General features: G+C 71.7%; 40 protein-coding genes. 20 read left to right on the top strand and 20 right to left on the bottom strand.

Annotated elements, in window-relative coordinates; all coding sequences use genetic code 11:
• Nucleotides 1-94: 94 nt before the first annotated feature.
• A complete protein-coding gene (locus EBM89_RS03990) occupies nucleotides 95-2434 on the bottom strand; it encodes a beta-xylosidase/alpha-l-arabinosidase (protein WP_122148169.1) in 2340 nt (779 codons plus the stop codon).
• Nucleotides 2435-2633: 199 nt separating this feature from the next.
• On the opposite strand from EBM89_RS03990, the gene EBM89_RS03985 reads away from it, so the two are divergent.
• The 3 genes from EBM89_RS03985 to EBM89_RS03975 are packed head-to-tail and all read left to right on the top strand — an operon-like array spanning nucleotide 2634 to nucleotide 7097.
• Nucleotides 2634-3683, top strand: a complete 1050-nt coding sequence (locus EBM89_RS03985; RefSeq protein WP_122148168.1) for a LacI family DNA-binding transcriptional regulator — start codon at nucleotides 2634-2636, stop codon at nucleotides 3681-3683.
• Nucleotides 3680-5056 carry a serine hydrolase domain-containing protein gene (locus EBM89_RS03980; protein ID WP_122148167.1) on the top strand — a complete coding sequence of 459 codons (1377 nt, stop codon included), beginning with the start codon at nucleotides 3680-3682 and terminating at the stop codon, nucleotides 5054-5056. Before EBM89_RS03985 ends, EBM89_RS03980 begins: the two co-directional genes overlap by 4 nt.
• Before the next feature lie 22 nt (nucleotides 5057-5078).
• On the top strand, nucleotides 5079-7097 hold the full coding sequence (locus EBM89_RS03975; RefSeq protein WP_122148166.1) for an alpha-glucuronidase: 2019 nt from the start codon (nucleotides 5079-5081) through the stop codon (nucleotides 7095-7097).
• 111 nt (nucleotides 7098-7208) lie between these two features.
• On the opposite strand, the gene EBM89_RS03970 is transcribed toward EBM89_RS03975, so the two are convergent.
• Nucleotides 7209-8009, bottom strand: a complete 801-nt coding sequence (locus EBM89_RS03970; protein WP_158609477.1) for a hypothetical protein — start codon at nucleotides 8007-8009, stop codon at nucleotides 7209-7211.
• A 25-nt stretch (nucleotides 8010-8034) separates the two neighbouring features.
• A complete protein-coding gene (locus EBM89_RS03965) occupies nucleotides 8035-11229 on the bottom strand; it encodes a VWA domain-containing protein (RefSeq protein ID WP_199731966.1) in 3195 nt (1064 codons plus the stop codon).
• Between the two features lie 565 nt (nucleotides 11230-11794).
• Between EBM89_RS03965 and EBM89_RS03960 the strand changes: the two genes are divergently transcribed.
• From EBM89_RS03960 to EBM89_RS03940, 5 genes are all read left to right on the top strand, one after another.
• Nucleotides 11795-12409, top strand: coding sequence for a hypothetical protein (locus tag EBM89_RS03960; protein ID WP_122148163.1), 615 nt, complete (start codon nucleotides 11795-11797; stop codon nucleotides 12407-12409).
• A gap of 268 nt (nucleotides 12410-12677) precedes the next feature.
• The gene (locus tag EBM89_RS03955) at nucleotides 12678-15515 is read left to right on the top strand and encodes an SGNH/GDSL hydrolase family protein (protein ID WP_122148162.1); all 2838 of its coding nucleotides are present in this window, start codon (nucleotides 12678-12680) and stop codon (nucleotides 15513-15515) included.
• 97 nt (nucleotides 15516-15612) lie between these two features.
• On the top strand, nucleotides 15613-16251 hold the full coding sequence (locus tag EBM89_RS03950) for a hypothetical protein (RefSeq protein WP_147463442.1): 639 nt from the start codon (nucleotides 15613-15615) through the stop codon (nucleotides 16249-16251).
• Between the two features lie 9 nt (nucleotides 16252-16260).
• On the top strand, nucleotides 16261-16854 hold the full coding sequence (locus EBM89_RS03945) for a hypothetical protein (RefSeq protein ID WP_122148160.1): 594 nt from the start codon (nucleotides 16261-16263) through the stop codon (nucleotides 16852-16854).
• An 8-nt stretch (nucleotides 16855-16862) separates the two neighbouring features.
• Nucleotides 16863-17216 (top strand): hypothetical protein, encoded by a 354-nt coding sequence (locus EBM89_RS03940; protein ID WP_122148159.1) that lies wholly within the window; start codon nucleotides 16863-16865, stop codon nucleotides 17214-17216.
• A gap of 62 nt (nucleotides 17217-17278) precedes the next feature.
• Here the strand turns inward: EBM89_RS03940 and EBM89_RS03935 are convergent, their stop codons facing one another.
• Together EBM89_RS03935 and EBM89_RS03930 are read right to left on the bottom strand one after the other, a co-directional pair.
• A complete protein-coding gene (locus EBM89_RS03935) occupies nucleotides 17279-18697 on the bottom strand; it encodes a glycoside hydrolase family 1 protein (RefSeq protein WP_122148158.1) in 1419 nt (472 codons plus the stop codon).
• Between the two features lie 57 nt (nucleotides 18698-18754).
• The gene (locus EBM89_RS03930; RefSeq protein WP_122148157.1) at nucleotides 18755-19027 is read right to left on the bottom strand and encodes an HPr family phosphocarrier protein; all 273 of its coding nucleotides are present in this window, start codon (nucleotides 19025-19027) and stop codon (nucleotides 18755-18757) included.
• A gap of 438 nt (nucleotides 19028-19465) precedes the next feature.
• Here EBM89_RS03930 and EBM89_RS03925 point away from each other — a divergent pair, with 438 nt between their 5' ends.
• The 3 genes from EBM89_RS03925 (at nucleotide 19466) to EBM89_RS03915 (ending at nucleotide 22628) form a co-directional block, all read left to right on the top strand.
• Nucleotides 19466-21409 (top strand): beta-glucoside-specific PTS transporter subunit IIABC, encoded by a 1944-nt coding sequence (locus EBM89_RS03925; protein ID WP_122148156.1) that lies wholly within the window; start codon nucleotides 19466-19468, stop codon nucleotides 21407-21409.
• Nucleotides 21410-21522: 113 nt separating this feature from the next.
• The gene (locus tag EBM89_RS03920) at nucleotides 21523-22368 is read left to right on the top strand and encodes a PRD domain-containing protein (RefSeq protein ID WP_147463441.1); all 846 of its coding nucleotides are present in this window, start codon (nucleotides 21523-21525) and stop codon (nucleotides 22366-22368) included.
• An 11-nt stretch (nucleotides 22369-22379) separates the two neighbouring features.
• Nucleotides 22380-22628 (top strand): PTS transporter subunit EIIB, encoded by a 249-nt coding sequence (locus tag EBM89_RS03915; protein WP_158609473.1) that lies wholly within the window; start codon nucleotides 22380-22382, stop codon nucleotides 22626-22628.
• 122 nt (nucleotides 22629-22750) lie between these two features.
• Here EBM89_RS03915 and EBM89_RS03910 read toward each other — a convergent pair whose 3' ends face one another.
• The 4 genes from EBM89_RS03910 to EBM89_RS03895 are packed head-to-tail and all read right to left on the bottom strand — an operon-like array spanning nucleotide 22751 to nucleotide 26623.
• Nucleotides 22751-23350: a hypothetical protein gene (locus EBM89_RS03910; protein ID WP_147463440.1), complete on the bottom strand. Its 600-nt coding sequence runs from the start codon at nucleotides 23348-23350 to the stop codon at nucleotides 22751-22753.
• A 23-nt stretch (nucleotides 23351-23373) separates the two neighbouring features.
• Nucleotides 23374-23967, bottom strand: a complete 594-nt coding sequence (locus EBM89_RS03905) for a hypothetical protein (protein WP_122148153.1) — start codon at nucleotides 23965-23967, stop codon at nucleotides 23374-23376.
• Complete coding sequence (locus tag EBM89_RS03900) at nucleotides 23964-26321, bottom strand: hypothetical protein (RefSeq protein WP_122148152.1); 2358 nt, start codon at nucleotides 26319-26321, stop codon at nucleotides 23964-23966. The genes EBM89_RS03905 and EBM89_RS03900 overlap by 4 nt, the downstream gene beginning before the upstream one ends.
• Entirely contained in the window at nucleotides 26321-26623 is a 303-nt protein-coding gene (locus EBM89_RS03895) for a type VII secretion target (protein WP_122148151.1), read from the bottom strand. Before EBM89_RS03895 ends, EBM89_RS03900 begins: the two co-directional genes overlap by 1 nt.
• A gap of 187 nt (nucleotides 26624-26810) precedes the next feature.
• Here EBM89_RS03895 and EBM89_RS03890 point away from each other — a divergent pair, with 187 nt between their 5' ends.
• On the top strand, nucleotides 26811-27524 hold the full coding sequence (locus EBM89_RS03890; protein WP_122148150.1) for a hypothetical protein: 714 nt from the start codon (nucleotides 26811-26813) through the stop codon (nucleotides 27522-27524).
• A 54-nt stretch (nucleotides 27525-27578) separates the two neighbouring features.
• Here the strand turns inward: EBM89_RS03890 and EBM89_RS03885 are convergent, their stop codons facing one another.
• From EBM89_RS03885 to EBM89_RS03875, 3 genes are all read right to left on the bottom strand, one after another.
• The gene (locus EBM89_RS03885; RefSeq protein WP_122148149.1) at nucleotides 27579-27863 is read right to left on the bottom strand and encodes a hypothetical protein; all 285 of its coding nucleotides are present in this window, start codon (nucleotides 27861-27863) and stop codon (nucleotides 27579-27581) included.
• 136 nt (nucleotides 27864-27999) lie between these two features.
• On the bottom strand, nucleotides 28000-28539 hold the full coding sequence (locus EBM89_RS03880) for a hypothetical protein (protein ID WP_122148148.1): 540 nt from the start codon (nucleotides 28537-28539) through the stop codon (nucleotides 28000-28002).
• 132 nt (nucleotides 28540-28671) lie between these two features.
• On the bottom strand, nucleotides 28672-29178 hold the full coding sequence (locus tag EBM89_RS03875) for a hypothetical protein (RefSeq protein WP_147463439.1): 507 nt from the start codon (nucleotides 29176-29178) through the stop codon (nucleotides 28672-28674).
• 411 nt (nucleotides 29179-29589) lie between these two features.
• Between EBM89_RS03875 and EBM89_RS03870 the strand changes: the two genes are divergently transcribed.
• Together EBM89_RS03870 and EBM89_RS03865 are read left to right on the top strand one after the other, a co-directional pair.
• Nucleotides 29590-31287: an HsdM family class I SAM-dependent methyltransferase gene (locus tag EBM89_RS03870; RefSeq protein WP_369408620.1), complete on the top strand. Its 1698-nt coding sequence runs from the start codon at nucleotides 29590-29592 to the stop codon at nucleotides 31285-31287.
• Between the two features lie 25 nt (nucleotides 31288-31312).
• A complete protein-coding gene (locus EBM89_RS03865) occupies nucleotides 31313-32338 on the top strand; it encodes a hypothetical protein (protein ID WP_233571521.1) in 1026 nt (341 codons plus the stop codon).
• Between the two features lie 79 nt (nucleotides 32339-32417).
• Here EBM89_RS03865 and EBM89_RS03860 read toward each other — a convergent pair whose 3' ends face one another.
• Both EBM89_RS03860 and EBM89_RS03855 read right to left on the bottom strand, forming a co-directional pair.
• Complete coding sequence (locus EBM89_RS03860) at nucleotides 32418-33638, bottom strand: aldose epimerase family protein (RefSeq protein WP_122148171.1); 1221 nt, start codon at nucleotides 33636-33638, stop codon at nucleotides 32418-32420.
• 190 nt (nucleotides 33639-33828) lie between these two features.
• Nucleotides 33829-34989 carry an HNH endonuclease gene (locus tag EBM89_RS03855; protein ID WP_122148145.1) on the bottom strand — a complete coding sequence of 387 codons (1161 nt, stop codon included), beginning with the start codon at nucleotides 34987-34989 and terminating at the stop codon, nucleotides 33829-33831.
• Nucleotides 34990-35406: 417 nt separating this feature from the next.
• Here EBM89_RS03855 and EBM89_RS03845 point away from each other — a divergent pair, with 417 nt between their 5' ends.
• The 6 genes from EBM89_RS03845 to EBM89_RS03820 all read left to right on the top strand — a co-directional run bounded on the left by EBM89_RS03845 (nucleotide 35407) and on the right by EBM89_RS03820 (nucleotide 44673).
• A complete protein-coding gene (locus EBM89_RS03845) occupies nucleotides 35407-38109 on the top strand; it encodes a translocation/assembly module TamB domain-containing protein (protein WP_147463438.1) in 2703 nt (900 codons plus the stop codon).
• A gap of 193 nt (nucleotides 38110-38302) precedes the next feature.
• Entirely contained in the window at nucleotides 38303-39478 is a 1176-nt protein-coding gene (locus EBM89_RS03840) for an ROK family transcriptional regulator (protein ID WP_122148142.1), read from the top strand.
• A 16-nt stretch (nucleotides 39479-39494) separates the two neighbouring features.
• On the top strand, nucleotides 39495-40301 hold the full coding sequence (locus EBM89_RS03835; RefSeq protein ID WP_122148170.1) for an ATP-binding cassette domain-containing protein: 807 nt from the start codon (nucleotides 39495-39497) through the stop codon (nucleotides 40299-40301).
• 258 nt (nucleotides 40302-40559) lie between these two features.
• Nucleotides 40560-42107 (top strand): multiple monosaccharide ABC transporter ATP-binding protein, encoded by a 1548-nt coding sequence (gene mmsA / locus EBM89_RS03830; protein ID WP_122148141.1) that lies wholly within the window; start codon nucleotides 40560-40562, stop codon nucleotides 42105-42107.
• A 32-nt stretch (nucleotides 42108-42139) separates the two neighbouring features.
• On the top strand, nucleotides 42140-43435 hold the full coding sequence (gene mmsB / locus EBM89_RS03825; RefSeq protein WP_122148140.1) for a multiple monosaccharide ABC transporter permease: 1296 nt from the start codon (nucleotides 42140-42142) through the stop codon (nucleotides 43433-43435).
• A gap of 128 nt (nucleotides 43436-43563) precedes the next feature.
• Entirely contained in the window at nucleotides 43564-44673 is a 1110-nt protein-coding gene (locus tag EBM89_RS03820; protein WP_122148139.1) for a substrate-binding domain-containing protein, read from the top strand.
• An 83-nt stretch (nucleotides 44674-44756) separates the two neighbouring features.
• Here EBM89_RS03820 and EBM89_RS21020 read toward each other — a convergent pair whose 3' ends face one another.
• From EBM89_RS21020 to EBM89_RS03795, 6 genes are all read right to left on the bottom strand, one after another.
• A complete protein-coding gene (locus EBM89_RS21020) occupies nucleotides 44757-44897 on the bottom strand; it encodes a hypothetical protein (protein ID WP_158609471.1) in 141 nt (46 codons plus the stop codon).
• Nucleotides 44898-44998: 101 nt separating this feature from the next.
• Nucleotides 44999-45820, bottom strand: a complete 822-nt coding sequence (locus EBM89_RS03815) for a hypothetical protein (RefSeq protein WP_122148138.1) — start codon at nucleotides 45818-45820, stop codon at nucleotides 44999-45001.
• A 51-nt stretch (nucleotides 45821-45871) separates the two neighbouring features.
• On the bottom strand, nucleotides 45872-46195 hold the full coding sequence (locus tag EBM89_RS03810; protein WP_147463437.1) for a hypothetical protein: 324 nt from the start codon (nucleotides 46193-46195) through the stop codon (nucleotides 45872-45874).
• Nucleotides 46196-46366: 171 nt separating this feature from the next.
• Nucleotides 46367-47845 carry a hypothetical protein gene (locus tag EBM89_RS03805; protein WP_122148136.1) on the bottom strand — a complete coding sequence of 493 codons (1479 nt, stop codon included), beginning with the start codon at nucleotides 47843-47845 and terminating at the stop codon, nucleotides 46367-46369.
• Complete coding sequence (locus tag EBM89_RS03800; protein WP_122148135.1) at nucleotides 47838-49124, bottom strand: S8 family serine peptidase; 1287 nt, start codon at nucleotides 49122-49124, stop codon at nucleotides 47838-47840. Before EBM89_RS03800 ends, EBM89_RS03805 begins: the two co-directional genes overlap by 8 nt.
• Nucleotides 49121-49492 carry a hypothetical protein gene (locus tag EBM89_RS03795; RefSeq protein WP_122148134.1) on the bottom strand — a complete coding sequence of 124 codons (372 nt, stop codon included), beginning with the start codon at nucleotides 49490-49492 and terminating at the stop codon, nucleotides 49121-49123. Before EBM89_RS03795 ends, EBM89_RS03800 begins: the two co-directional genes overlap by 4 nt.
• Between the last annotated feature and the right edge of the window lie 246 nt (nucleotides 49493-49738).

Below are 49738 nucleotides of genomic sequence, written 5' to 3'. Positions count from 1 at the left end.
CGCGTGCCGTCGGGCTCGGCCGCCGGGGTGACCTCGGCCGCCGGACCGGCGGGCCCCGCGGGCACCGGCGCGGGCGTGGTGACGCCGGGGACGGTCATGCCCGCACCGCCTCGGCCACCTGGACCACCCGGGCCGTCGTGCCGGCGACGAGCACCCGGTCCGCACCGACCCGGCGGCGCGGACCGGTGAGCACCAGCGGCACCGCCGCGTGCACGTCCGCGCTGGACCGGGCGACCCGCACCTCGACGTCGCCGGGCTCGACCACCAGGCCGCCGTCCCGGCCCGCGAACGCGGTGAGGTCGGCGTGCAGCGTGACCGCCACCTCGACCTCGGCGCCCGGCGGGACCTCCACCCGGCGGTAGCCGACCAGGCGGTGCTCGGGGCGGGTGACCTCGGCGACCGGGTCGTGCAGGTACACCTGGACGACGTCGGCGAGCACCCGGTCGGTGGGGTTGCGCAGCGCGACCCGCACCTCGACCGCGCCGTCCACCGGCCACACGTCGGCGTCGGCGGCGACCGCGCCCCACTCCAGGTCGGCGTAGCCGGTGCCGTGCCCGAACGGGTAGAGCGCCGTCGGGTCCAGGTTCGACACCTCGGTGCGGCGGCCGAGCGGCGGCGCGAGGTACGTGCCGGGCCCCGAGCCCGGGTCGCGCGGGATGCTCACGGGCAGGTGCCCGGAGGGGTCGACCGCCCCGGTGAGCACCCCGGCGACGGCGGGCCCGCCCTGCTGCCCGGGGAAGAACGTCTGCACCAGCGCCCCCGCGCGCCCGGTGAACGCGCCGAGCGCGTAGGGGCGGCCGGACAGCACCAGCACCACGACGGGCGTCCCGGTGGCGAGCACCGCCTCGACCAGCGCGTGCTGCTCGCCGGGCAGCCGCAGGTCGGCGGCGTCGTTGCCCTCCCCGGAGGTGCCGCGCCCGAACAGCCCGGCCTGGTCGCCGACGACGACCACGGCGACCTCGGCGGCGGCCGCGAGCGCCACCGCCTCGGCGAACCCGTCCTGGCCGGGCGCCTGCACGTCGCAGCCCGGGGCGTGGGTGACGGTGCCGCCGTGGGCCGCGCGGAGCGCCGCCAGCACGGTCGGGATCTCGATGCCGAGGGGGTGGTCCGGGTGGTGCACCCCGACGTGTGCGGGGAACGAGTAGCAGCCGAGCATCGCGTACGGGTCGTCCGCGAGCGGCCCGACCACGGCGACCGACGCCCCGGGCCGCAGCGGCAGCGTGCCGCCGGCGTTCTCCAGCAGCACGACGGCCTCCTGGGCGAGCCGCAGCGCGGTCGCCCGCTGCTCCGGTCCGTCGAGCGCGGGCTCCCCCACGACGTCGGGCGTCCAGTCCGGGTCGAGCAGGCCGAGCGCGATCTTCTGGGTGAGCACCCGGCGCAGCGCCCGGTCCACGACCGCCTCGGGGACCCGCCCGCTGCGCACGGCGTCGACCAGCGGGGCGCCGTAGGTGTGCACCGAGGGCAGCTCGACGTCCACGCCCGCGGTCAGCGCGCGGCCGGCGGCGTCGCCGTCGGTGGCGGCGACCCGGTGCAGCGTCTTGAGGAACGCGACGGCGAAGTAGTCGGCGACGACGACGCCCTCGAACCCCCAGGTGTCCCGGAGCAGGTCGGTGAGCAGCCGCTCGTCGGCGGCGGCGGGGACGCCGTCCACCTCGGCGTAGGAGTTCATCACCGACCGCGCCCCGCCCTGGCGCAGCGCGTGCTCGAACGGCGGGTAGAACACGTCCGCCATCTCGCGCGGGCCCGCCGACACCGGCGCGTGGTTGCGGCCCGCGCGGGAGCCGGAGTACCCGGCGAAGTGCTTGAGCGTCGCGACCACGCCGGCGCCCTCCAGCCCGCGCACGTACGCGGCGCCGACGGTGCCGACCAGGTAGGGGTCCTCGCCGATGGTCTCCTCGACGCGGCCCCACCGGTGGTCGCGGACCACGTCCAGCACCGGCGCGAGGCCCTGGTGCACGCCGACCGAGCGCATCGCGGCGCCGATCTCCCCGGACATCCGCTGCACCAGGTCGGGGTCGAACGTCGCGCCCCAGGACAGCGGCACCGGGTACGCAGTCGCGCCCCAGGCGGCGAACCCGGCAAGGCACTCCTCGTGCACCTGCGCCGGGATGCCGAACCGGTTGGCCGCGACGACCGCGCGCTGCGCCCGGGCCAGCGACCGGGCGCCGAGCACCGGGTCCACGGGCGCGGTGCCGAACGGCCGGGTGAGCTGGCCGAGCCCGTCGACCACCACCTCGTCGAAGGTCGGGGCGCCCTGCGTCATGTCGCCCTGGTGCGGGGCGACGTCGCCGCCGCTCGCGTCCGCGCCGACCCAGAGGCCGACCAGCTGGCCGGTCTTCTCCTCCAGGGTCATCGCCGCCACCAGGGCCTCGACCCGCTCGGCCACCGGCCGGTGCACGTCGCGCCAGGCGGGCAGGGGTGCTGCGTCGCTCATCTGCGGTCCACTTCGTCGTGGGGGGCCGGCCGCGTCTCGCGTCTCGAAAGTTGCGACGATGCGACCGATACTGTTCGTTGCCGGAACCGTAGGGGTGACGCGGGACACACGTCAAGAGCACGGCCCCTGCCGTCGACGTGGGCGCGTGCGCTACAGTCGGATTTCGCTGCTGGACAGCGACAGTTTCGAAGGGGAGTCCATGCCGAGAGGCCGCACGACGATCGCGGACATCGCCAGCGAGGTGGGCGTCTCCGTCCCGACCGTGTCCAAGGTGCTCAACGGCCGCACCGACGTCGCGGCGGCCACCCGCACCCGCGTCGAGGAGGCGCTGGAGCGGCACGGGTACCGCAAGCCCGTCGCCACCCGCACCGCCGCCGCCACCCGGCCCGGCGTGCGGCTGCTCGACCTGGTGTTCCACGCCGCCGACAACCTCTGGGCGCAGGAGATCATCAAGGGCGTCGAGCAGGTCTGCGGCCCCGAGCGCGTCGGCGTCGTGCTGTCCGAGCTCGGCGGGTCGCACCGCCCGCCGCAGGAGTGGATCGACGACGTCATGGCGCGCCGCCCCCTCGGCGTGCTGCTCGTGCTGTCCGGCCTGGACGCCAAGCAGCGCCACCAGCTCGCGTCCCGGAACATCCCGTTCGCCGTCGTCGACACCCAGGGCGAGCCGCCGAGCGGCGTCCCGACCGTCGGGTCGAACAACTGGAACGGCGGCCTGTCCGGCACCCGCCACCTGCTCGCGCTCGGCCACCGCCGCATCGCGGCGATCTCCGGGCCCGACGACATGCTGTGCTCCCGCGCCCGGGTCGACGGGTTCCGGTCCGCGCACGACGAGGTCGGCGTGCCGTGGGACCCCGACCTCATCCGGTGGGGCGCCTTCGACGCCGAGTCCGGCTACCGGCACGGGCGCGAGGTCCTCGACCGGCCCGACCGTCCCACCGCGGTGTTCGCCGGGTCCGACTACCAGGCCCTCGGTGTGCTCCGCGCCGCGCGGGAGCTCGGCCTGCGGGTCCCCGAGGACATCTCCGTCGTCGGCTACGACGACCTGCCGATCAGCCAGTGGCTCGACCCCGCGCTGACCACCGTGCACCAGCCGCTGCGCGAGATGGCCTCGCTCGCCACCCGGATGCTACTCACCCTCGCCGCCGGTGGGCAGCCGCCGTCGATGCAGGTGGAGCTCGTGACGGAGCTCGTCATCCGCTCCTCCACCGCACCGCCGCCCGCCACGACGACCACCGGAGCGGGACGATGAGCGACCTCCGCGACGCCCTCGACGGCCTGGCGGGGCAGGACCCGCACGCCCTCGTCGCCGCCCGCGACGGCGCCGTCGTGCTGCGCGCCACCTGGGCGCCGTACGACACCGAGCACCCCGCGCTCGTCTACTCCGTGTCGAAGTCCCTCACCGCGCTCGCCGTGCTGCTGCTCGAGTCCGAGGGGCGACTGCGCCTCGACGACCCCGTGGACCGGCACCTCGACGTGCCGAACCCGCACGGCATCACGCTGCGGCACCTGCTCACCATGTCCACCGGGCACAGCCGCGAGCAGACCGGGGGCATGCCCGTCGACCCCGTCGTGCTGCTGACCACCCCGCCCGCGCACCCCGTCGGCAGCCGGTTCGCGTACTCCTCCCCCGCCACCGGCACCCTCGCCCGGGTCATCGCCGCCGTCGCCGGCACCCAGCCGTCCGCCTACCTGCGGCCCCGGCTGCTCGACCCGCTCGGCATCGGGGAGCGCTGGTGGCGTCCGCTCGGCGGGGTCGAGCAGGGGTTCTCCGGGCTGCACCTCACCGTGGACGACCAGGCCCGCCTCGGGATGCTGCTCGCCGCCGGTGGCGTCACGCCGGACGGGCAGCGCCTGCTGCCCGCGTCGCTGGTCGAGGCGCTGGCCACGACCTTCGTGCCCACCGCCGACACCGGCGTCGAGGACCACGCGAGCGCCGAGCCCGATCCCGCCGCCGACGACTGGGCCCGCGGCTACGGCTACGGGGTGTGGCGCAGCCGGCACGGGTACCGGATGGACGGCGCGTACGGGCAGTTCACGCTCGTGGTGCCCGAGAGCGGCGTCGTCGTCGCCTACCAGGGCGCCGCGATGGACACCCAACGCACCCTCGACGCGCTGTGGCGGCTCGTCGCCGCGCTCGCGACGGGCGCCCCGGGCGGCTCGGCACGGGAGGTGGGGCCCGACTCGTGGGCGGCCCGGGACGCGTACGTCCCCCAGGACCTGCCCGGCCTCCATGCCGGGGGGTGGGCGCTCGCCGACCACGCGGGTGGCTGGCGGCTCACGCTGCCGTCCGGCGCCGGGCAGCCCGGCGGCACGCTCGACCTGGTCCCCGACCGGTGGACCACCGGCGCCCTCACCCTGCGCCCCGGCGACGTCGCGCTGGGCGCACCGGCCGACCCCGTCCCGGACGGGGTCGTCCCCGTCGCGGGGCGCGCCGAGCGGCTGCCCGACGGGTCCGTGCGCGCGCACCTCGTCGCCACCGCCTCCCCGCACCGGCTGCTGCTCACCCGCGCCGCCGACGGCACCCTGAGCGCGCGGTGGCACACCGCGCCCCTGTGGTCGCCGACGCCCGCCACCCTGCTCGTCCCGCCGCTGGTCGCCGCACCGGCGCGCGGGCCGTCCTGATCCGTCGAGCCCTCCCGGAGCCATGACCACCGACACCGCCGTCGCCACCGTCCACCCCGCCTGGCTCCCCGACGCCGCCCTGGCACCCCTGCGGGCGCTGCCGTCCGCCGTCCTGCTGTCCGGGCCGTGCGCCGCCGCGGCCCGCGCCGACCTCGGGCCGGACGTCCCCGTGGCCGACGCCGACCTCGTCGTCGCCGCAGCCGGCGGTGCGGGCGGGGTGGCCGACCTCGGCGTGGACGGCGGCCTCGACATCCCGGCCGGAGGCCACGTCCTCGTCCGCACCCCGGACCGCACCGTCGTGCTGGGCGCCGACGACGCGTCCGCCCTGCGCGGGCTGTACGCACTGGCGCGCGAGACCGCCGTCGCCGCCCTCACCGGGTCCACGCCCGCGCCGGGCGTGACCACGCACGCGCCGGAGCAGCCGCTGCGGATGCTGGACCACTGGGACAACGTCGCCGTGCACCCCGTCATGGGGCAGGTCGAGCGCGGGTACTCCGGCGGGTCGATCTTCTACGCCGACGGCGAGGTCCGCACCGACCTGACCCGGGTCGCCGCGTACGCGCGGCTCCTCGCCGCCACCGGCGTCGAAGCCGTCGCGATCAACAACGTCAACGTGCACGCCCGCGAGGCCCGGCTGCTCACCGACGGGCTGCCCGACGTCGCCCGCATCGCCGACGTGCTGCGCGGGTACGGGATCCGGACGTTCCTGTCGGTGTCGTTCGCGTCTCCCCGGCTGCTCGGCGGGCTGCCCACCGCCGATCCCGCGGACCCCGACGTCGCGGCGTGGTGGGCCGCGGCCGTGGACCGCGTGTACGCGGCCGTGCCGGACTTCGGCGGGTTCGTCGTCAAGGCCGACTCCGAGGGCCAGCCCGGCCCGTTCGCGTACGGCCGCAGCCACGCCGACGGCGCGAACCTGCTCGCCGGCGCCCTGCGGCCCCACGGCGGCACCGTGCTGTGGCGGGCGTTCGTCTACGACCACCGGCAGGACTGGCGCGACCGCCGCACCGACCGGGCCCGCGCCGCCCACGACCACTTCGCCCCGCTCGACGGGGAGTTCGCCGAGAACGTCGTCCTCCAGGTCAAGCACGGGCCGATGGACTTCCAGGTCCGCGAGCCCGTCTCCCCCGTGCTCGCCGCGATGCCCCGGACCCGCGTCGCCGTCGAGGTGCAGATCACCCAGGAGTACACCGGGCAGCAGCGGCACCTCTGCTACCTCGCGCCGTCCTGGTCGTCGGTGCTGCGGTTCCCGCTCGACGGCACCCGGCCCGTGGCGTCGCTCGTCGCGCGCGGCGGCGTGGTGGGGGTGTCCAGCGTCGGGGACGACCCGTTCTGGACCGGGCACCCGCTCGCGCAGGCCAACCTCTACGCGTTCGGGCGGCTCGCCTGGGACTCCACCCTCTCCCCCGCCGACGTGCTGGACGAGTGGATCGCGCTCACGTTCGCCGGGGCGCCGTCCGCCGCGCTGGCGCGGGTCCGGGCGGCGCTGCACACGATGATGGACGGGTCGTGGGCCCGGTACGAGGGGTACACGGCGCCGCTCGGCGTCGGGTTCATGGTCACCCCCGGCACCCACGGCGGACCCAGCGTCGACGGGTACGAGTACTCGCCCTGGGGGACGTACCACTTCGCCGACCGTGACGGGATCGGCGTCGACCGCACCGTCGCCACCGGGACCGGGTACGCGGGGCAGTACCCGGAGCCGTGGGCGTCGGTGTACGAGGACGTCGCGACCTGCCCGGACGAGCTGCTGCTGTTCTTCCACCACGTCCCGTACGGGCACGTGCTGGCCTCGGGGACGACGGTGGTGCAGCACATCTACGACTCCCGGGCCGACGCCGTCGCGGCGCTCGACGGGGTCGAGGCGGCGTGGGAGTCGCTCGCGGACCTCGTGGGGACGGTCGTGCCCGCGGACCTCGACACGCGGGTGCGGGAGCGGCTGGCGGAGCAGCGGCGGTCGGCCGTGGAGTGGCGGGACCAGGTGCGGACGTATTTCTGGCGGAAGTCGGGGGTGGTGGACGCGTCAGGGCGGGAGGTGTTCTGACGAGGTCAGCGGCCTCGACTGCGCTCGACGCGTGCCGCTCACCTGGTGCCGCTGACGACGACGGTCACGACCGTCGCGCCGGGCGCCGGAGCGTCGACGGCGTCGGGGACGTCAGCGCAGCGGAGCCGGGAGCGGTTCGTCGCCCCGCGCCTGGGCAAGGGTGAGCGCGGCCTCCGTCTGAGCCTGCGGATCCGAGCGCTCGAGCACCAGACCCGAACCGTCGGGCGCGTAGAAGTCCGCGTCGAACGGCCGCAGACCCAGCCGCGCACACGCCGCGACGAGATGCTCGTGGGTGAACCGGTCAGCCGCCAGGCGCGCGCTCGCGTCCCACACGGTGCCCACCGGGAACGCCACGTCGAGCCCCTCGTCGACGTATCCGGAGCCGGCCTGGAACGCCCAGCCGTCGTCGCCGAACCGTGTTGTCACGAGATGGCTGATCCAGTCGACGGTCCGACCGCCGACCTCGCGGGCGGGCCAGGGCTCGACGAGCTGGAACGTGCGGTCTCCCCCGAAACCGCGACGGGTCCGCCGGTCCCAGGAGTGGGGAAGCTCGGTGACGGCGAGCGCTCGCAGTCCCCACATCGCCAGGACCGGCGCTGCGAACTGATCCGCGCCGCGGAACCGGTTGACGAACATCGCCGACCACTCCGGGTGCTCGGTGCGAACGACGAGACGACGGTCCTCCTCGAGCCGCAACGGCAGCAGCTCGGGGAGCATCGCTTCCAGGCCGGCACCCCGTACCTCACGCACCCGCTTCGGCTGGCCGAACCGCTCGACGGTCGCTGCCCTGGTGCGCGCCTCGACGAGCTCGACGCACCTCAGGGGGTCCGCGTGCACGAAGATCACGGAAGCGGTGATCGGCAGCCACCGGCCGGCGAGGAGGAGTGGCTGCTCCGCCGGGTGCTGCTGCAACGTGGTCACGCCCTCGATCCTGTCATCACTGGCACCGGCCGACGAGCAGCAGGATCACCTGCGCCGAGAAGTCCACGCCGGGGTCGTTGTTGAGGATCCGCTGCCCGTGCGCCGCACCACGCTGCGAACTCGACGCATCCGCGCACAGCGGCCGATCCCACTCGACGTAGTAGCGCTTGCCGTCGAGGGTGTACTGGAGATCGGGGCGGTTGATCCCGACGACTCTCCCCGCCGCGTCGACCTGCGTCTGGTTCACGCGGACGTCAGAGACCGAACGCCCGCTCGCTGCCAGGTCGTCGAGCTCGCGGAGCTTGGACGCCAGATCGGCGTTCTGCGCGGCGTCCCTCCCGATCGCGCGTGCACGACCACCGGCCCACCCAGATCCGGGGACGTAGTTCGGGCTGGTCGCGGTCCGTCCTCCCGCAGCGACGTCCCGCGCCAGCCTGTCGACGCTGCTCGCGACGAACCGCCGGACGCTGTCGAGCTGGTCGTCCGGCAGGACACGGGCCACCACGGCGATCGCTGCCTGGCCGGCACGTGCGCTCTTCGCCGCGAACTTCGTCGTCTCCTGGACGGTGCGGACCGCGTCACCCGCGAGCGGCACGAACGCGACGGCCGCCCAGGCCGCATCGCCCCAGCGCCCCTTCCACGAGTCGTAGACCAGATCACGCACGTCGCCGAGCACGACGTAACCCGATCCCAGCTGTCCGAGGAGGTACCACTCGTTCGAGGCGACCTCGACCGTCACCTGCGCCCAGCGAGCGGCGGTGGAGTCCCATGCGTCCCCGAACCAGAACCCCGAGAGGGTGGCGTGCACGTTGCCCGCGAGGTCGAAGTCGTAGGCGAACGGGTCGGATCCGTCCGTGTACTCCTGGTCGTCGAACCGGCCGTCTCCGTCCGCGTCGAAGGAGATCGGGTCGAATCCGGCTTCGATCTCGGTGAGGTCGTCCAGACCGTCGACGTCGGAATCCCGCAGCCGGGGGTGCGACTCGACGTCCCGTTCCTGCGCGTCCCCGAGCCCGTCGCCGTCCGTGTCGGGCTTCCTCGGGTCGGACGAGCCTCGGTAGTACTGACCGGTGCCGAACGAGGCACCGGTCGCGAAGACTCCGGCCTCGTCGCCGTCGGACAGGCCATCCCCGTCGGTGTCGGCCTTCGACGGATCGGTCCGGTAGACGCGACCAGCACCATCCCGCCACCCGGCGGTCTCGGCCGAGTCGGCGAGCCCGTCGCCGTCGGTGTCGGGCTCGCCGAGCTCACCGCCGATGCGGTCGAACGCGTCCGGGAGATCGCTCGCGTTCTCGACCAGGTAGAACTTGCCACCCGTCGCGGTCGCGATCCGGTCCAGCAGCGCCTCGTTGGTCGCGGCACCGAGACCCACGGTGTAGACGACCGTCCCGGAGTCCACGGCGCGCGTGGTGTACGTCGTGGAGTAGGTGCCGTCCCCGTCGGTGAGCAGCACGATCGTGCGCTGGTGCGTGTCCGCGGCGCGCGTGTCGAGCTCGTTCAGGGACACGTTCATCGCAGCGGAGATGCTCGTCCCGCCGGAGCTGTCGATCCGGTCGATCGCGTTCTTCGCAGCGACCCGATCCGTCGTGAGCTGCTGCAGCACCCTCGCACTGCTGTCGAAATCGACGACGCCGGCCTGGTCACCCTCGATCAGAGCGTCGACGAACGACTTCGCCGCGGTCCGCCGGAGCCCTGAACGGTCGCTGGACGTCATCGAGCCCGACGAGTCCAACGCGAGGACGACGTCGATGTTCGCCCCCTCCCCGCCTGCGCGCGGGGTCGTGATCTCGGTCGCCCAGATCGCCTCGAACTCCTGGACGTCGACGACGATGAACGGAGAGAAGTCGCTGGTCGTGACGGTCGCGGTTCCCGCGGCGGCGTCCACCTGCTGCTCGGCGGGCCGGTCGAACGTTCCCGTCTCGTCGTCGAAGTGCAGCACCGCGGCGTCGTGCCCGTCGGTGATCGAGGACGCGTCGAAGGTGAAGGAGAGCGTGCCGCTGACGACGGCGTCCGGGACATCCGCCACGACCGTCGCCGACGCGACTCCCGGGACCTCGGCGAACAGGTCGGGCTCGATCCGGAGTGTGGAGTCGAGCACTGCGGCACCAGGGCCGGTCACCTCGAGGGTCGCGTGCTCGGCCGAGACCTGCCGGACGAAGGAGGAACCCGAGTCGACGACCCCGTCACCGTCGCTGTCCGCCCGGAGAGGGTCGCTTCCCAGCGCTACCTCGTCACCGTCGCTCAGGCCGTCGTCATCGGTGTCGACCTTCAGCGGATCGGTCCCGCGTGACTTCTCGTCCCCGTCCTCGAGCCCGTCGCGGTCGCTGTCAGCCTGGTACGCGAGGGTCCCGTCAACGATCTCGACGATGTTCGCGATCGAGTCGCCGTCCGAGTCGCCCTGGTCATCCCGCACGCCGGGCACGGTGTACGCCGTCGTCGGGTCGGTGATCGTCGCGATCTCCTCGGCGTCGGTCAGGCCGTCGCCGTCGCTGTCCGCGCGTGCGGGATCGGTTCCGGCAGCGAGCTCGTCCTCGTCCTCGAGACCGTCGCCGTCGCGGTCACCGCCGGTCTCGGTGTCCGGGGCGGGGTCGCTCGCCTGCTGCTCGCAGGCGACGAACGTCGTCGGGCCGGTACCGCCGTCGCAGGTGTCCTGGTCGTGACCGCCGTCGAGCGTGTCAGCGCCCGAACCGCCGTAGAGGGCGTCGTTGCCCAGGTCTCCCCTGAGCGAGTCGTTCCCCGCACCCCCGTAGAGCGTGTCCTGGTCGTTCCCACCGATCAGCACGTCGTCCCCGAGACCACCGTGCAGGACGTCGATGCCCAGCGCCCCGTCGAGCGTGTCGGCCCCCGCGCCACCGACCAGGGTGTCCGCGTCGTTCCCGCCGTCGAGGTGGTCGTCGCCGTCCCCGCCGAGAAGCAGGTCGAAGCCGGTGTCGCCCTGCAACGTGTCGTTGCCGGAGCCACCGACCAGGCGGTCGTGCTCGTTGCCGCCCTTGAGGAGGTCGTCGCCCGCTCCACCGTCGAGGGCGTCCGACCCGGTGCCGCCGACCAGGACGTCGTCGCCCCCGAGGCCGATCAGGACGTCGTCCCCGCCGAGACCGCAGATGACGTCGTCGCCCTCGGTGCCGACGAGCCGGTCGGCACGGTCGGTGCCGGTGATCGTGCACCCGTCGTCCGCCAGGGCGGACGGAGCGACCGCGCCCGTCGAGATCACCACCGCTGTGACCAGCGAAGCGACTGCTCGTGCCGCGTTCCGACGTGACCAGACTGCGCTCATCCTGATGTCCCCTCCGACGCCGCACGGCATCCCGGTCGGACGGTAGGGGTTCGATTCGACCCGGCGTGGACGAACGGGGGCCGCATCACCCGCACGGGTCCGCGCCTCACCCGCCCGGCCGCACGCCGAGGGGCTGGCGGAGAAGCGCCGATTCGTCCCCCGGCTCGTGTGCGTCCGCCCCGCTCGCGGTCCCGGGCGCGATCTGGGGCGGTCACCGTGCGGCCCGCGTGCACATCCAGGTGCTCCACCGCGTGCTCCGTCAGGTCTGCCGTGGAGTGGCGGGACCAGGTGCGGACGTCCTTCTGGCGGAAGTCGGGGGTGGCGGACGCGTCAGGGCGGGAGGTGTTCTGACGTCCGACGCGGTGCACCGCGGTGCCCGTCGCGGTCTCCCCTGATGACCACTCAGCGGCCGCACGGTCCTGGTCGTTGCGTGGTCGGCGTGCCCGACCATGGTCGTCGCCCGGCGTGCCTGCGGCACGAGGCCCGACTCGACGAGGAGAACGCCATGTCCGAGGCAGCTGTCGTGGGTGGGCGGGCCCCTCGGGGACAGGCTCTCGCCCGACGCGTCTCCGTCGCCCTCGGTCCCGTCACCGTCGCGCTCGTCGCCCTGGCGGTCGCCTGTCGGTTCCTGGGGTTCCCGCAGCCCGGATCAGCCGTCGCCGTCGCTGCCGTCTTCGGCACGGCGATCGGCACCGGGATCGCCGTCCGCACGATGGCCGGGCCGGAGGGGCTCACCCGGCGGCGGACGATCGTGGTCGTGCTGGTGGCCGAGTTCCTCTGCCTGCTCGCCCTCTCGCGGTGGGACCTGCACCCGGACCCGGCCCTGGGCGTGCCGGTGATGGTGCTCGCCGCCGTGCTCGCCTTCGTCGCACCCGCGGTGCGTCTCTGGGCCCTCGGCGCCGTCGCGGGCTGGGTCGTCGCGCTGGGCGCCCTGTGGGCGCCCGGACCGCAGTGGGTGCTAGGCCTCGTCGCGCTGCCCGCGCTCGCCTGGGCGCACGTCGCGCTGGGCCGGCTGCGGTGGAAGCGGGCTCTGACGTCGCTGGGAGTCGGACTCGTCCTCGGCCAGGTCAGCGGGGTCGCGATCCTGATGATCGCCTTCGCCGTGCGGGGCATGCCTTGAGAGTCGTCTGACCGGAGAACCGACGAGCGCCAGGACCAAAGGCCCATGGACGCCGTCTTCTCTCGCTGGCTAGGTTCGCGCTGTGAGACCGGTTCCTCGGTCCACGCGTTCGACGAAGACGTCCGGCACGGGCCTCGGCCCGGTCATCTCGTCCCGGGAACGTGACGGCTCGTCGCCGTCGCGAGCCCGCGGGGGCCAACGGGATGGGTCGCACCCCGCCGTGCGACAGGGCGTCGCCGCCCGCTGACACCCCTCGCAGGAGGCCCCCGTGCGTCATCGTCCTGTCCTCGCCGCGCTCGCCGTGCCCGCTCTGGCGCTCGGCATGGGCCTGGCCGGCCCGGCTCCTGCGGGAGCCTCGCCCGACGTCGGCTCCGGACCAGCGCTCCAGCTGGGCATCGACTTCCCCTCGCGCGGCGAGCGGGTCTCGAGCGCGGACGTCCCGTTCCGCGGGTCGGTGCGCCCGGCAGGTTCGACGGACCAGAGCGACGCGCTGGTCCAGTACGTCGTCGACGTCTCCAGCTCCACCGCCTCGCCGCTGCAGGACTGCAACGGCGACGGCGTGCGCGACGTGCTCGACGACTTCAACGGGGACGGTCGCTTCGGCGACGTCCTCGACTGCCAGATCTCCGCGGTCGTCGCGCTGAACGCGAGCCTGCGCGCGACCCCCGGAGCGGATCGCGTCCGGGTCGGCCTGACCGCGTTCGGCTCCACGGCCGCGACCGCCCAGATGACGCCCGGTGACTCGGGCGAGCAGTTCGTACCGCCGGGCGCCACCGGGGACGACCGCGACGTGATCCCGCGGCTGAACTTCGTCGCGAGCTCCCTGCGCACCGGATTCCTCGGGGAGTACGCAGAACACGACGTCGGCGCCGGGACGAACTTCGATGCCGCGCTCACCGCGGCGCTCGATGCGCTCGGTCCCGGGCCCGCTCCGAGGTGGCTCTTCTTCCTCTCCGACGGGCAGGCCTCGGTGAGTCAGTCGACCTTGGACCGCGTGGCCCGATCCGGCGTCGGCGTCCGCACCTTCGCCGTCGGGGGAGGTACGGGGGCCGCCCCCTGCTCGGCGACCGCCCCGCTCGGTCGGATCGCCGCCGCCGGCTCGGACACGTGCGAGCAGGTGCGCGACCCGGCCGCCCTGACGGCGTCGCTCGTCGCCTCGCAGCCCGCGTGGCTGCACTCCGTGACCGTCACGACGGCTGGACGCACCGTCGCCGCTGAGCTCGACCCCGTCGGCGGGTGGACGGCCACCGTTCCCGGTCTCGCCAACGGGAGCCACCGGGCCACGGTCGCCGCGACGCTTGTCGACGGCACGGTCCTGACCTCCGTCGTCCAGTTCAGCGTCGCGGACGGCCTCAGCTACGTCGCCCTCGGTGACTCCTACGCGTCCGGCGAGGGCGTCGCGCCCTACCTCCAGGGGCCGATGGACGACCTGTGTCACCGCTCCGACCGCGCCTGGCCTACGCTCGTCACGCTCCCCGACTCCGCCCAGCCGATCGCCGCTCGTGATGACGCGGAGTTCCGTTTCCTCGCCTGCTCCGGGGCACGGATCGTCAACCTCGACACGACGCCGCAGCCCAAGTCGCACCGGACAGAGGGCGAGGGCGTGAACCCGCTGCAGCTCGACGGACTGCGACCCGACACCAGCCTCGTCACGCTCAGCATCGGCGGCAACGACCTCGGGTTCGCGCCGATCGTCATGCACTGCTTCATGACGCTCTCCTGCCCCGAGCACGGCTTCATCACCACCGCGTCCGGCACGGACGTGAGCCTGCAGGACTGGACGACCATCCGGTTGGCGCTCATCGGCAACGAGCTGACCGGGACCTACGAGGCGATCCGGTCGCGGGTCAGCCCGGACACGACGATCGTCACGACGACCTACCCCCGGCTCGTCTCCGGTGACCCGCAGCCGGTGAACCTCACCCCCTTCGACTTCGGGTACTTCGCCTGCACCCCGGTCGCGCTGTCGCACGGCGAGCGGCAGTGGCTCCGTCGGCAGGTCGACACCTTCGCGGACATCGTCCACGACCGCGCCCGACGACCCGGCGCGGCGGTGAGGGTCGCGGACGTGCGCGACGACTTCGAGGGTCGCAACGCCTGCGACTCCGACAACTACATCCTCGGTCCCGTGTTCTGGCGGGACACCGACCTCGAGCTCGCCCCCGTCAGCGCGGCGAGCTTCCACCCCACGGCCCGAGGGGCGAGGCTCTACGCCACCGCGGTCGACGAGGTGCTGCACGCGGCCTTCGACCACCGCACGTCCGGCGCGTCCGCCACCGGAGCACGCACCGGCGACCTGGCGCGACCGGCCACCGCCGCCGCCTCGCGCGCGTCCGCTGCGCCTCGGACGATCGCGAACGCCGGTTCTGCGACCGGTTCCGTGTCCGCTGTGACCCCCGAGGGCGAGCTCGATCCCGTCACCGACCCCGAGGGCGTGCTCGACCAGTACCCCGAGGACGTCGTCTCCGCGGTCGGGAGCACCTCGTTCGCGGACGTCAGCCTCGCCAACGGTGCCGCCGTGGACGGGTATCCCGCCTGCGACCACGTCGTGGCGCACGAGGTCGTCCCGCTCCGCACCATGGACTTCGGTCCGGGCAGCACGGTCACCTCGACGACGAAGGCGATCGGCTTCGACGGGACCGAGTACGGCACGACGACGGCCGAGCACCTCGTACCCGAGGACGGGCGGTTGCTCACCGAGGTCGTCGCACCCGCGATCGGCGGCGAGGGCGTGCTCACCGTCAGCCTCTCCGGCGTGGGCGGCGGCGGCGGGCCGGTCATCGGCACCGCCCTCGCCTCGACGTCCGCCGACCCGGACTGCGTCGCGCTGGTCCACGCCGCAGGACGCATCGCACCGGAGGCGGACCGGCAGGGCTCCACGCCGTCGCCCACCGACCGCCCTGACCCGGACGAGGCCGGGGCGGCGGACCTGGACGCCGCGGCCACCACGCCGAGCGACGCCGATCACGCGACCTCGGACGATCTGGCCGGGACGGGCGTCGGCCGCGCTGCGCTCGTCGTCGGCATCGCGCTCGCTCTCGGCGGGGCAGGTCTGGCCTGGAGCCGCCTGTCCAACCGCGGCCGACGGATCACCGCGGGTGCGTGAGCACCTTCCCGATCGCCCCGGGGCCAGCACACCCCGGTCCCGCTCGCCGTGGCGACCGCTGCGGCGGGTCGGGGTGGCATGCGCCGCGGGTGTGCTGGTGGCGCTGGCGTGGGGGCTGGTCGAACGCGCGGAGCGCGACCGGACGGCCGCCCAGATCGCGACCGTCCACGACGCCCTCCTCGGCGACGACCACCGGGACTACGAGGAACTGCCCGAAGGTGGATACCGCATCCTCTCGGTGCGTCCCCGACAGGGTGTCTGGGCCACCTTCACCACCTCCCGGAGCGTCGACGAGCTGCTCCGCGACCTGCGGACCGCGGCCCTGTCCGCCTCGCTCGACGAACCGTCCTGCGTGCGGTCCTCGGAACGGGACTACTTCGACAGGATCTGGACCAGGGCGTCGGTGCCGTGGAATGCCGACGCCTGTGACCTGAGCCGCGACGGGGACCCGTTCGGACGGGTCGAGATCGCCTTGTCGGGGACATCCGGCACCTCGTCCGTCACGGTCGGCATCGGGCCCGAGACCCCGTCCTACCGGCTGCGCGACCTGCTCGAGATGGACCCCGAGGAGCCGCTGCCACGGCCCGTGTTCGACCCCTCGCTCCTCGACCTGCTGCGCGCGTCCGCACGGCCGGAGGTGCTGCTGGTGTTCGCGGTCGCGGTCGCCGTCAGCACCGGGGCGACGAGCGCGGCGTACGCGATCGGGCGCCGCCGACCGCGCCGCCGGACACCGTGAGGAGGCAGCATGCCGTCGTACGACCAGGAGCGCCTGCCTCGGTTCGGACTCGCCTGGGCCGTCGGGACGATGCTGGGGCCGATCCCGACGGCCGTGGTCGTGGTGGCGTTCACCCTGCGCTTCCTCGGCTTCCCTGCACCGGGCGCGGCCATCGCGGTCTCGGGGTTCATCGGCGCGGCGCTCGGCACCCTGCTCGCAGCAGACCGCGTCCTCGGTCACCGGGCGATCGCCCTGTACCCGACGGTGCCGCTGCTGCTCGGCGCGCAGTCCCTGTGCGGGGCCGCGCTGTGGTGGTCCGGCGTCCCGGCTCCCGGCACCGCGGGCTTCGCGGCGTTCGCGATGATCGCCGGCCTCGCGCTGCTCGCACCGCTCCTGGGGCTCTGGGGGCACGGGGTCGTCGCCGGTGCGCTCGCGGGGTGCGGCTGGCTGTGGCTCGTCCCGCCGCTCTGGCCGATCGCCGCGGTCTGCCTCCTCGCACTGATCCTGTCCGAGGCAGGCTCAGGCGCGCGGTCGTGGCGAGGAGCCCTCGCCGATCCGGCCGTCGGCCTCGTCCTGGGACACCTGATGTCCGTCCCGCTGCTCCGGCTGCTCTTCGACACCTAGGAGGCACCGTGCGTCCCCACCGCCTGCTCGCTCCGGCGAGGTGCGCGTCCCGGCTCGGCCCGTCCTCGACCGCCGTCGCCGCCGCCCTCCACGTGCTCGGCCGTGACGTCCTGGCGGGCCCGGCCGAGGACGACGGCGCCTCCGGAGGACTCCCGACCCTCGGGGACCTCCTGCGGACCCTCGACACGGGCACCCCGTTGGGCACCGGTGCCGTCCTGGCCTTCGTCGGCGCGCTGGCGATCAGCGGAACCGGCACGCTGCTGGCGCTCCGGCTCTGGTCCGGGCGGTCGCGCGGGCGGCGCGACCGCGGTTCGTCCGGGGGCGCTGACGACTCGGCCGGAGATCTCGCGCCGGACCGGTGAGCGGTTCCACGGGCCCGGCAGCGGTGCCCGGTCGTGGTGCACACGACCGGGCCCTCGGGACCTCAGCGCACCAGGCTGCCGCCGTTGGTGCGGATGACCTCCGCGTACCAGTCGTAGGACTTCTTCTTGTACCGCTCCAGCGTGCCGGTCCCGTCGTCGTTCCGGTCGACGTAGACGAACCCGTACCGCTTGCTGAGCTGCGCCGTGCTGGCGGACACCAGGTCGATGCAGCCCCACGTCGTGTACCCGAGGGTCTCGACGCCGTCGGCGATGGCCTCGCCGACCTGGACGAGGTGGTCGTTGAGGTAGGCGATCCGGTAGTCGTCGACGACGGTGCGGACGCCGTCGACCTCGACGAGCTCGTCCTTCGCGCCGAGGCCGTTCTCCACGATGAACAGCGGGCGCTGCCACCGCTCCCAGAACTGGTTCATGACGATGCGCAGCCCGACGGGGTCGATCTGCCAGCCCCACTCGCTCGCGGGCAGCGTGGGGTTCGGGACGCCGCCCATGATGTTGCCCGCTCCCGCCTTCACGGTCGGGTCGGCGGACTCGCAGAGCGACATGTAGTAGGAGAACGACACGAAGTCGACGGTGTGCCGCAGGGTCTCGCGGTCCTCGGCGGTGATCTCGAGCTCGACGCCCTGCTCGCGCAGGTGCCGCAGGAAGTAGCCGGGGTAGGCGCCGCGGCAGTGCACGTCGCCGAACGCCAGGTTGAGGTGGTCGGCGCGCATCACCGCGAGCGCGTCGGCCGGGTCCGGCGTCAGCGGGTAGGTCGGCATCGCGATGAGCATGCAGCCGATCTGGGCGTCGGGGGCGACCTCGCGGGCGATCTTCGTGGCGAGGGCGCTGGCGACGAGCTCGTGGTGCACGGCCTGGTACAGGTCCGTGGGGGAGAGCTGGTCCTTCGGGGTGACGATGCCGCCGCTCATGAACGGGGCGTGCAGCACCGAGTTGATCTCGTTGAACGTCAGCCAGTACCGCACCCGGGAGCCGTAGCGCTCGAACAGGGTGCGCGCGTAGCGGGCGTAGTGGTCGATCATCGCCCGGGACACCCAGCCGTCGTGCGTGCGGGCCAGGCCGAGCGGGGTCTCGTAGTGGGAGATCGTCACCAGCGGCTCGATACCGTGCTTCTCGCACTCGTCGAGCACCCGGTCGTAGAACGCCAGGCCCTCCTCGTTCGGCTCGGCCTCGTTGCCCCGCGGGAAGATCCGCGACCACGCGATCGAGAACCGGAACGTCCTGAAACCCATGCCGGCCAGCAGCGCGATGTCCTCGGCGTACCGGTGGTAGAAGTCGATGCCGACGAGCTTGAGGTTGTCCTCGGTGGGCTCCTCGGTCGGCGGGCCGGCGATGCCGCGGGGCATGACGTCCTGGATGGACAGGCCCTTGCCGCCCTCGGCGTAGGCGCCCTCGACCTGGTTGGCGGCGGTCGCGCCGCCCCACAGGAACCCGGGCGGGAAGGGGGTGCTGGTGCTGGTCACGGTGACGCCTCTCTGCGTTGCGGGCGGGTGGTGCGGGTGGTGCGGGGTGGTGCTCGGTCAGGCGGTGGCGTCCAGGTCGGTCGCGAGGACCTCGGCCAGGCGGTCGAGGGCGGCGTCGGCGCCGTCGCCCTCCGCGGCGATCTCGACGGGCTCGCCGTGCTGCAGCGCGAGGCCCATGACGAGCAGCAGGCTCGCCGCGTCGACGGGCGCGCCGCCGGGGCGGGCGATCCGCACGGGGACGCCGGTCGCGGCGACCTCGCGGGCGAACACGCTCGCGGGCCGGGCGTGCAGGCCGACGGACGAGGCGATGGTGACGGTGCGGTGCGGCACGAGGGGCTCCTGTGCGTGGTCGTGCGTCTGGTCCGGGCAACAAAAAAGACCTGCGGGAACCGGGGCGCAAAAGCACCGGCACACCACAGGTCTTGCCTGATCGAATCAGTCACAATCCTTGGGACGACGCTCATTCCTACCCCGGTCCGACGCACCCCGTCAAGACCGACCGCCCGGTCGGGGTCCGGGCGCGGGGGCGGCGCGGGTGATCCGTCCGGCCCGTGATCGTGCGGGTCTTGACACCGGACACGGACGCACCCTAGGTTCACGGCCAGTCGCCGATCGTTCGGCGACCGCGCACCACCGGGATTGTTACTGGGCTTCAGGCAAAACCCGAGCTGTGGCTGTGCGGGACCTGTGCCCGTGCGCCGTCGGCTCGGGTTTTTTTGTTGCCCGGGACGCCGACCGGACGCGCGGACACCGGTTCAAGGAGGAATCGTGGCAACCGCGAGCAAGTACCAGACGATCGCCGACGACGTCCTGCGTGGCGTCGGCGGGGCCGACAACGTCGCCTCGGTGACGCACTGCGCCACCCGGCTGCGGTTCCGCCTGCGGGACCGGGACGCCGCCGACAAGGCCGCCGTCGAGGCGACGCCCGGCGTGATCACCGTGGTCGAGGCCGGCGGCCAGTTCCAGGTGGTCATCGGCAACACCGTGAACAACGTCTTCGAGGCGATCAGCACCCGCGGAGTGACCACCGAGTCGGCCGCCTCCGGCGGCTTCCTCGCCCGCGCCATCGACCTGATCACGAGTATCTTCACGCCCTTCCTGTGGGTGCTCGCGGGGACCGGACTGCTCAAGGCGCTGCTCGCCGTGGTCGTGAAGGTCAGCCCCGACTGGGCGGCCTCCGGCAGCTACGCGATCCTGTTCTCGGCCGCCGACGCGATCTTCCAGTTCCTGCCGATCCTGCTCGCGATCACCGCCGCCAAGCGGTTCAAGGCGAACGTCTACGTGTCCGTCGCCATCGCCTGCGCACTGCTGTACTCGGCGACCATCGCCGTGATCCCCGGCGCCGACGGCGCCACCCTCACCCTCGACGGCTTCGCGGCCGGGGGCGGGGAGCTCACGTTCTTCGGGATTCCCGTGGTGATGATGAGCTACCTGTCGGCCGTCATCCCGACGATCCTCGCCGTGTACGCGCAGTCCCACCTGGAGCGGCTGCTCACCAAGGTGCTGCCGGACTCGCTGCGCAACTTCCTGTCCCCGATGATCGTCGTCGCCGTGATCGTGCCCCTGACGTTCCTCGCGATCGGCCCGGTCTCCGACCTCGTCGGGCGCGGCCTGTCCTCCGGCGTCAACTGGCTGTGGGAGCTCAGCCCGGCCGCCGGTGGCGCGATCATGGGCGCGCTGTGGCAGGTGTTCGTGATCTTCGGCGTCCACTGGGGCCTGACGCCCGTCATGCTGCAGGACATCGTCAGCCAGGGGTACTCCACGCTGACCGGCCCGCTGTTCGCCGCCGTGCTCGCGCAGGCCGGTGCCACCGCCGCCGTGTTCCTCAAGACCCGCAACCGCGACCTCAAGGGCGTCGCCGGGCCAGCGACCATCTCCGCGTTCCTCGCCGGCATCACCGAGCCCGCGATCTACGGCGTGACGCTGCGGCTGAAGAAGCCGTTCATCTACGCCTGCATCGGCGGCGCCGTCGGTGGCGCCATCGCCGCGGCCGGGGGCTCCGCGGCCGAGGGCTTCGTCCTGCCGGGTGCGATCACGCTCACCTCGACGATGAACATCGGGAACTTCACGCTCCAGCTCATCGGCACCGGCGTGGCCGTCGTCATCGCGTTCGTCCTGACCCTCGTGCTCGGGTTCAAGGACCTCCCGAACCCGCCCGCGGCGTCCGGGGCGCCCGCCGGTGACGCCGCCGAGGCCAGCGACGCGGGTGGGGCGAGCGGCGCGAGCGGCACCGGTGGCGCGGGTGGCACCGCGACCCTGACCCGGCTGCTCGACGTCCGCACCCCCGTCGCCGGGCAGGCCGTGCCGCTGACCGCCGTGCCGGACGCGGTGTTCTCGTCCGGGGCGCTCGGTGCCGGCGCCGCCGTCGTCCCCACCGACGGTCGGGTCGTGGCCCCGGTCGACGCCGAGGTCGTCAGCGTCCTGCCGCACGCCTACGGGCTGCGGACCGCGACCGGCGTCGAGCTGCTCGTGCACATCGGCATCGACACCGTCCAGATGGCCGGCACCGGCTTCGCGCCCGCCGTCACCGCCGGGACCCAGGTGCGTGCGGGTGATCTTCTCGCCGACGTCGACCTCGACGCCGTCCGCGCCGCCGGGCACGACACCAGCACCGTCGTCGTCGTGACCGGCGGGGCAGCCGCCGCCGACGTCGTCCCCGCCGCCGAGGGCCACGTCGCCGCCGGCGACACCCTGCTGCGGGTCACCGCCTGACCGCTCGCCCGACTCAGCCGAACTTGATAGGACATGTCGGACTCCGCCGCCCCGGTCACGCACCGGGGCGGCGGCGCACCCGGGCCCTCGCCCGGGTCGGACGAGGAGCACGCGTGCGGGTCACCAAGGTCTTCAACAACAACGTCCTGCTGGCCACCGACGACGCCGGCACGGACGTCGTCCTCATGGGCAAGGGCCTCGGCTTCCAGACCCACACCGGAGACCCCGTCCGCACCCAGGACGTCGAACGGACCTTCGTCGCCGGCGGCGGCACCACCCCCGAACGGATCGTCGCGTTCGTCGAGGAGATCCCCGCCGAGGACATCGACCTCACCGAGCAGATCGTCGCGCAGGCCCGCGACGTGCTCGGCGAGCACATCACCGGGCACCTCGTCGTGCCCCTCGCCGACCACATCTCCTTCGCGCTGCGCCGCGCCCGCGAGGACGTCCAGATCACCTACCCCCTCCAGTGGGAGGTCCTGCACCTCTACCCCCGCGAGGTCGCGTTCGCGCGGCAAGCCCTCGACCTCGTGCGGACCGCGACCGGGGTGGAGCTGCCCGCGCTGGAGGCCGTGCCGCTCGCGCTGCACTTCGTCAACGCGCAGTTCGGCGCCGGCGAGCTGTCCCGCACCGTCGAGATGACCGAGGTGTTCGGAGCCGTCCTCGGGATCGTCGAGACCCACCTCGGGGTGCCGCTCGACCAGGAGTCCCTCGACGTCGCCCGGTTCATCACCCACCTGCGGTACCTGTTCGTCCGGCAGCAGCGCGGGGAGTCGGCGCCCGACATGCAGGGGGTGCTGCTCGACGCCGTGCGGGGGCAGCACCCGCTCGCCGTCGCCGCCGCCGTCGACGTGCAAGGACTGCTCCGGGAGCGGTACGACTGGACCGTGACCGGGGACGAGGTGCTGTACCTCGCGCTGCACGTGGCACGGCTCGCGGGGGCGGTGGGGGCGACGTGAACGACCCTGGCGTGAGTGACGAGGAGATCGCCCGCGCACTCGTAGCGCTCGTGGGCGGGGTGGGGAACATCGAGGCCGTGACGTCGTGCGCGGTGCGGGTGCGGTTCGTGCTGCGCGACTTCGGGGCCGTCGACGAGGACGGGGTGCGGGGCGTGCCCGGGGTGGTGATGGTGGCGCGGCAGGCGGGGCAGTTCCAGGTGGTGCTGGGGGGTCGGGCGATTCCGGTGCTGCGGGCGGTGCGGGGAGTGTTGGGCGCGTGACGCGCCCATCTGGCTGAGCACGCGATCATCCCTGCCGGGCTTCCGCCCGACGCCGACGGACCGGGCTACGAGCGAAGAGCGCCCTCCGCGACGGGGCGTCAAGGTGCTGCGATGCAGCACCGTCACCCCCCGGCGGGGAACTGCTCAGCGCCCTGCTTCGCGCGCTCCACCAGGTGCTCCATGTCCACCGGGGGCTCCTCCTCGGTGGTCTCGAAGCCGACGGCGAGCAGGCGCTTCTCGTCGAGAGCGACCACCACGTACTCGCCCCACTCCAGGGGCTCCTCGTACCGCGTGCGCCAACCGACCTCACCGGGTGCGAGGCCGTCCAGCGGCTCGATCGCGAAGCGTCCGCTCGACACCGAGTTCCCCGCCGCGCACTGCTCGCCGAGCATCGAGAGGTGCTCGATCTGCTCCGGCGCGCTCCGAGGGCTCCAGCTCGGCTGCACCACGATCGCCGCGCCAGCCCGCCCGTGCGGTCCGAGCTCCAGCGCCGTGTCCGTGTCCGGGGAGCTGACGCTCATCCACGGGCCCACCGACAGGTCGCAGCCGGTCCACCCCGGCGGGGGGACGTGGCTGTTCTGCTCGACGCGCGTGACGCCGACGAACTCGTCCGGATCCAGCAGCACGGGCCCCGGACGCAGCAGCACGAGGGCGAGGACCCCGCCGACCACGCCGACCAGCGCGGCACCGCCGATCCACCAACGCCGACGTCGCCCTGTCACCACGCGCTCGCCAGACCGCGCGGTCACTCCTCGGCCGGGAACTGCTCGGCGCCCTGCTTCGCGAGCTCGACCAGGCGGTCCATGTCGACCGGAGGCTCCTCCTGGTTGGTCTCGAACCCGACCGCGAGCAGGCGGCGCTCGTCGAGCGGGATCACGACGTACTCACCCCAGCGGGGGATGTCCAGGTACCCGGTCCGCCAGCCGACAGCCCCGGGATCGAGGTCCGGCAGCGCTTCGATCGTGAAGCCGTTGTCGATCTTCGAGGACTGCGCGCAGGTCGCCGCGGTGGACTCCAGGTGCGCGATGAAGGCGTCGGCGTCGGCATAGAGGTTGCGGCCTTCGGGTCGCTGGGCGATCGCCGCGACCGCCCAGCTCCCGTCGCCGAAGTCCAGCAACGTGTCAGGGTCTCCTTCACGCAGCCACGCCCCGACGGAGAGGTCGCAGTTCGTCCACCCCGGTGGCACAGCCGGCTCACCCTGCTGCGACGCGACCACGCCCGGGAAGTCGTCGGGGTCGAGCAGCACAGGGCCGGGCTGCACGAGGAGGAACGCGAGTGCCCCACCCGCGACCGCCAGGCCCGCGCCGACCCCGGCGATGAGTTTCGTCCTGCGCTTCATGACTTCTCGAACCATCGCTGGAACTCGGACTCGTAGATGAGCTCGAGGTACTTCGGGTCGACCGAGCCCTTCATCGCCAGGTCGACCTGGCCTCGGTAGTACGGCAGGTCTTCGGGCGCGATCGTCGCGAGCGAGACGAGCTCACCGCCCGGCGCCCAGACGTCGAGGCGGTCGGCGGGGACGTCGAGCACGCCAGCCTGGACCATCGAGAGGTAGCTGTTGATGACCATGTCCCGTTGGCTGGACTCGGCCGCATCTCGCTGTTGCTGGGCCTCGGCAGCCGCGTTCGACGCGAAGGTCTCGGTGATGTGGTCGGTGGGCAGCTGCTGGACGTGCCCCCAGGCCGTGTTCCACAGCTTGGTCCCGGCCTGTCCCGCGATCTCGCCGACCTCGGACGAGAACGGTACCGGCACCAGCCCGGCGGCCTCCGAGACCAGCTTGGTGAACGCGGCCACCTGCTGGTCCTTGGACACCGCGCCTGCGATGGCGGCCTCGCCTACGCGTCGCTGCGTGTAGCCCTCCAACGAGGCCGAGTCGCTGAGCAGCCGGGAAAGCTCCTCTCGCGCACCTGGGGCGTCCACCGAGCTGTACACCTGCGTGAATCCCTCGAGGAGTGTCTGGCGGTAGCCGGCGATCCCCTCGGCGACCCGGGCGACGCCCTCCTCGCTGCTCAGTGCGACGTTCATCAGCTTGAGCAGATCGCCCTGGTCGAGCTCGGGGTAGAACTCCACCAGCGGCAGATACGGCTGGTCGTCGAGCGTCTTCACCTGAGCGGGGAGGACGTCTCCGCCCATCCCGTGACCGACCGCCGACTGCACCGCCGGCATGTAGTGCTTGAGCAGGTCGCCGATCGGCTCGGACGCCGCGGCGGCGTGCTCCGGCGTGAACTCCGGGTTCTTCGTGATGCGGTCGAAGAACTCCGAGACGAACATCCCCGTGCCGTGGCCCTGCTGCGCGAGGTTCTCCTGGTCGGTCCCGATGCCGAGCGCGGCCCGGGAGATCCCCTCGAAGCCGTCCCGGCTCCAGTCGCGCTCGGAGAAGTACTGCTCGTACCGGCCCTCGTCCTCGGTGAAGAACTCCAGCCCGAGCCCGGGGTGCTCGCCGAGCTGGCCCATCGCGGCGGCCATCGGGTCGGGCCACCGGCCCATCACCTGGTCCGGGTCGACGCCGATGCCGTTGAGCGGCCATCCGTCGCCCGAGTGGTGCATCCACGTCTGCACACCGAGGGTGCCGGCGGTGCGCTCGAACTCGTCCAGCTGCCAGGTGACGCCGCGGACGAACTCCTCGCCGTAGTCGCCGTCGCGCAGGAGGAAGTCGAGGACGGACGCGCCCATCGCGGTGCTGGGGTAGTCGCGGAAGTACGCGTCCTGCCGGTCGCCCCCGGCAGTGACCGTGGCGTAGCGGACCAGGTCCTCCCCGTAGCCCTTCGCGTCGAAGCCCGCCGCCTTGCTGGCGGTACCCAGGCCGTCCCGCAGGCTCTCGGCGAGGTGGGCGAGACCCTGGTCGCCGGAGGAGACGTAGAGCATCGACCCGATGCCGTTGAGCGTTCCCAGCAGCCCGTCCGGGCCGATCCGCTCGTACATCGGCGCCATCACACCGGGGTCGTCCCCGAACGCGTCGAGCAGCCGCCCGTAGCGCGCGACGGCGTCGGAGTCCGCGAAGTCCTCGGGGTGGCGGGCCAGCCGGTCGAGGTCGTCGGCGATCCGCTCGCCCACCTGCTCCTTGACCGCGTCCGAGACGTGGTCGCCGAGCAGCGTGTACGCCTCCGGGTGGTCGAGCAGGTACGCCACCTGGTCGGCGGGGCTGAGCTTCTCGAAGTCGAGGAGCGCCTGCTGCTGGGCGAGGGTGCCCACGTCGTTGACGTCGGTGGTGGCCGCCCGGGTGAGCGCCGCCGCCAGCGCCTGATCCGCGGCGTCGGCGTCCCGCAGGGCGGTGTCGATCTGCTCGGAGACCTCGTGCATGACGGTTCGGGCGAGGTCGAGCTCGTCCTCGTCGTCGAACTTCCGGACCACGGTGACGCGACCGGTGCCGTGGTCGACGTTCAGCCCCTGGGCGCCGGCCCTGCGCATGGCGCCCTCAAGGAGGTGCTTGGCCGAGGTGATCGCGGAGACCGCCGTGTCGAGCGCGTCGACGACCCCGACCGTCTCGGACACCTGCGTGGCCAGCAGGCCCGACAGGCGGTGGTGCTCGGCGCGCGCCCGGGTGGCGTCCGTGAAGGTCCACGACGCGGGCGGGGCACCCGTGTCGAGGTCGTCGTGCAGGCCGGTGAGGGTACGCCGGTGCGCGAGCACCTGCTCGGCGATCTCGGACAGCTTGGCCGGCTGCCACGACGCGAGCTGCGAGGGGGAGACCATCAGACCGGCCCCATCCCGCCGAGGCGCTGGGCGAACCGGTCCACGACGGCCTGGTCGGTGCCTGCCCAGGAGTCGGCGGACGCGCGCATGGACTGCGCGTGCGTGTCCGCCGCGGTGGCCCAGCGCGTGTACGCGTCGGTCCAGGCGGTTGCGAGACTGCTGCCCGCACCGGCGCTGGCGCTGCCCGCGAGCGCGCCGCCGACCTGGCCGACCTCGTCCGGGACCTCGGCGCGCACGGTGCGCGCGACGGACTCGATGGTGCCGGCGGCGCGACGCACCTCGGCGGGACCGACCTCTCCCACTGCTACCCCCTGGCTCCGACGCGGCCGCGTCGCTGACCTGCTGTGCTGTCGAGGGTAGGGGATGACGCGAGGCGAGGGGGCGGACTTGCCCCGACCGTGGGACGCCCGGGTGGGTGCCCGCGGGATCGGCCCGGTCGCGCCGCGGCGGGGGCGACCCCGGCCCAACCACATGGGCCATGATGCTCCCGTGCCCGCCCTCCGGTCCCCGCTCCTCGGTGCGTGGCGGCGAGCGCCCGTCCTGCTCGTCGTCCAGCCCTCCGGGACCGACCTGGACACGTTCCCCGCGCGTGCGGTCGAGGAGCTGCGGCCTCCGCGGGCCCGTGTCGCCGTCGGCCTCACGCTGGGGGTCGTCCTGGCGGCGCTCGTCGCCCTCCTGGCTCAAGGAGCCGACGGAGCGGTGCTCGTGGTCATCGGGGTGGGCCTCGCGGCGACCGCGCTCGCGGGCTACCTCCGGGGGCACCCGCTGACCTACGTCGTCGGCGCCGCCGGAGGCGTCGTCGGGGCGGTGGCGGTGGGCGGCTCGATGGTCGTCGCCGGGACAGCCGCGGTCGTCCTCCTGGGCCTCGCCTGGTGCGCGCACCTGGGCTCCGCAGCCCGCGCGACCTGGTGGCCCCCGCTCGAGGCGCTCCTCGCCGACCACCGCTCGGTGGAGGGCACCCTGGAGGTGCGCGGCGTCGCCGGGTCAGGGTTCCCGCACCGCTACCTGATCACCGCCTCCTCACCCGACGTGCCAGGCAGCAGCTGGGGCGTCGAGGAGGTCTCGTCCAAGGACCTGCAGCCCCGCACCGGCGACCCCGTGCGCATCTGGTGGAGCCCGCGCCACCCCGAGGCCGCGGTGCTCGCCGTCTCCAGCGACCGGGTCGGGCTCGCCGCCCGGCTCGCCGAGTCCCCCGGCGCGTGAGGCTGACGGAGGTCGAGACGGTCGTCCTCGCTGGGCGTGTGCGGGCGTCGGCGGTCAGGCTGCGGGGTCGAGCGACATCCCCCACCACAGGCCGCCGACGATCACCACGATCACGAGCAGAGCCCATCCCGCGGCGACGAGCTGGAGCCGCGGCGTCGGACTCGCCCGCCACCGGCGCTCGGCAGCACCGAACGGCAGCGTCAGTGCCCACCCGAGGACGAGTGCCGCACCGGCGACGACGCGATGCGCTCCCCCGCCGACGAGGATAGGGATCCCGATGACCAGCGCGGGGCTCGCCGCGACCGGCCAGAGCCACCGGCTCGACAGCAGTGGCTTCACGGGTCGGTCCTCCGAGTGATGGGCGCAGCTCGGTGCGCGGGTCGTCCCCCCGGATGCGGCAGAACGCCGGGCCGAGCCCGGTGCCGGCGACGATACCGCTGCGCGCGAGCACCCTTCGGTCGGTCGGACGACGACCTCAGGTCGCGTCGCCGCCCCGCCGACGGTCCGCCTCCGTCACGGTGCGCCGACCGTTCGCGTCCAGGTACTCGATCACCCAGTCGTTCATGTCGCACCACCACGGCGAGGCCGGATCGAACACCACCCGGCGGCGGCCGCTAGCACACCTCAGACGTCGGGCGACCGAGCCCCACGACAACGCCGCCGGGTCACGGCCGTCCGCGACGGCCGCCTCCGGCGAGCTGTACAGCACCTGGGTGGTCGGGTCCTCGGGCGCCTGGTCCGTTCCGAGGACGTCGTGGTGCAGCAGAGCCAGGACGCACAGCCGATCCCCCAGCTGACCCGCGCGGTACTGCTGCAGCACGAGCGGGAGCGGCGTGGTGACGACCCACCGCTCCAGGTCGCGCCAGACCGGGTACACCTCATCGGCTTCCGTCTCACCGATCGGCAGGGCGCGCCGTTCGTCCTCCCGCCACAACGTGCCGCACCGAGAACAGCGCCACACGCGGAACCAGGTCCCGACGTCGTCGGCGACGAGGGGCTCGCGCCGGCCGGACATCGCGGTCTCGGCACAGACCCAGCACGGTGGGCCGACGGTCATGCGGAACGGCCGGAGGCCGAGGTCCGGGTGGTCGCGGTGATGGGCACGGAGCTGAGTCTTCCAGGCGGTGGGGGGCTCGTGCGCGCGGCGCTACTCCCCCACGACGAGCAGAACCAGCGTGTCACCGTCCGCCTCCAGGTACGCGGTCGACTGCCAGCCGTCGGACGAGAACGCCTCGTCAAGGGCTGGCCCCTCGACGAGGCCACCGGTCGGCAGTGCGCCGCGCAGCCCGTCGACCACGCCCGGGGCCACCGTGGCCGGTGTCAGCTCCATCGAGGAGCGCAGCCCGTCGGCGACGCCCGCCGGCAACGTGACGACTGCGTCGATCCAGGAGAGCGAGGGACCCGGCACGTCCTCGTCGCCGAGCGTCCCGCTCATCCACGTCGCCTCGTCCACCTGGGTGAGCGCGGGAATGCGCGTCGTCAGGGGCTCGAGGTCGTGGCGGGTCTCCCCGGTGCCGGCCTTGGTCGGGGCACCGCTCGGCACGGTGCTCCTCGAGGCGGGGGCGTCAGCGGATCCGGGGCTGCATCCGCCGAGCAGGGCAGCAAGCACGGCCGCCAGGGCGAGGCCGGTGGCGCGGCGGGTGGGCGGGGTCATCGATCGTTCTCCTCAGGCACGGTGGTCGTCGGCGCCGACGTGTCGCGGAGCCGAGCCCATCGGCGTGCGCGCAGATCAGCGGCATCCGACTCGGCGATCGCACGGACGATCATCGATACGGACGACGACGTCCCCGCCACGGACCGACTGCGCGCCGTCACGCGAGCCAGAGTCGACGCCCCGGGTACCCCGCGCCGTCCCGCGTCTCGTCGCGCAGCACACGAACACGCCCACACAGACGTTCGACGATAGCCGGGTCTGCTCGGCCGCAGAGATCCAGCGCCAGCACTCGCGAAGGCGTCCGCCGCCCGGGACCGCCTCGCCGAACTCCACCGCTTAGTCGTTCGCCCCGACGACGTGAGCTGTGGCCGAGAACCGACCACATGACCGTCGCCGCGCGATGACCGTCATGTGGGTGGGTTGAGGGATGATGGGGTTGTGGTGCCCCCAGTTCCCTCCCAAGACCCGTCCGATTCTCCGGCTGCGCGCAAAGCCCGGGGCGCGTTCTTCACCCCGGACGAGGTCACCCGGTTCGTTGCCACATGGGCCATCACCTCGAAAAACGACTCCGTCCTGGAGCCGTCCGCAGGCGATGCTGCTTTCCTCGTGGCCGCAGTTCATCGTCTCCGTAATCTGTCTGGGGACTCCTCGCGCGAACCGGTGATCGACGGAGTCGAGATCCACGAGCACTCCGCCCGCATCGGAGAGGAGCGGGTCCGGGAAGCCGGAGGACGTGCACGCATCAAGGTCTCCGATTTCTTCCTCGTCGAACCAACTCCGACCTACGACGCCGTTATAGGCAATCCGCCGTACGTCCGCTATCAGGATTGGACTGGCGACTTCCGCACTCGATCACGCGCGGCGGCACTTCGCGCGGGGGTGGCTCTGTCCGGACTCGCGTCCAGCTGGGCCGCCTTCACAGTGCACTCAGCGGCGTTCCTGAAGGACGGCGGACGTCTCGGTTTCGTCTTGCCTGCCGAGTTGCTGGCAGTCAACTACGCGGCACCCGTGCGCCAGTTCCTCTTCAAGCACTTTCAGTCCGTGGAGCTGGTGCTGTTCGACGAGCAGGTCTTCCCGGAAGCCGAGGCAGACGTCGTCCTCTTGTTGGCTAGCGGCTACCGCGCAGGGCCGACCGACCATGCCGTGATCCGTCTGGCGAGAAACGCCGCAGCGCTGACGGACTTGGGCAGCGGCCAGCCTTGGGCGCCGAGAGACCCGGCCGACAAATGGACGGGCTCCCTCGTCGAACCGCACGCAACTGAGCCCCTTCGCCAGCTCCGTGGCGAGGGCGCGTTTGTCGATCTCGAGACCTGGGGAGACACCACCCTCGGCATCGTCACCGGAGCGAACCACTTCTTCACCCTCTCGCCGGCGGCCGCGAAGCGGCTCGGGCTTCGTAGGAGCGAACTCCTACGGCTGTCACCGCCCGGTTCGTCTCATCTCCGCGGCCTCGATCTCACGCGCGACAAGCTCACCAGGCTCGGACAGGCAGGGAAGGCCACGTACCTCTTCTACCCCCGCGACGAGCCGTCGCCCTTCGCTCAGGCGTACATCGAAGCTGGAGAGAAGACGGCTGTCCATGAGGCGTACAAGTGTCGGGTCCGAAAGCCGTGGTACCGCGTCCCGATCGTAAAGCCCGCGGACCTACTCCTGACGTGCATGAACGCCGATACTCCGCGTCTCACGACCAACCGCGCCGGCGCTCACCACCTCAACTCCGTTCACGGGGTCTACCTCGCGCCCCGTCATCGCGACCTTGGCTCGGAGCTCTTGCCGCTGGCCAGCCTCAACTCGCTCACGCTCCTCAACGCCGAGATGGTTGGACGGGCGTACGGCGGCGGGATCCTCAAGCTCGAGCCCAAGGAGGCTGACGTGTGGGCGATGCCCTCGCCCGCACTCGTGGAGGCACGTGCATCGCAGTTGCGCGCGGTTCGCAACGTCGTGGCGCGCAAGCTCCAGGCGGGAAAGCTCCTCGACGCGGTCGCCCTAGTCGATAGGGTCCTGCTAGTCGATGCTGGACACATCACGGGAGAGCAGATGTCACACGTGAGAGGTGCGCGAGCCGAACTCGCCCGTCGCCGGACGGTGAGGGCGAGCAGTGGGCGCTAACTCTTCGAGCAAGCAGCGCGCGTGGGTGCTGTTCGACAGCATCGTCGACGAGGCCGCTGTACACGGTGAGTACTCGAACCCGTGGGTGATCGACACGACCGGTGCCCTCCGATACGAGCCCGACTTCGATACCCTCCAGCGCCTGCTCGGGGTGCCGCTTCTCCTGGGTGCCGCCACCACTACCGGCGTTCCGGCTCTTGCGCTCGATGTCTGGATCGCCTATGAGCTGCGCCGGGCGGGTTTCGATAAGGACGCGGTCTGGCCGCGCGCGACCCATCCGAGAATCCTTCCTGCGCCTGTGGCGAAGCTGCTGGAGAAGGGTGCGCTTCCCGCCACGTTGCAGGCGGAGCTCCTCGCGCGCCTGACGAAGACGGGGAACGTCAAAAACGTCACGCACTCGTCGGCGTCGATCCTGGGGAAAAACTACTTGAAGCAAGTTGATGTCATCCTGACAGACTGGCACACCGGTCCCGAGGTCCTCATCTCGACCAAGCGGATGGACTCGTCGTACGGAAAGAACGCCCCCAACCGCGTCGAGGAGTCGTACGGCGACGCGAAGAACCTGCGCCTTCGGCACCCGATGGCAGCGCTCGGATTCGTCTTCGGCCTTCGTAACGACGTGTTCGACAAGGAGCCCGCCACAGCGGATTGGCTCCTGGACCTCCTGGCGAAGCTCGGCCGAGAAGACGACGCGTACCACGCTACGTGTGTGGTCTTGGTCGAGTATGGAGACGAAGTGCTTCCCCCGGGTGATAACGGAGCTGACGACGAGGACCGCGCCGTGTCGGCCGGCCTTGAGCCGGACGACGAGGACGAGGACGAGCCGCTCGTCGTCGCTGACGCGCTGATCGAGAACGACCTCAAGTGGCTGCCCAAGGTGCGGATCGACCATGCGCGCACGCCCGCGAACCTGTCGCCCGCTCGATTCCTCGCGGCGATGGTCGAGCACGTTCTGGATGCGACGCCCGTGAACTTGCACAAACGAGCCCGAGACCTGCGACGTGCGCTCGCCCCCACGCCAGATGTCACGGCGACGAGTACAGCGCCCTAGTCACAGCTTCGCGAGGCAGTGACGCGCGACGTGCCCGTGGGCGGCGCAAAACAACTGCCCGCGCCGCCCACGAGTGAGCTCACCTACGCCCGCGCGACAAGTCGAACACCGTCGTGGTGTCGTACGTCTCCCCCGGCCGCAGCGTCGTCGACGGGAACTGCGGCTGGTTCGGTGAGTCCGGGAAGTGCTGCGTCTCGAGCGCCAGCCCGTCGGACTGCCGGTACACCTGGCCGCTGGTCCCGACGAGCGTCGCGTCGAGGAAGTTGCCCGAGTAGAACTGGATCCCCGGCTCGGTGGTCCACATCTTTAGCGTCCGCCCGGAGTCGGGGTCGCGGAGCTGTGCGGCGAGCTGGAGGCTGCCGTCGTCGGGCCGGTCGAGCACCCAGTTGTGGTCGTAGCCCTGCCCGAACAACAGCTGCTCGAACGGTTCGCGGATGCGCTCGCCGACCGCCGTGGCGGACCGGAAGTCCATGGGCGTGTCCGTGACGTCGGCGATCTCCCCGGTGGGGATGAGCGTCGAGTCGACGGGCGTGTAGCCGCTGGCGGGCAGCGTGAGCTCGTGGTCGAGGATCGAGGACGTGCCCTCGCCCTGGAGGTTCCAGTACGTGTGGTTCGTCAGGTTCACGACCGTCGGGGCGTCCGTCTCGGCGGTGTAGTGGATCTCGAGCTTCTGGTCGCGGGTCAGCGTGTACGTGACCTGGACGTCGAGGTTGCCCGGGTACCCCTCCTCGCCGTCGACGCTCCGGTAGTCAAGCTGGAGGCCGACGCTGCGGTTCCCCGGGATCGGCGTCGCGGTCCAGACCTTGGTGTCGAAGCCCTCGAACCCGCCGTGCAGGCTGTTCGGGTCGTTGTTGATCGGCAGGTCGTACGTGGTGCCGTCAAGCTCGAACTGGCCGTTCGCGATGCGGTTGCCGTACCGGCCGATCAGCGCGCCGAAGTACGGGCCGGGGTTGTTGCCGTCGAGGTAGCCCTGGAGGTCGCTGAACCCGAGGACCACGTTGACCGGGTTGCTGCGACGGTCCGGGACTTCCAGCGACTGGATGATGCCGCCGTAGGTGAGGATCCGGACCGTCATGCCCTTGTTGCTGAGGGTGTACCGCTCGACGGCGGTGCCGTCCTCGATGGTGCCCCAGGGCTCGGAGGTGATGGTGGCGGTGTCGTGGTGCCCGCCGCCCTTGTCACCACCCCAACGGTCGGTGCTGTCCTCGGCTCCCTGGGCGGCTGGACCACCCGAGACGAGCACTGCGGCGACCGCGAGCGGGGCGACGACGCCCGTGAGGCCGCGACGGAGCTGACGCATGCGCATGTGACCCCCCCCTGTCCACGTCCACCGGCGTCGCCCCTGGGACGTCGGTGTCCCGCGGCGCGGCGACCCTGGTGCGTGACGTGGAGGGGGTCGGGGGCCCGGAGGGGCGATGCGGTCGGGATCGACGCTAGGACTCGTCCGCGTCGTCGGTCAACGCCTCCGCGCCTTAGGCGCCGGCCAACGTTCAGGCCTCGGACGCGGTGTGCAGAGCTCGCTCGTTTGCGGCCGCAGCGACAACGGCGAGCTCGGCGCGCCATCGGCGGGTGTCTCCTCGGGTCTTGCACGCGTGACAGTTCGGGCAGAGCGCGATCATGTTGCGTGGGTGGTCGTCGCCCCCACGGGCGAGATCCTTGATGTGATCCACGTCCAAAATGGGCTCGTCGCTGCGGTTGCGCTCGGCAGGCATCCCGGTGCACCGCGGGCTTTCGCAGCTGCCTCCTGAACGAACAAGGACGGCTCGGCGGGCGGCAGCGCTGCGGGGGTAGTCCAGGCGCGGTGCACCCAGGCGCGTCCGCCCCTGCCCTCGCGACTCGACTCGATCGACCAGCTCGGCATAGGTCGGATCCGGCTTTGCCTCGGGCCCGATCACCTCGTCCTCAGCCAGCGCTGCGGCCTCATCAAGCGCTAGCTGTAGAGCGTCGGGCCAATCGCCCCGTTCCGGCCCAGGTACCGCCTGCAGCATCCACTGGAGTTGAGCCCGCTGCTGGTCGTGGACCCACGTCCGGCCCAAGACCACGCACCACGTCCGGAACGTGAAGGAGCCGCCGCTGGGACGATGCCAGAAGCGAACCGCCTCCTGCGCCACACGAGCGCTCTCGAGTAGTGCGTTGCCGCGCTGACTGAGCTTCTGAGGTCCCTCCAGACCCTGTCCGCGGTATCCGAACGGTTCGGTGATCGTTGGCGGGTCGTCCTCGTAAGGGCCGTCCGCGTCCGAGAAGACGTTGACGGTACTGTCGCCCGGCAGCGTGACCACTCCCCCGACCTTGTCACCGCCGTAGAAGTCGTAGACATCCGTTCGACTCGGGTGTTCTTCGCCAACGACGGGAGGGCGCACCTCCGCAACCGTCGCCACCGTGAATCCGAGGCGGCGTAGCGTCCTGGCCGCCCCGGAAGCACCCCCGGAGAACTGCCGCGCCTTGAGGGGTCCCCGCTCCGGGAACTGCCGGCCGTATGCCGCCGCGACGACCGGCTTCGAGTCGATGCGCTCGCCGTCCGCGATCACGAAGTAGTCCTGGCTCTTCCTGAACCCGTACCGCTCCAGGAAGGCCTCGCGCCCGACCATGCGAAACTCGTCGATCGCGTCCTCGACCGCAGCGGAGTCGGTCAGGTCGGACAGGTAAGCCATGCGACGCCCCCAAGCGCTGGTCCGTGCGCAGCCCCGCCAGTCGCGATGACGATGTCGACCGCGAGGTTTACTAACGCTGCAGTGACCTCATCGGCGCATGGAGACGCGACTTGAGCAGCAGAAACGCTCTCCTGCCCCGTTGGCGCGCCCACATCCGGCGCGCCAGTGCGAGCGGCGCGTCGCCAACGCACGCGGACCCTCCCGGGCTCCTGACTCACGCTCGCTTGGAAGCAGGTGAATCTCCAGTGCGCGAGAGATCAGGCAGCTCGCCTCGACCAAACGAGTGACACAACGCCCGCCAAGCCCAGATGTTGACTTCGGAGTCCTACGATCATGAAGCTCGCCGACACTGTTCCTGCTGAGTGACCCTGTTGCGCATGCTGCGCTCGATGTTCTCCACTTCGCCGAAGAAGGCTCATGGCCTCGATCAGCTCACTTAGTCCCACGGTCGCCGAAAACGCCCTGATCCGGGACTTCGCCAATGGGCGACCGCACAGCTCCTATCCGCATGCTTCCGACCCCACGATTTTGATACCCAGCGACGTCGCATGGCCCCGCGCCGACGCCGTCCGCGGCGAGCTGATTGCCGCGCTTCTGGCGGTTGAGGACCCGGCCGCTTTGGGCCTGCCAGCAGGATCGGCGACTCCCAGGAAGCTCGTTCTCATGAACGCGCAGATCATCGGCAATCTCGACTGGACAGCCATCAAGAGCGAGACCGATATTGTCCTATGGCGCTGCTGGCTACGTTCGGACGAGCCGCTAGACTTCAGATCAGCGCATCTTCGCTCAGTTCGACTTCATCGATGCCTCGTCGAGTCGGGCATCGAGGCAGGAAATCTCCAGGTCTCGCACGACTTTACGTGCGACCGATCCACAATTCGCGGGCAGTTGTCAATGATGAATTCCCGCATTGGTGGAACCCTAACTCTGGACGGCTCCGCTTTTCTTCCTCTAAACGGGGATGAAGCGATCGTCGCCGACGGGATTAACATTGAAGGTCGCGCGGACCTGGATAATGTCCGCAGCGATGGTGAGATTAGGCTCCTTCGCGCTTCGGTCGGTGGCGACGTGTCCATGAACGACGCCCATGTAGACAATAGCACCGGTGACGCGATCAGTCTCGACGGAGCCATCGTGCGAGGCGGCTTCTTCGCGCACCGGATCACCGTCGCAGGAGAAACTCGATTCCCTGGCGCCCAAATAAGTGGCCAACTTGTCCTGACGGATGCCCGGCTCAATTCCCCGCTAGGCAGTCCACTGACACTAACGCGCGCACGAATCGACGGAGACCTGTTCTGTAACGGGCTCCGCTCCCTCGGAGAGCTCAACCTCTCGAACGTCCAGGTGAATGGAACCGCGAACTTCGTCGATTCCGTTCTGACGGGCGAGCACGGCGATGCCCTAAATGGCGACTCGATGCGAATCGAAGGCGATTTGCTGGCGCACGGCGTCGAAGCTGTCGGAACGGTTCGAATCTCCCACTCTCGCGTCGCCGGCAGAGTGCATTTCGGCGGCTCGGCGCTGCACGCTCAAGGCCATATTGCGCTGGAGGCAGAGCAAGCACAAATCGGCGGCGATCTACAGCTGCAGCATGCCCACGTCGAGGGGCGCATTCAGATGGCGCTCGCTGGGATATCGGGCGACTTGATCCTAGTCTCGTCTTGGATCCGCAGTGCCTCCGAAGTCGCGATCGCCGCGGACCGCGTCAAGATCTCGGGCCGGCTTATAGCAGCCGGGCTGGTGTGCTTCGGCGGCATCCGCGCTTCCGGTGCCACCCTCGACGGCCAGCTGCTGCTCGCGGGCTCGAGCCTATACGGCATACCGCACGCCCTCGCCCTGGATGGCGCCCAGGTATCGAGCGACATAATGGCCGAACGCCTCGAAACCAACGGGGAAGTCCGGATGCATGGGGCACACATAGGCGGCCAACTGGTGCTCAAAGCCGCAGTGCTCCGCAATCGCGACGCGGTAGCGCTAAATCTGGACAGCGTACAGATTGACGAGGAACTGTTGCTCGGGCAGGGCTTCGCGACAGACGGAAGTATCTGGCTGACCGGCGCGTCGATTGATAGCATCATCATGACAGGCGCCCGGGTTCGCAACCCGGGCGCGCTCGCAATTAGCGCTGACTTCCTGAAGCTTCGCGGCTCGTTGGTCATGACGCACGGCACCACCATCTCCGGTCAAATCCGACTCGTCGACGCTTCAGTTTCGGGTCAGGTTGCGCTGGAGGGGGCCCGCCTCGATAATCCTGACGATGTGTCGCTTCTGGCGGATGGCTTGCGCGCTACGAACGTCCGCCTGGGTCAGAACTTCGTATCGAGGGGCTCCGTCCGGCTCGTTGGAGCTCGAGTCGCGTCGCAGTTCTCCCTCAAAGGGTCGACATTTGAGCGCCCGGGAGAACACTCCGCCATCGAAGCCGAAAGCATCGACGTGGGTGGGACGCTATTCTGGGCTCCCCGGAGAATGGAAGGCGTCGCCTCTTTTGCCTTCTCGCGGATCGCCATATGGTCGGATGCGCCTCGTTCGATCCGCTTCCCGTGTCGCCTATTGGGCGCGAAGTTCGGTCAGCTGTCCGCGGGCCCGGGTCGCATCTCGATCGCGGAGCGCATAAAGTGGCTTCGAAGCGATCCCTCGGGTTACACACCCGCTTCATTCAAGCATCTCGCCGAGCGCATGAGGGACGGCGGCCACGATCGCGAAGCACGACAGTTGCTCATCGTTTCTGAACACCTTCGACGCGTGCAGTCCGGCTCTCGCTGGAGTCGGCCCCTCCGCTATTTGGGCAGCCTGATTATGCGCTGGACCGTCGCGTACGGGTATAGACCGCTGCTCGCCGTGGTGTGGCTCGCGGCATTGATCGCACTTGCGTCGTTCGGACTCACTAGGCTGCCCCACGGACCGACGGCACACTTTCAAGAACTCCAAGGAGCCCCCGCGCCCTTTAACGCTCTCTATTACTCGCTCGACTCCGTTCTCCCATTCATCGACCTGGGCTATTCCCGCTGGGTCCCGCAGGGGTCGGCACAAGTGATTACAGTATGTCTCGTGCTGCTTGGGTGGGCATTGGCTACAGCGGTAGTGACTGCTCTCGCGGGATTGTTTAGACGGGCGGACTAGGTGTCAATCGAACCTTGGATGCGGTCGCTCGATCAGCGCCCGGCGACCAAGTTGCGTCGCCCGTGGCCGACCGCTCTCGCTCCTAGCCCCCGTCGAGCTGTGGAGTACACCCCTTGTGCCGACACGCTGGCGTGCCGGAGTAGCCTCCCCCCAGCACACCGCAACGGCGCAGCAGGACGGGAGGCCCCACAACATGGCCGGCTCCCAGACCGCCCTGCGCGAGGCCAACCGCGCCACGGTCGTCGACTCCATCCGCCGCTACGGCGGCCTCACCCAGGTCGAGCTCGCCTCCACCACGGGCCTCTCCGCCGCCACGGTCAGCAACATCGTCCGCGAGCTCCAGGCAGCGGGCGAGGTAGACGTCCGGGCCACGATCCACAACGGCCGCCGCGCCATGCTCGTCACGATGGTCCACCGCACCGGCCTCGCGGCCGGCGTGCACGTCGGCACTAGACACATGAGCATCACGCTCACCGACTCGGCCCAGCAGGTCCTTGTCGAGCAGGCCCTCCCCCTCCCTCACGAGCACCGCGCTGACACCAGTCTCGACCGCGCCGCCCTGCTCATCGTCGAGCTCCTGGCCCGCGTGGGCGCCGAACTACCCGAGCTCCTCGGCATCGGCATCGGCCTCCCCGCCCCGGTGGACGCCGCGACCGGCACCGTCTCGGTCCCCGGCATCCTCCGCGGCTGGGACGACGCCCCCGTCGCCCAGGTCATGTCCAAGCGCCTCGGCGTCCCGGTGTTCGTCGACAACGACGCCAACCTCGGTGCCCTCGCGGAGAGCCGCCTCGGCGCGAGCCGCCACTTCCAGGACTCCGTCTACGTGCGTGCCTCCCACGGCACGGGCGCCGGCGTCTCCCTCGCGCGCAACCTGCACCGCGGCTTCGCCGGCACCGCGGGCGAGATCGGCCACGTCCAGGTCGACGCCCAGGGCCACGTCTGCCTGTGCGGGAGCCGCGGCTGCCTCAACACCGTCGTCGGCGCGCCCGCGCTCATCGAGGTGCTCAGAGCCAGCAGAGGCAGCCTCACGCTCCGCGACATCGTCGCCCTCGCCAACGACGGCGACCCCGGCTGCCGCCAGGTCGTCGAGGACGCCGGCGCCACCATCGGCGCGGTGGTCGCCGGCCTGGCCATCGCCGTGAACCCGCAGTGCGTGGTCGTCGGCGGCGAGCTCGCGGAGACCGGCGAGCTGCTGATCGGCCCGATGCGCGAGGCCATCCGCCGTCGGGTGCCGCTCAACCACATCGCGCCGCTCGAGGTCGTCGCCGCGGAGCTCGGCCCGAACGCCGAGGCCATGGGCGCGGTGCTGCTCGCGCTGGAAAACACCCGCACAACCCTCCCCACTTTCGCCCGCCCGGACGGAGACTGAGACCGTGGCACTCGACGTGGAGTGGACGACGACGGCGACGCAGGGCCGGCCGAGCCCCGGCGGCCCGCCCCTGCTCGCCCTGCGCAAGGTCACCAAGCGGTTCGGCGCCGTCGAGGCGCTGACCGACGCCGACCTCACCGTGCACGCGCACGAGGTCGTCGCCCTGGTCGGTGACAACGGGGCCGGGAAGTCGACGCTCGCCAAGATCATCTCCGGCGTGCTCCAACCCGACAGCGGGACCGTGGAGATCGACGGCGACCCCGTCAGCAGCCCGAACCCCGCAGCCGCCCACGCCCTCGGCGTCTCCACCGTGTTCCAGGACCTCGCGCTGTGCGAGAACCTCAGCGTCGCGGCGAACATCTTCCTCGGCCGCGAGCTGCGCGCCTCGAAGCGCAGCCCGATGGACATCGACGGCATGGAGCTGGCGTCGGCGCAGATCCTGCGGGACCTGACGATCACGGTGCCGTCGGTCCGGACGCCCGTGCGCGAGCTGTCCGGCGGGCAGCGCCAGGCCGTCGCCATCGCCCGGACGCTGACGACGCGGCCGCGGATCCTCGTGCTCGACGAGCCCACCGCCGCGCTGTCGGTCGTGCAGACCGCCGAGGTGCTGATGCTGGTCGAGCGGCTGCGCGAGATGGGCCTCGGCGTCGTCATCATCAGCCACAACCTGGCCGACCTGCGGGCGGTGTCGGACCGGATCGAGGTGCTGCGGCACGGCCGCAACAACGGGTCGTTCGACGCGGCGACGTCGGCGCCGGAGGAGATCATCGGGGCCATCGCCGGGGCCACCCGCGCCGTCCGCCCGGCGTGGGCGACGCGCTGACTGCGTTCAACCACCCAGCACGATTGCCTTCAGAAGTTGTGGGCAATCCGCCCGGTGCGCCCGATCGAGCGCCCGCACCGCCCCTCGGAGCCCAGATACCTACCACCCGACCCGCGTCCGGTCACGATTGCATCACGCACCCGCGCCCGGTTGCCTTCAGAGGTTGACGGGAAGGCGGCGTCGGTCCTAGCGTCCACCGCGAGCTCGACAGACCGGCACCGACGCCGGCCGTGCAGCGCGGCACAGGGAGCAGGCACGATGCTGGACACCCCCGTCGTCCTCGAGATGAGGTCGATCACCAAGACCTTCCCCGGCGTGAAGGCGCTGGACCAGGTCCGGATGACGGTGCGCGAGCGCGAGATCCACGCGATCTGCGGCGAGAACGGAGCCGGCAAGTCGACGCTGATGAAGATCCTGTCCGGCGTCTACCCGCACGGCACCTACTCCGGCGAGATCGTCTACCAGGGCGACGAGGTCCGGTTCAGGGACATCAAGTCCAGCGAGCGGGCCGGCATCGTGATCATCCACCAGGAGCTGGCGCTCATCCCCGAGCTGTCGATCGCGGAGAACATCTTCCTCGGCAACGAGGTCGCCGGGCCGCTCGGCATCGACTGGGACGCCACCCGCGAGAAGGCGGCGGAGCTCCTCGCCCGCGTCGACCTCAACCTCTCCCCCGACGAGCAGGTCAAGAACATCGGCGTCGGCCAGCAGCAGCTCGTGGAGATCGCCCGGGCGCTGGCCAAGGACGTGAAGCTGCTCATCCTCGACGAGCCGACGTCGGCGCTGAACGAGGAGGACTCCGCGCACCTGCTGGACCTGCTGCGCGACCTCCGCGCCAAGGGCATGACCAGCATCATGATCAGCCACAAGCTCAACGAGATCGCCGCCGTCGCCGACGCGATCACGATCATCCGGGACGGGAAGACCGTCGAGACGCTGGACGCCGGCGCGGGCGAGGTCGACGAGGACCGGATCATCCGCGGCATGGTCGGTCGGTCGCTCGACCACCGGTTCCCCGACCACACCCCGCACATCGGGGAGACGTTCTTCGAGGTGCGGGACTGGTGGGTCGAGCACCCGACGGTCGCGGACCGGATGGTCTGCAAGGGGTCGGCGTTCGAGGTCCGGCACGGCGAGATCGTCGGCTTCGCCGGGATCATGGGCGCGGGTCGCACCGAGCTCGCGCGGTCGATCTTCGGCCGGTCGTACGGGCGGTTCCGCGGCGGGGAGATCCTCATCGACGGCCAGGCCGTCGAGCTGCACACCGTCCAGCAGGCCATCGACCACAAGATCGCCTACGTCCCGGAGGACCGGAAGGTCCAGGGGCTCAACCTGCTGGACAGCATCCTCGACACCATCGTGTCGGCCGACCTCAAGCGGATCACCAAGCACCGGGTCCTCGACACCGACACCGCGTTCCTGGCCTCCGAGCACTACCGGAAGTCGCTGAACATCCGGACGCCGTCGGTCCGGCAGGGCGTCGCCAAGCTGTCCGGCGGCAACCAGCAGAAGGCGCTGCTCGGGAAGTGGATGTTCCCCGAGCCGGACCTGCTGATCCTCGACGAGCCGACCCGCGGCGTCGACGTCGGCGCGAAGTACGAGATCTACGGCCTCGTGCAGCGCCTCGCCGACGCGGGCAAGGGCGTCGTCGTCATCTCCTCCGAGCTGCCCGAGCTGCTCGGCCTCTGCGACCGGATCTACACGATCTTCGAGGGCCGGGTCACCGGCGTCCTCGACCGGGAGCAGGCCGACCAGGAGAGCCTGATGCGGCTCATGACCGGCACGGCCCCGGCCCTCACGAACTGATCCAGCGGAACCCGACGAAGGACTACCGGACGATGACGTCTCTCAAGCAGCTGTTCGGCGGCGGCGCCCGCCAGTTCGGCATGGTGTTCGCGCTGATCGCGCTGGTGATCATCTTCCAGATCGCGACCGGCGGGAAGGTGCTCACGCCGACCAACGCGCAGAACATCATCAACGGCAACTCGTACGTGCTGATCCTGGCGATCGGCATGGTGCTGGTCATCATCGCCGGGCACATCGACCTGTCGGTCGGGTCCGTGGCCGCGGTGGTCGGCATCATCGTGGCGCTGGCGATCCGGGACTGGGGCATCCCCTGGTGGGCGGGCATCCTGCTCGGCCTCGCGGTCGGGGCGGCGATCGGCGCCTGGCAGGGGTTCTGGGTCGCCTACGTCGGCATCCCGGGGTTCATCACCACCCTGGCCGGGATGATGTTCTTCCGCGGGGCGAACCAGTACATCGGCAAGTCGAACACCGTCCCGGTCCCGAAGGAGATCCAGACGCTCGGCGCCGGCTACCTGCCCGAGTGGGGCCCGAACACCGGGCTGAACAACTGGACGCTGCTGCTCGGGATCCTCGCCGTCGCGGGCGTCGTCTACGGCGAGCTCCGGCGCCGCAGGTCCGCCCGCCGCCTGGGCGGCACCCCGGTCCCGATGTGGGTGTCGGTGACCCGGATGGTCGCGCTCGGCGCGGTCATCGCCTACGCCACGGTGCTGTTCGGCAGCGGCCGCGTCGGCACCTCGTTCCCGGTCTCCGGCGTCATCCTCGGGGTCCTGGTCCTGCTGTACGGCTTCGTCTCGAGCCGCACGATCACCGGCCGGCACGTGTACGCGGTCGGCGGCAACAAGGTCGCGGCGGCGCTGTCCGGCGTCAACATCCGCCGCACCAACTTCTTCGTCATGATGAACATGTCCGTGCTGGCGGCGCTGGCCGGCATCGTCTTCATCGGCCGGTCCACCGCGTCCGGGCCGTTCGACGGCACCAACTGGGAGCTCGACGCGATCGCCGCGGTGTTCATCGGCGGCGCGGCGGTCTCCGGCGGCGTCGGCACCGTCGTCGGGTCGCTCATCGGCGGCCTGGTGATGGCCGTGCTGAACAACGGCCTGCAGCTCATGGGCGTCGGCTCCGACAGCACCCAGATGATCAAGGGCCTGGTGCTGCTCGCCGCGGTCGCCTTCGACGTCTACAACAAGGTCCAGGGCCGGCCGTCGATCGTCGGGCTGCTGATGAAGGGCGCCCGGCGCGGTCGGCCGGAGGGACCCGGGTCCGACGACAGCGACGCGGGCACCGGCGCGGTGCCGGTGTCGCAGAACGAGACGCTCGCGCGGAGCTGACGCCCGGCGCCTCCCCCGGGGCCGCCGCGGCCCCGATCCCGACTCCTGTTCTCCATCGTGCCGACCCCGGCACGACGCTCGACCGCACCCAACGGCGGGTGCCCAACCGAGGAAGAGTGACATCACCCATGAAGAAGCTGACTGCGGCGCTGGTCGCCGCCGGGGCCGCCGGAGCACTGCTCCTGTCCGGCTGCTCGTCCGAGCGTGGCGGTTCGTCCACCGAGGAGACCGCCGGGTCGTCCGAGAGCGGCGGCGGCTTCGCGGCCGACGCCACCATCGGCGTCGCCCTGCCGCAGAAGACGTCGGAGAACTGGGTGCTCGCCGAGCAGCTGTTCAAGGACGGGCTGACCGAGGCCGGGTTCAACCCGATCGTGCAGTTCGCGAACAGCGGCGTGACCGAGCAGCAGAACCAGATCCAGGCCATGACCGAGCAGGGCGCCAGCGTCATCGTCGTCGGCGCGATCGACGGCTCGCAGCTGGGCTCCCAGCTCGAGGCGGCGGTCGACTCCGGCGCCCACGTCATCGCCTACGACCGGCTGGTGAAGAACACCGAGGCCGTCGACATGTACGTGGCGTTCGACAACTACCAGGTCGGCGTCCTGCAGGGCGAGGCGCTGCTGCAGGGCCTCGCCGAGCGCAAGGGCGAGGGCCCGTACAACATCGAGCTGATCGCCGGCTCGCCGGACGACGCCAACTCGACGCCGTTCTTCGAGGGCGCCATGAGCATCCTGCAGCCGAAGATCGACGACGGCACCCTCGTGGTCGTCTCCGGTCAGACCTCGTTCGAGCAGGTCGCCACGCAGGGCTGGAAGGCCGAGAACGCGCAGAAGCGCATGGACACGATCCTGGCCGGCTCGTACGGCTCGGCCGAGCTCGACGGCGTGCTGTCGCCGAACGACACCCTCGGCCGCGCGGCGCTCACGTCCGTGTCGCAGGCCGGCAAGGAGACCCCCGTCGTCACCGGCCAGGACTCCGAGGTCGAGTCCGTGAAGTCGATCATGGCCGGCGAGCAGTACTCGACGATCTACAAGGACACCCGCGAGCTGGTGGCGCAGACGATCAAGGAGATCCAGGCGCTGCAGAAGGGCGAGGACCCGGAGATCAACGACACCGAGTCGTACGACAACGGCGTCAAGGTCGTGCCGTCGTTCCTGCTGACGCCGGTGATCGTGACCAAGGAGAACGCGGCCGACGTGTACAAGGACGACGACACGCTGGCGCCGCTGACGCAGGGCTGACGCTGCGGGGGTTCGCGGTCGAGGCGAGGGGCGGGCCCTGTCGGGGGTCCGCCCCTCGCGCGCTGCGCGACCCTCACGCCAGCTCAGCGATCGCGCCTCGACCCCACGCGGGCTTGCGCCAGCGAGCTGACGTGTGCGGAGCTCAGGGCGCTGGGGTCGACCCCGTCGGTCGCGGACACCACCGCCGCGGCGAAGGAGCCCAGGCTGCCGTCGATCACGCGCACGCGATCGAGCGTAGGTGCGGGTTCGGGTACCCAGTCACGCGGATGCCCGTCGCTCGTGCGTGGCGCGCACCGATGCATCGAGGCGGAGCACCGCCCGGCGGTCACGGCGCGATCACCGGCCCGACCCGGCGCGCACCGCGCACCAGCGCCAGCCCGGCGTCCGACCCCAGCCGCGCGGCGACGCCCGGCTGCTGGCACGAACGCAGGAGCGCGACGAGCTCGGGCGCGTCGAGCGCGTACATGCCGGTCCGGATCGGCACGCCGCGGAGCTTCGCACGGAGCGTCCGGTCCCGCCGTCGGCGGGCGGCGACCGTCACCGCCGCCTCGTCCCCGACCATGACCCAGATCGGGCCTGCCGGGTGGTGCTGGTCGGGCACCCAGCGGATGTCGCTCCACCGCACCCGGCTCTCCACGTCGCGCTCGCGCACCACCAAGGCGGCCGGCGTCAGCCAGATCCCGGCGCGGAGAGCCCGGCGCATCTGACCGCCGACGACGATCGCGACCGGCACGAGCAGCACCACCAGGAGCACCACGACCCCGGCGAGCTCGCTACTACCGGTCTCCGCGTCCCCAGGCGCGGAGACGAGCAGGATCGCGACGAACGGAGCGGCCGCCAGTGCGGAGAACGCGGCGGCGAACACGTGGCGGCCGGGGTGCTCGTGCAGGACGGTCGCCGGCTCGCCGGCCAGCGTGCGGGTCGCGATCCGGCCGCGGCGACCGGTCCCGCGGACCTCGCGGTCCCGCAGGACCCGGCCGACCTGCAGCAGCACGCCGACAGCGGCGAGCCACGCCCCGACGACGATCGCGGAGATCTCGGCCCGTCCGGCTACCACCAGGAGGACGCCGAACGCGATCAGCCCCACGACCGTGGCACGCTCGCGGACCCGGCTGAGCCCGTCTGAGACGTCGGAAGCCGCGGTCACCGGAGCCGTACCCCCACGGCCTCGAAAGATCGCCCGAGGCGACCTGCCTGGCTACCCATGGTTCCCTCCGTGGTCGGTGTCGCGATGACCCGTGGCCGTCACGCGGGTCCTGGTGCGCCGCTGCGTGGCGACCACGACCGCGAGCGCGATGACGAGAACGACACCGGCCCCGCCCACGAGCCACAGCAACGACGAGGTGGAGGCATCCTCGTCAGGCTCGACGCCAGGTTCGGGAGCCGCGAACGGCGGGGCCTCCGTCGATGACTGCTCGTTCGCTGACGCGTCGCCGGTGACCTTCTCCGCGGCGGGGAAGTTGTCCGGGTCGTCAAGAAACGGGCTGGTGTCCGGGAAGCTCGTGGGCTCGAGGTCCAGCATCTGCCTGACGATGAGCTGTCCGAACCCCCACCGCTGCGCCGGGCAGTCGCGGAGCAGATGGATCTCCGCAAGACTCCGCGAGGTCCTGGGGTGACCTCGGTGACGCGGCGGAGCCCCAGTACCGGACCGGCGACGGTGCTGGAGGCAGGCGCACGCGCCGTCGCCGAGCACTCACCACTCGTCGTCAGCAGCGTCTGCGGTGACGACCGGAGCGTTCAGCGCGTCACGACGACCGGCACCCGCACCGGCGCCGAGGTCAGGGCGCTCGGCACCCTCCTCGACGTCGATGTTCGGGGCGAGCAGCCCGCCCGAGGCACGACGCTTCGCGTCCTTCGACGCACCGGCACCACCGCCACCGCCCATGGGGCCGCCCATCATGCCGCTGCCGGAGCGCGTACCCGACGCGGCACCCGAGGCAGCGCCGGTCTGCGAGCCCTGCCCGAGCGCCGATGTCGAGCCGGACAGGCCGGACCCGGCCGCGCCCCGCTGGGTACCAGCAGCCCCCGCACCGTGACCACCGCCGGCGGCGAACGTGCCACCACCGAACGAGCCACCGCCCGCGGCCCCGGCGCCACCGAAGCCCCCGGCACCGGCTCCGCCGCCGACCAGGCGACTCAGGCCCGCCGCGCCGAGCGCCGCGCCACCGACGGCCAGGCCACCGGCCATGCCACCCGCACCGACGCCACCGAGCGAACCCGAGCCGGCGCCCGCACCGCCGGGACCACCGGAACCACCGAGGAACCCACCGCCGGAACCATTCCCTCCCGGAACGGTGCCACCGACGGCGCCGTCCGACGAGCTGCCGTCACCACGACCCGGCACCGTTCCACCGATGGTGCCGCCGTCGGATCCGCTCCCCGGACCGGAACCGATCCCGACACCCACGCCCGATCCGCTGCCGGGGCCTGCGGATCCGGAGCCTGACCCACCGCCGAGCCCGGTGTCGATCCCGCTCGAGACCGGGGGCTGCCAGCCAGGCGAGGTGGGAGCGACGGCGGGCGACGCGGGCACCGAGGTGACCCCGCCCCCGGTCGGGGTCGTGCCGCGGACGTTCCAGTCGCCGGAGCGGGTGCGGGTCGACGTGGAGCCGCCCTGCGGGGTCGGCGGTTCGGGGACCGGCGGCTGCGGGATCGGGTCGATCCCACCGCGAGAGATCCGCGGCATCGTGATGGCGCCCAGGCCCGACTCCAGCGACCTCAGGGCGCGCGAGGCCTCTCGCTCACGAGCCTGCTCACGTCGGTCCGACAGCGTGTTCGCGGCGAGCGTGCCACCGACCGCGCCGGCCGGCCCCATGACGACCGCGCCTCCGGCGGTGAACGCGGCACGCTCCGCCCAGCTCATCTCGCCGTCGGGGAGATCCCGGTACGACCGCTGGGCAGCGATGATCGCCCGCTGGGACTCGTCCGCGACCGCCTGGAGGCCATCGAGGTACTGGGCGAGCCCTTTGATGTCGCCAGCGATGCTCGCGATCCGGGCACTCGCCGCGTCCCCGCTGAGACCGCCCATGCCGAGCTTGTCCTTCACCCCCGACAGGGACCGTGCCGTGGCGATCACGTCGTCGGCCGCGGCCGCGAGGTCGCGGCTCGTCGCGTCCATCGCGTTGAGGTCGGCGTGCAGGCTGAGCTTCAGAGCGTCCGCGCGGTCACCCACGGTGTCCCCCTCGGTCGGTCGACGGTGCGTGGTGGGTCGGTGCCGTCGCGGACCGGCGGCGCACCAGCAGTACGCCGGCGACGACGAGCGCGAGGAGCACGACGACTGCGACGGCCGTGATCACCCCTCCCGGAAGTCCGGCTTCCTGGGGGTCGTCGGTGCTCGGAGCGTCGCTGTTCGGAGCGGGGTTCGCCGGGGCCTCCGGTGCCGTCTCCGCGAGGAGCGCCGAGGCCGAGGGGATCTCGTCGGGCCCGGTGCGGATGAACGGGTTGACGTCCGGGTACGAGGTCGGGTCGGACTCGAGCATGAGCCGCACGTTGACGGCCCCGTAGCCCCAGCTCTCGTCGTGAACAGGCTCGTGCTCGGCCTCACCGTCGGTGTTGCGGACGAGCGACTGCAGGATCTGGTTCGCCGTGGCGTCCGGGTACGCGGACCAGACGAGAGCCAGTGCGCCCGACACGTAAGCCGTCGCCTGAGACGACCCTGTGCAGTACGCGTACGTGGCGAACGTGCCGTCGAGGCAGCGGACCTCAGCGCCCGGAGCGATGACTCCGAGCTCCGGCCCGCTCGGGCTTCCCGGATCGAGGGTCATGTCCGGACGGGCGGTGCCCACGGCCACGGCACCGTTCAGCGTCGCGGGCCAGCCGGTGACAATCCCGCCGGTGTTCCCCGCCGCACCGACGACGATCACGCCCTCACGGAGAGCTGCGACGTAGTCGTCGGTATCCATGTCCAGCGTCGCGGAGACGTTGATGATGTTGGCCCCGGACGCGACGGCGTCGCGGAAGGAGACAGCCGCGGCGCGGGTGCCGACCTGGTCGGCGGTCGCGAGGCAGGCCCTGTCCTCAGCGATGCTGAGGTTGGCGAACGCGATCAGCTTCGCTCCGGGCGCCACGCCACGGACCCCTGGCTGGCCGTCCACACCGTTTCCGCTGCCGACCAGCATCGATGCGATGCTCGTCGCGTGCTGGGCGAGCGGTCCGGTCGTCGTCGCGGGCAGGGCAGGCCCACCCTCCGAAGCTGCGCAGTAGCTCGGCTCGTGGACCTCCAGGCCGGTTCCGACGAGCTCGGGAACGTCGGGGTTGATCGCGGTGTCGAGCATCGCGATCGTGATGCCCTCGCCGGTCGTCCGCTCGTGCACCTGCTCGAGCCCGGGCTGCGTGTAGTACCAGAGTCCGGGGGCGTCGTCGGGGGCCGCCGCTGCGGACGGAGCGGCGGCAAGGGCGACGAGGAGCGCGGCGCCCGCGGGCATCGCGATCCGCTGGAATGCCCGGCTCATCCGAACGACCTCGAGCTGCTGGAGGACAACGGGGTCCCACCGTCCACCCGGGCGGCGAGAGCGGTGAGCCGCTGCTCGACGGCCTCGTCCTGGAGCTGGTGGGAGCGCAGGCTGCCCTCGAGCGCCTGCCGTGCGTCTTCGAGCTGTCCGCGCAACCACACGAGCTCGTCCTCGGCCTGGACGATCGCGTTGCGGTACCGGCTCCGGAACGTGGCGACCTCCGGCATGGAAGTCCAGACCCCGGCCCCCTGCCGGTCGCGGATGCTGGACAGCCGGATCTCGAGCTGGTCGACGAGGTCGTGCAACTGCATCAGCCGGTTGATGTTGCCGTCGACCACCGCGACGTTGAGCTCGACGTCCCCTGCCACGTGCTGTCCTCCGCGTGAGTTCGTGACGCGTCGCCCCCTGCGACGCGATGACCGCGCGGTCGCGCCCGTCCTCACCTGCGAGCGAGGGGGCGCGACCGCGCGGGTCGTGCTGTGCACCCCGGGCAGTGCCCGGGGTGGGTGGTTCACCAGCGCGCGGCGTTGGACCGCTCGGTGGACTGGTAGTCCTCACCAGAGGTCGACACGGCCCGGCCCACGTCGGCGAGCAGCGCCTTCATGTCGGTCAGC

Origin of the sequence: Cellulomonas triticagri (assembly GCF_003696205.1) — a bacterium.
Classification (GTDB): Bacteria; Actinomycetota; Actinomycetes; order Actinomycetales; family Cellulomonadaceae; genus Cellulomonas; species Cellulomonas triticagri.
The sequence above is the reverse complement of the archived record's forward strand: the minus strand, read 5'-3'. Positions and strand labels throughout refer to the sequence as shown.

What these genes read in the sequence shown, in the direction of transcription:
- EBM89_RS03900 (WP_122148152.1), bottom strand. Translation starts at nt 26,321, where the DNA reads ATGGTCTCCCCCTCGCAGCTCGCGTCGTGGCAGCCGGCCAAGCTGTCC.
- mmsA (WP_122148141.1), top strand. Translation starts at nt 40,560, where the DNA reads ATGCTGGACACCCCCGTCGTCCTCGAGATGAGGTCGATCACCAAGACC.
- mmsB (WP_122148140.1), top strand. Translation starts at nt 42,140, where the DNA reads ATGACGTCTCTCAAGCAGCTGTTCGGCGGCGGCGCCCGCCAGTTCGGC.
- EBM89_RS03800 (WP_122148135.1), bottom strand. Translation starts at nt 49,124, where the DNA reads ATGAGCCGGGCATTCCAGCGGATCGCGATGCCCGCGGGCGCCGCGCTC.
- EBM89_RS03860 (WP_122148171.1), bottom strand. Translation starts at nt 33,638, where the DNA reads ATGCGTCAGCTCCGTCGCGGCCTCACGGGCGTCGTCGCCCCGCTCGCG.
- EBM89_RS03820 (WP_122148139.1), top strand. Translation starts at nt 43,564, where the DNA reads ATGAAGAAGCTGACTGCGGCGCTGGTCGCCGCCGGGGCCGCCGGAGCA.
- EBM89_RS03990 (WP_122148169.1), bottom strand. Translation starts at nt 2,434, where the DNA reads ATGAGCGACGCAGCACCCCTGCCCGCCTGGCGCGACGTGCACCGGCCG.
- EBM89_RS03975 (WP_122148166.1), top strand. Translation starts at nt 5,079, where the DNA reads ATGACCACCGACACCGCCGTCGCCACCGTCCACCCCGCCTGGCTCCCC.
- EBM89_RS03985 (WP_122148168.1), top strand. Translation starts at nt 2,634, where the DNA reads ATGCCGAGAGGCCGCACGACGATCGCGGACATCGCCAGCGAGGTGGGC.
- EBM89_RS03905 (WP_122148153.1), bottom strand. Translation starts at nt 23,967, where the DNA reads ATGAAGCGCAGGACGAAACTCATCGCCGGGGTCGGCGCGGGCCTGGCG.
- EBM89_RS03845 (WP_147463438.1), top strand. Translation starts at nt 35,407, where the DNA reads ATGGCCTCGATCAGCTCACTTAGTCCCACGGTCGCCGAAAACGCCCTG.
- EBM89_RS03810 (WP_147463437.1), bottom strand. Translation starts at nt 46,195, where the DNA reads ATGCTGGACCTCGAGCCCACGAGCTTCCCGGACACCAGCCCGTTTCTT.
- EBM89_RS03875 (WP_147463439.1), bottom strand. Translation starts at nt 29,178, where the DNA reads ATGACCCCGCCCACCCGCCGCGCCACCGGCCTCGCCCTGGCGGCCGTG.
- EBM89_RS03980 (WP_122148167.1), top strand. Translation starts at nt 3,680, where the DNA reads ATGAGCGACCTCCGCGACGCCCTCGACGGCCTGGCGGGGCAGGACCCG.
- EBM89_RS03960 (WP_122148163.1), top strand. Translation starts at nt 11,795, where the DNA reads ATGTCCGAGGCAGCTGTCGTGGGTGGGCGGGCCCCTCGGGGACAGGCT.
- EBM89_RS03840 (WP_122148142.1), top strand. Translation starts at nt 38,303, where the DNA reads ATGGCCGGCTCCCAGACCGCCCTGCGCGAGGCCAACCGCGCCACGGTC.
- EBM89_RS03855 (WP_122148145.1), bottom strand. Translation starts at nt 34,989, where the DNA reads ATGGCTTACCTGTCCGACCTGACCGACTCCGCTGCGGTCGAGGACGCG.
- EBM89_RS03880 (WP_122148148.1), bottom strand. Translation starts at nt 28,539, where the DNA reads ATGTCCGGCCGGCGCGAGCCCCTCGTCGCCGACGACGTCGGGACCTGG.
- EBM89_RS03945 (WP_122148160.1), top strand. Translation starts at nt 16,261, where the DNA reads ATGCCGTCGTACGACCAGGAGCGCCTGCCTCGGTTCGGACTCGCCTGG.